We start from the raw sequence: 46,998 nt of genomic DNA on the forward strand, positions 1-46,998 counted from the left end.
AAGGCTATGGCCGACGAGAGCATAAGAATATATGCCATTGGCAACGCTCCTACCGCATTATTTAACCTTATAGAGATGATTAATGAAGGTATGCAAAAGCCCAACTTAGTTATTGGAGTACCTGTTGGCTTTGTTGGGGCTGTGGAATCAAAGGAAGCCCTTACAAAACTGGAGGTTCCATACATAGTAACCCGTGGAAGAAAGGGAGGCAGTGGTGTAGCAGCAGCCATTGTTAATGCACTATTATATATGATTTAAATAGATTGGGAGGTATGCCATGAAGTCTTTAGAGGGTAACAAGCTCGATAGATTTATAACTAAGGGAAGAAAAAAACTAAGATATGGTTACACAACAGGCTCATGTGCAGCTGCAGCTTCTAAGGCTGCTACCCTTATGCTATACACCAAGAATAGTATTAAAGACATATGCATTGATACTCCAAAGGGATGGCAGCTTAAGCTATCGGTTATAGACCCAGTTATAACAGATGATTTAGCCAGCTGTTGCATAATTAAGGATAGTGGAGATGATCCTGATGTAACTAATGGTATAAGAATTTATGCAGCAGCTAAAAAAATTAATAGTCCTACTATTGAAATTGAAGGTGGAGTTGGTATAGGTATGGTTACAAAGGCAGGTTTATCTGTTTCACCAGGTCAACATGCCATTAATCCAGCACCAATGAGAATGATAATAGAAGAGGTAGAGAAGGTATTACCAAAGGGCGAAGGTGTAAAAATAAAAATTTACGCTCCTGAGGGAGTAGCCATTGCTAAAAAAACCTTTAACCCTAAGCTTGGCATAGTTGGGGGTATTTCAATTATTGGAACAACTGGAATAGTAGAGCCTATGAGTGAGGAGGCAATGAAGGAATCCTTAGCCTTAGAATTATCTGTCTTAAAGGAAAAAGGAGTCAAAAGGATTATCTTCTCACCTGGTAACTATGGCAGGGATTATACTAAGGAGCTATTCATAAAAAACAATAAAGAAGTAAACATAGATGAGGTTTTAATAAAGACAAGTAATTTCATAGGATATATGCTGGATAAGGCTTTGGAACACAAATATGAAGAGATTATGATTATTGGTCATCTGGGTAAAATGGTAAAGGTGGCAGGAGGAATTTTTCATACCCATAGCAGCATAGCCGATGGAAGAATGGAAGTACTGGCTGCCAACTGTGGATTATTAGGATGCTCCCAACAGCTTATTGCAAAAATAATGGAGAGTATAACCACTGACGAGGCAGTTGACTATATCATGGCTGAAAAGCTCTATAGAGTTTTTGATCTATTGGCAGAAAAAATTACACAGAAAGCTACAGAACGAACCTTTAACAACATTAAAATAGGCACTTTAATTTTTACAAATAACCATGATAAATTGGGACTGTGTAGTAATGGTAATAGAATGTTGGAGGAATATTGGAATGAATAAAATAAAGGTGGTTGGCTTAGGTCCCGGACATAAAGATTATATTTTACCTAAAGGGATGGAGGCTATAAACAATTCAAACATAGTAATAGGCGCCAAAAGAAATCTACAGGCCATGAATTTACAGGGCAAAGAATCCTATGAAATAACTGGTAATCTTGATGGAGCAATTGATTTTATTAAAAACAAATATATTGATAACAGAGTAGCAGTGATTGTATCAGGCGATACTGGGTTTTATAGCCTATTAACATTTTTAAAAAAGCATTTTACAGCTGAAGAACTGGAGGTTATTCCTGGCATAAGCTCAATGCAATACATGTTTGCAAGATTGGGGGAGAGCTGGGAAAACGCATATCTTGGAAGTCTCCACGGAAGAGATAATTCTTTTGCTGAAGGGGTAAGGGAGCACAAAAAAGTATGCCTCTTAACTGATAAAAAATGGACCCCCTTTATGATAGCTCAAAGGCTTATTGAAGAAGGGGTTAAAGATAGGGTAATGTATATTGGTGAAAACCTATCCTATGAAAATGAAAGAATAACAAGGGTTGATATTAATAAAATAGACAGAGATACTGTATATGATATATGTGTGGTGGTGATAGTGTATGAGTAAAAGGTGGAGCTATAAAACCTATGGAGTTCCCGATTCTTTGTTTATTCGTGGTGAAGCCCCCATGACAAAGTCTGAGGTAAGAAGTATAACCCTTAGCAAGCTGAGAATAAAAACAAAGGACATAATTGTTGATATAGGGGCTGGTACTGGATCAATATCTATAGAATGTGGATTGGTTGCCAATGGTGGACGGGTATATGCTGTTGAAAGGGACCCCCAGAGTGTTAGAGTAATAAAAGAGAACGCAAAAGCCTTTGGTGTTGATAATATAGAAATAATTGAGGGAACAGCTCCAGAAATATTGAACAGGGTACCTAAGGTAAATAGGGCAATTATAGGTGGAAGTGGTGGTAAGCTAGATGCTATATTTCAATGGTTTAACACTAATTTGATTGTAGGTGGTAGGGTTGTAATGAATTTCATTACACTAGAAAATATGTGTAAAGCACTAGAGCTGTTAAAAACTAGCCCTTATAAAGATATAGACGTAGCTCAAATACATGTAGCTAGGGGAAAAAATATTGGCAGTTTAACAATGATGGAGGGTCATAATCCAGTATATATAATATCAGCAACTAAGGAGAGATGAACAATGGGAAAGTTTTATGGTATAGGTGTAGGTCCTGGTGACCCAGAGCTAATAACAATAAAGGCTATAAAAGCCATACAAAATGTGGATATTATAATATGCCCTGAAGCTAAGAAGGATAAAGGAAGTATCGCACTAAAAATAGCTAAGCAGCATATTAAAGAGGATGCACAAATTCTATATTTAACATTTCCAATGATACACAATAAGGAAGTTTTAAAGGAACAGTGGAAAAAGAATTCAACAATCATAAAGAATGAGCTGGAAAAGGGTAAGAATATTGGCTTTATTACTTTGGGTGATCCGATGGTATTTAGCACCTATATTTATTTACTTCGTCACTTAAAAGAGGAAGCTATTGAGATAGAAACGATACCAGGGATTACAGCCTTCTGTGCTGTAGCAAGCAGAGTAAATGTCCCGTTATCTGTTGGGGAAGAGACCTTGGGAATATTACCCCTAATGAAGGACTGTGGAAACCTTGAAAAAATCCTAGAGGATTATGATAATGTTGTAATAATGAAGGCCTCCCATGACAGCCCTAAGATGGCAGATATTCTTGAGAAAAAAGGATATAAAGACAAATTTGTTTTTGTTTCAAAATGTAGCACCAATGAAGAAGAAATATCCTATGATATCGAAAGATTAAGGAAAGAAAAGGTCCATTACCTTTCTACAATTATTGTTAAAAGGAATAAGCTATAGAGCTCAACAGCAGATCAGAGGTTTAATATGCTTTAATCTATAGAAGGAGTGAAAAACTATGACATATAAAAATCAAAAGCCTTCAAATAAAATTTTTTTTATAGGAGCAGGACCAGGTGATCCTGAGCTTATTACTATAAAAGGAAAAAATAGAATCGAAGAAGCAGATGTAATAGTATATGCAGGCTCCTTAGTTAATCCTAAGGTTTTACAGTGGGCAAAAAAGGATAGCCAAATATTCAACAGTGCAACAATGGATTTAGACGAAATTATTGAAGTGATGGAGAAGGCCGTTAAAAAGGGGAAAAAGGTTGTTAGAGTCCATACAGGTGATCCTAGTATATATGGGGCTATTAGAGAACAGATGGATAGATTAGAGGAATTGGAAATAGACTTTGAGGTGATTCCAGGAGTAAGCTCCTTTTTAGCCTCTGCCGCCCTATTAAAGAAGGAGTTTACTTTACCAGATGTAAGTCAAACCATTATATGCACTAGGTTAGAGGGAAGAACTCCAGTACCAGAGGGTGAAGCTCTTGAAGCCTTGGCATCCCATAAAGCCTCAATGGCAATATTTTTATCGGTACATATGATAGATAAGGTTGTAGAGAAGCTAATGCAGCATTATAACGGAGATACACCTATTGCTGTGGTTCAAAGGGCAACATGGGAAGATCAAAGGATTGTACAAGGCACTTTAAAGGATATAGCCTCAAAGGTAAAGAAGGCTAATATTACAAAAACTGCACAAATATTAGTTGGTGACTTTTTAGGAAATAGCTATAGCTTATCTAAGCTTTATGATAAAACCTTTAGCCACCAATATAGGAGGGCAAAAAAGTGAGTTGGGCAATAATTACCCTTACTAAGGGTGGATTATATAAAGCTAAAGAGATTAAGAGACAGATATCACCAGCTGATATATATACACTACCTAAATGGAAGGAAGAAAACACTGAAGCCATCGAGGGTAGCTTTGGTGATTTTGTAGGGGATATTTTCCACAAATATGATATACTACTGTTTATTATGGCTACTGGAATTGTTGTTAGGGCTATAGCAAGGTATATTGACAATAAAACCGTTGACCCTGCTATTTTGGTAATGGATGAAAAGGGAAAGCATGTCATAAGCCTGCTATCGGGTCACATTGGTGGTGGTAACGAGGCAGCCCTGTATCTATCGGAAAAAATTGGAGCAACTGCTGTTATAACAACTGCTTCAGATGTTAATGACAGTATAGCAGTAGATACCCTTGCAGTAAAGCTAGGCTGCTACATTGATAGCATGGAGGAAGCAAAGGAGATTACAGCTAAAATTGTAAATAAAGAAAGGGTAGGAATACTATCAGATGTTAGAGTAGATATAAGTCTGCCCAGTAATATTATACGTTTCACTGAATACCATAATAGTCTTGATTTTGATGGAGTCATTTATATAACAAGCAAAACTAATATAGATCTAAGTCATCCATATGTACAGCTTATTCCTAAAAGAATAGTTGTAGGTATTGGATGCAAAAAAGGCATTTCTGGTGATAGAATAGTAAATGCAATAAAACTAGCCTTAGATAGATACAAGCTTCATCATAGGTCAATAAAGACTATCGCCACCATAGATATAAAACAGAAGGAGAAGGGGATTATAGAGGCAGCGGATTTTTTTGATGTAGCCCTAACAATAATAGAAAAAAATGAAATAAAAAAAATAGAAAATAAGTTTCAGCAATCTAAGTTTGTAATGAATGCAATTGAAGTAGGTGCCGTATGCGAGCCATGTGGATATTTAGCCTCTAGCAGGGGGAAATGCATTATGAAAAAAACAAGCTTTGATGGAATAACACTTTCACTATGGGAGGAAGCATAATGAATGGTAATGGTAAAATATATGTTATAGGCTTAGGCCCTGGTAATAGACAGCATACCACCCCAGCAGCAATTGAAGCAATAGGCCAGTCGGGTGTTATAGTAGGCTATAATACCTATATAGAGCTTATAGAGGACTTATTAACGGATAAAAAAGTAGTATTCTCTGGAATGAGGAAAGAGGTTGATAGATGTACACAAGCATTTAATTATGCCTCACAGGGTGAAATAGTTTCATTAATAAGCAGTGGTGATGCAGGGGTTTATGGAATGGCTGGTATTATGAATGAGGTATTAATGAAGAAGGGTAGTAATATTGAAATAGAAATAGTACCAGGCATTACAGCCGCCAATGCTGCAGCCTCAATACTAGGGGCACCAATAATGCACGACTATGTTACCATAAGCTTAAGTGACTTACTAACAGATTGGAAATTAATTAAAAAGAGGCTACATTGTGGAGGAGAAGGGGATTTTGTAATATGCATCTATAATCCAAAAAGCAAGGGCAGACAAGACCATATCAAAGAAGCTAGAGATATACTATTAAAGTACAAGAGGAAGGATACCCCTGTTGGAATCGTACGAAATGCTAAAAGAGAAAAGGAGGGCTATATCCTTACAACCCTAGAGCATATGCTAGACTATGAAATAGACATGGTTACAGTGGTGATAGTTGGAAATTCACATACCTATATTGCCAATAATAGAATGATAACACCCAGGGGGTATAGGCTGTGATACTTATTTTATCAGGAACGAAGGATAGTAGGCTTATAATTAAAAGCTTATTAGCTAAGGGATATAAATTAGTGGCAACTACAGCAACCGACTATGGAGGAGAGCTTATAGAAAAACACCAAAACCTAGAAATTATATCCACAAAACTTAATCAAAGCCAAATGGAAAACCTAATAAACGAGAAAACCATTAGCTTAATTGTGGATACCACTCATCCATATGCCCAAGAGGTTACAGAGAATGCTATAAATGCATCTAAAAATCTATCTATACCCTATATTAGATATGAGAGAAAACAAACCATTAATTCTGTTGGGACAAGGTATAGTAGCTACAAAGAAGCAGCAGGGGCATTAGAAAACTGTAGCGGAAACATTTTGCTTACCATTGGTAGTAATCATTTAGAAGATTTTTCATACCTCAATAAAGCCAATAATCTTTATGCAAGAGTACTACCCACTCCCTATGCAATTAATAAATGTGTAGATATGGGACTTCATCCAAAGCAAATAATTGCCATGCAGGGTCCCTTCTCTCAAAAGCTTAATGAAGAAATTTATAGGCATTATAGTATTAAATATCTGGTAACAAAGGATAGCGGAGCAATTGGCGGAATGAAAGAAAAGCTAGAGGCTGCTTTGCGATGCAATATAAAAGTGATTATTATTGATAGACCCAAAACTAACTATGGTAATATATCCTACGAAATAGATGATTTAGTAAAAAAAATAGAAGATTTATTGATGTAAAAAACCAGTTCAGATGGAGTTGGCACTATAGATCTAATTTTCGTAAAGTGATCATTGAAGGATATTAATTGGAGGAAAGAGAAATAAACAATGTTGAAAAGATGAAAAATAAGAAGCATCTTAACAATAGTTCATAATAAAAAATAGCTGGAGGGTTTTTGTGAATAAGAAAAATTTAATGTCTAGAGTATATTCTAGAAAAAATGCTTTTTTAAAATTAAATATCCTTAGCGCTATTTGTGGATTTTTCTTTGCAATTACTATTCAGTCTGCATTAAATATTTACAGAATTGAAAGATTATCTAAACTAGGGTTTAATACTCTTGAAGTTATTTATACAATATTTTATATCGTAAAATTAATACTTTTAACATGGATTCTTATTGTTTTAATAAGAAAATGGATTCTAGGCAAACTATCTAGGTTTTGGTTAACTATTCTTTGGTTTCCGTACTTTCTGGTATTCAATTATATTTGGATATCTTTATTTCCACTGACATATCGGGGAGATATACCATCCCCTGGTACTGGACTTATCATAATGTTTGGAATAATACTTTATCCTTTTTATTTAGCAATTGTTAGTTTGTTTGCATCAAAAGGGTAGTCATTGTGAAAAAGTGGTATTAATCTTTGGTATGTATAACACAATTGATAAACTTAGACAGCTTGAAGATTTAGTAAAACGTTTCAGTAGTATGAGTTATTTATTCGTGAAAAACTTCGGCTAGTTATTTCTAAAGGAGCAATACTAATGAAAAAGAAATAATGTTTAAAACAGTACACGTGCGGGGTAGGATTATGCCCTTTTGGGAAAGAATAATGAAACTGATGAGCTTATCTATGTTCTATTTATCTATAAAAAGGGAGTATATGATGTAAATGTCAATGAGGGAATAACCTGGGATAATTTAGTTCTCAGTATTTTTTTTGATTACTATTTTTATAAAAAATTAACAAAATATATGTTTTTATGACAAATTCCGACATCTTAATAATATTTATTAAGCTATAATAGATATTAATTATTGGTGTAGTTGCTGATGAAATTAGAAAACTAGCAGAGCAATCAGCACAGTCAGCAGCATCTGCACAGCAAATTAATGCATCTACAGAAGAACAAACAGCTTCTGTAGAGGAAGTAGCAGCTTCATTGCAGGATCTGAGCAATACTATAAAACAGTTAGCTGACGCTGCCAGTTTTTTTAAAGTATAGATTTTATGTAGTGGGGACGGGGTTATTGACAACTTTTCTAGGGAAGTTGTCAATAACCCCGTCCCCACTACATTTATTATTTTTTCTGAATTCAATAGCTATCCATATGTGTACATGATAAAATGAAAATACACCTATAGTAATCATTGTTATATTATAATCGTGAATAACAATTACTAAAATGGAGAATCATCAAGATAGATTACAGAGATATATTTATACATGTTCATATGGGGGATGATAAGCAAAATGAAGGAGTTAGACTCATTAATCAAGGATTATGTAAAAAACTATCAACAGTTAAAGGGAACGGAAACCAATTGGTATGAGCCAGTTATTGGAATTGCTGCTGCCAATAACCCTATGTTTAAGGAGCTTAAAAACATAATAAGTCCAACTCATGCTCTACCTACTGATTTCATTAAAGATGCTGCATCAGTTATTGTGTTTTTTCTTCCCTTCCAAGAACACATAGTCAAAAGTAATATAGGTAATATTGAAAGCTCAAGGGAGTGGGATATTGCCAATATCGAAACAAATAATCTTATTGTAGATATAAACAAGTATTTGCATGAAAAAATTGTAGAAAAAGGTTATATATCTACTGTTTTACCTCCTACATATAATTATGATGAGAAGGAGTTAATAAGTGATTGGTCACATCGACATGTTGGATATATTGCTGGAATCGGTACATTTGGAATAAATAATATGCTGATAACTGAAAAAGGATGCTGTGGGAGAATAGGAAGTATTATTACCAATATGACATTAACGCCTACTATTAGAGAAAAGCATGAAAATTGTTTATACAAATATAATGGCACATGTGGTAATTGTATTGATTACTGTGTAGCAAATGGAATCACAATTGAAAATGGATACCCATATGTAGATAAAAAAAGATGCAATGATCAAATATACAATGGAAATATACCACAGTATTCAATAGGAATTGGTGATGCTTGCGGTAAATGCATGTGTAATGTACCTTGTTCCCTAAAAAATCCAGTTAAGAAGCTAAAATAGTGTTGAGTACGGAGATATAATTAAATATAAACCGAACCTTTAAGCCATAATATGAATAAAATAAAGTTGATAGGCTATTTTAAAAAGGAGGTTTATATTTATGAGTATGATAGGTAACATAAAGCGTTTATTTCCTGGTGGAAACACATCAATTGGCTTTTATTCATACTATAACTATGTTATTGACCTAAAGGAAGCCAACAGGGTTTACCTTATTAAAGGTGGTCCAGGGGTTGGAAAATCGCAGCTAATGAAAAATATAGGTAAAGCTTTAGTTGACAAGGGCTACGATGCAGAATTTCATCATTGCTCTGCTGACCCAGATAGTATTGATGCAGTGGTTTTTCCAAAGCTTAGAATTGCTTTAATAGATGGGACGTCACCCCATGTTATTGATCCTAAATACCCTGGGGCAGTAGATGAGATAATAAACCTCGGTGATTTCTGGGATGAGAAGGCTTTAATTGAAAACCGAGAAAAAATAATTAAATCAACAGATGATAATGGAAAAATATATAAAAGAGTGTACAGTTATTTAGGTGCAGCCAAAAGAATAAAGGATGACATTGAATGGATTTATAATGAAGCACTATTAAGCCATAAAATTAAAGAAAAAATAAAGCAAATCAAAGAAGCTTACTTAAGTGATATTCAAGATCAACATAAAATATCTAAGCAAAGACATCTGTTTGGTAGTGCATATACCCATAAGGGACACATTAATTTTGGTAATACCTACTTAAATGAAAGCAAAACCCTCTATATTGAAGGAAGTAGTATACTTATTAATTCAGACATATTATATGCTTTCAGTAATTACTTTATTGATATGGGATACGATGTACATATGTATCATCATCCCCTTGTACCAGATAAGCTAGAATCAATAGTAATTCCAGAAGTTAAAACTGCAATTACAACGTTAAGTGGAATTTCTGATAGCAAAATTATAAGCACTGATGATTTTTATGATAATAGTAAATTACTGGACTATAAAGAGCAGCTGGAAGAAAGTAATAGCATTTTTAAGATGTTGATGGAAATAGTATTCGATAATTTAAAAAGAACTAAGGTTAACCACGACTTAATTGAATCCTTTTATATCCCTAATATATCCTTTAATGGTGTAGATAGAATTAAGGAAGACCTAATAGAAAAAATAGTATCTAATTAACATTAATAAAGAAATATCGTGAAATATTGACTAATGAACGTTATTTTAAAATGTTGTAAATGTAGAAAACAGCCAGATACAAAGCTGTTTTTTACTTTTTTCATTTACCTATATCAAAAAAAATAGTAACAATTATTTTTGCAATTTTAAAGGAATTACAAGAAAAATATGGAATATTGAAATAGGTCTAAAAAACTATTTGTGTATTAGATTTTACATTGGAGGGGGAAAAATGGAACAAGACGAGATGCTTTTGGGGGTACAAGACTATTGTCATATAATAAATAATATGACGGATGGATATTCATATTGCAAATTAACCACAGATGAAGAAGGAAATCCTATAGACTATATGTTCCTTCAAGTTAACCATGCCTTCTTAGAAAAGTTAGGGTTAACAAATAATGAAGTGATAGGTAAACCAGCATCGGAAGTAATAGCCAATTTTAAAGCAGAGGAATCAGACCTGCTTCAATTGTTCTCACAGGTTGCTTTACATGGAGAAAGAAGAAGGTTGAAAAAATATTTTAGCATTCTTAAAGAATGGTGTATAGTGACTGTAGATAGCTATAAAAGGGGCTATTTTATTGTAATTTATCATTTTCTTTCAACAGCAGAAAGTAACCAGGATGTAACGCCAGACTCATACAAAGAAGAAAACTTTACATATTTTAATAATGCCATTATTAATGAATTTGGATATAAGGATTCATACATTGAAAATCAGACAAAGGATTTAAAAAATAGACTAGAGGAAAAAGGAGCCTATTTACAAAAGCTACTGGAATATGACAAGCTTAAAACCGACTTTTTTTCAAATATATCCCATGAGTTTAAAACTCCTTTAAATGTTATACTAGGAACTTTGCAATTGTTAAATCTATACTTTAAGGATAACAGCTCACTAGATAAGAGGGTTAAGCAAAAAGTTAGAGTAATCCAGCAAAATTGTTATCGCCTATTGAAGCTAGTTAATAACTTGGTTGATATAACTAAAATAGACGGTGGCTACTATGAAATAAGCCTTGAAAACCACAATATAGTAGAAATTATAAAGGTTATTACATATTCTGTTAAGGATTATATTGAGGAGAAGGGTATTTATTTCGAATTTTATTCTGAAGAAGAGGAAATAGTAACTGCCTGTGACCCAGATCAAATAGAAAGAATTATGCTAAATTTGCTATCTAATGCAATTAAGTTTACAAAGCCTGAAGGAAGAATTACTATATCAATTAAGAAAAGAAAGGATAGCCTTCTAGTAATTGTAAAGGATACAGGTGTAGGAATACCTGAAGACAAACTAGAGCTTGTTTTTGAGCGGTTTATGCAGGCTAATAAAACCTTTTCAAGAAATAATGGAAGTGGTATAGGCTTAGCATTAGTAAAGCTATTGGTAGAGCTTCATAAGGGAAGTATTAGAGTAGAAAGCAAATTAAATGAAGGTAGTGAATTTATTATTAGACTCCCGATTTATACTCTTGACTATGAAGTCAATGAAAAGGAAAATGTTATGGAGGTTCAAAAAGAACCAATTGAAAAAATCCATATTGAGTTTTCTGACATTTATTTTAATCAGAATTATTAGATGATGAATTACAGCTATTGCCATAATTACTATTTATACTAAGATAAGTGTACTATTTTCTGATAAAAAAGACCTTCAATGATATGAAGGTCTACTGTTTTTTGGTAGGATGTATAATAGGCATATTACCCACGGGGTGCAGATGAATGTGCCATTCTTGAGCATGCAGCAGCCACAACACCTGCAAGCAAATCATCTAGGAATGTATTTACTTGGCCATTTTTCATCTTATCAATCTCTCCAATAATACCAGGCTTAACCTTATCTAGGTATCCAAAGTTAGTAAAGCCTATAGAGCCATAAATATTTGTTATACTTAAGGCTAATATCTCGTCAATACCATAAAGTGAATCATCCTTTTTTAGAATAGAAAGTAGAGGCTCTTCAATAGCATTGTTCTCTGTCAATATATCCAGCTGTATACCAGTTAATATTGCATTTTGCACCTCTCTTTTATCCAAAACCTTATGTAAATTGTATAAGGCATCCTCGATAGTAGTTGGAATGTACTTTTTTTGCAAATCAAATACTAGCTCTGCCATATCCTCAAGGGCTACACCCCTGTCTTTTAGCTTTTCTATTACTAAATCCTTCATTATTAATTCCCTCCTTTATATATGCATATAAAATAATTACAATAAATATATCATAAAGAAAAGTATTCTTCAAAAATTACTAATTATACAAATAAAAAGTAAAGTATGCTAGTATAAGTATAACAACAAATGATAGGAGGCAAACTGTGGAAAATAATACTATATATATAAACGGAAATATAATAACCATGGATGATGAACAGCCTAAGGCTGAAGCTATTTATGTTAAGGGAGATAGCTTTTATAGGGTAGGTAGTGTAAAAGAAGTTATGTCTTATTCAGATGATAATACTAGAGTTATTGATTTAAAGAATCAAACTGTTCTGCCTGGTATGAATGATAGCCATATGCATCTTATAAGCTATGCACTATCAACAAAGAAGGTAGATCTGCGGCACTGTAAATCATTGGAGGATATAAAAAATAGCATTAATGAGTACTTGAAAAAAGATGAGTTCTTCTTTGGTGACTGGATAGTTGGTCATGGTTGGAATGATGAAGACTTTAAGGATAGAGGGTATCCTATTGCAGAGTTTTTAGATGAAATATGTAGGGATAGACCTATATATTTATCAAGAGCATGCTATCATATTGCTGCTGTAAATACCAAGGCTTTAGAGCTAGCCAACATAAATAGAAAAACTTTGGACCCTGATGGAGGGAAAATAGATCGTGATAATGCAGGTAATCCAACAGGAATTTTAAGAGAAAATGCACTGCTATTAGCCTATAATACTATCCCTATGCCTAAAGATATTAAGCAAATTAAAGAGCTAATAAAAGCAGGAATAAATGATGCCTTAAAAATGGGCTTAACATCAATTCAAACCGACGATTTTAAACATGTAGGAGGCTATGAAAAGGTTCTTAAGGCATATAAAGAATTGGAAAAGGAAGGGGAGCTGGATTTAAGGTTAAACCTCCAAATGCTATTATATTTAGAAGAGCTAGAGGGCTTTTTAAAGCTGGGAATTATAACAGGAGAAGGTAGTAATATTCTAAAATATGGCCCCTTAAAGGTATTAGCCGATGGCTCTTTAGGTGGTAAAACTGCTGCGTTAGAGAACCCATATGAGGAAGATGAGGATAACTATGGAATTCTAATATATGAAAGTGAGAAGCTAGAGGCTCTTTTGAAGTTAGCCTCTGATAATGGATTACAGTTGGCTGTTCATGCCATTGGTGATGGAGCAATGAACCAGCTATTAACAATATATGATAAGCTTTATAAAAACAAGAAGCAACATAGAGCCAGACTTATTCATTGCCAAATAACTAATCCTAAAATAATTAGTAAGATGAAGAATTTAGAAGTAATAGCCGACATTCAACCTAGTTTTTTAATGACTGATATGAAAATGCTATTTGATAGAATAGGTGAAGGAAGAGCTAAGGATAGCTATAGCTGGAAATCAATGCTTAAAAATGGAGTTGTAGTTGCTGGGGGTTCTGATAGTCCTATTGAATCCTTTAACCCATTCTTAGGTATTTATGCTGCTGTAACTAGAAAAGACATGGAGGAGAAGCCAGAAGGTGGATGGTATCCAGAAGAGAGTCTAACACTAGAAGAAGCAATTAAAATATATACAGTAGGCAGTAGCTATGCAAGCTTTGAAGAAAACTATAAAGGAAAAATTAAAGAAGGTCATTTAGCAGATTTCATTGTGTTAGATAGAGATATAAGCAAAATATCTCCTTTAGATATTAAAAATATAAAGGTTAAAGCTACTTATGTAGGTGGAGTAGAAAAATATAGAGGGTAAATAATTGTCTTAGTTTTAAGGGTTATTAGAATAACTAATAACCCTTAAACACCAAGCTATTGCGATAGTATGCTACTTAATTTCCATTCTCCCTTTTCTTCTGTAAATATCATTGTAATAACTGGTATATATTCGGCATCCTTTAGAATTATTTCATATCCTGTTTCAAAGGTTTTTCTATTGGGTGAAAGCTCATAATATCTTTGTCTTAATACTGTAGGTGCCTCTGAAATATGGCTAAAATCAAAAATGAATTCTTTATTATCCTCTTTAAATATTAGCTTATCTTCTAAAACCTCAGTACTACTGGTTACTGCATTCTTTATGGTGTCTAAATCTTTTTCATTCATTGCAGCATATATTTTTCTTGCCATTAAGTCTAGTTTGTTCCTCAGTTCATATTGAGCGGTATAATACTCTTTAATAGCTTGATTCTCTGTTTCTAATTCTTCTATTCTGTTTTGTAGAATTGTAATTTCAGCGGTATTGTATCTAAAATAAGAGAAACTGACAATTAATACTACTACAACAATAATAAAAACTAGTAACTTGTTTATATGCATGGTTTGCCTCCTGATATTAAAATGTAAATATAAGTAAATTATATCATAATACAATATTAAAAAAACCTTAATCTCAGAAATGTAATAAAATTGTAATTATATTTTATAATTAAATAAGCAAAGGCTGCCGGAATGTCAGCAGCCCTTAAGTCTTATTATAGACTGATGAAACAATTTAACTATTTCATCAGTCTAACATTAAACATATTCATGCTTTAGCTTCATAATAGCAGCCTGTAAAAGACCTTCAAGATTATTTCCATTAACTCCTCCACCTTGAGCAGTTACTGAGGTTCCTCCACCTTTACCATCAATTAAAGGAATAACTTCTTTTAAAAGCTTATTCATATCTATATTGACATCACTTGAACGGGTAAAGACCACCTGTACCTTTTGGTTTTTAGCTGCCAGTAGAGCTATAGTTTTAGGATACCCATTTATTAGTGAAGACAATAGCTGTAGATGCTTCATATCCTTATTTTCAAACATCTTAACAATTATTGAATAATCCTTAATTTTATCTGCATTATTATAATAGTCATTGACTTCATAATCTAACAGGGTTTTATTCAGCTGATTAAGCCTTTTATTCATGCTTCTGTTTTCCAGATAAACCCTCTCTACAGCCTCAAAGGTCTCAGCATTTGGTACGGATAGAATATTTGAGATTGAATTAATTGCTTCATTCTTCAACTGATAATCCCTAAAGGCCCTTAAACCGCAAAGAAATTCTACCCTAGCAATTCCCCGTATTTTTTCCAGCTTTATTATTTTTATTACTCCTACTTCACCAGTATGACTTAGATGAGTACCACCACATGGTGTACAGTCAACATTTTTAACTTCTATTAAGCGAATGTTTTCTTCTACTGCTGGTACCTTTCTTAAGGGTAGGCTGCTTAGCTCTTCATCTGAAGGATATAAAGCAGATACTGGAAGGTTTAAGTATATAATATTATTGGCTTCCTCTTCCACCAAGCTTAGCTCATCTAAAGTGAAGGAATCCCTGGGCAAATCTATTGTTACAGCCTCTTTACCGAGGTGAAAGCCAACTGTATTACAATTAAACCTCCTATAAAAAACTGATGATAAAATATGCTGCCCTAGATGCTGCTGCATAAAATCATGTCTTCTTTTCCAATTTACGGTACATTTCACTTGATTTTTTTCTGTTGGTTTACTATTCACCCTATGATATATTTTACCCTCGGTTTCAAACACATAGTCTACATAAGCAGAGGCTATCTCTCCTTCATCATTTGGTTGTCCACCACCTTCAGGATAAAAGGCTGTTTCTGCTAGTTCAATTAAGTATTTACCATTGTTTTCTTTATCCTCTTCAATTGAAAGGATGTCTGTAGTAAAGCTAGTTAAATATTGATCTTCCCAAAAAAGCTTTCTTGTCATTCTATCCACCCCATATACTCTTAAAATTACTATATATGATTATATCACTGATATAGGGTTTCAAACATACCTTTTAATGATTTTTTTGGAAGATAAAAAACTTCGCCATTAGTATTAATGAGCCTGTAGTTTTGATTATTTATGTTATAAAAGAACTTAAGATTATCCTGGGAATCTTCTATTACTGCTGTTTTATGTTTAAATACAGACTGTGATACCTCCCCCAATATAAAGTAATTAAACTCATGGCTCCAATAATAGGATTGCTTAAAGGTTTTGTTTTCTGTTAAAATAAAATCATCTTCTGTTGGAAATGTACTAGAATTGGCAGTATATTTATGTAGACTAGTTATCGAATTAACCTTGATCTTATCATTTGTAACAAAGTTTATTGCTGTTTCTTCTATAACCTTATTCCAAGTGTTTTTGCTTCCTTCGGGAGAAAGCCAGCCTTCATTGTATATTTCCTCATAGTATAGGGTTTTTTGCCATACCCTCTTAAAATCATCCACTATGTAATAATAAATATCTACAAACTCTTCATAAAAGAAGCCACCAAATTCTTCATCCAATACCTGGTATACTAAAAGCATTTTATGGGTTTGGGAAGGAATACTTAGAAATTCAACCTTCTCGACAGGAACTAAATTCTCTATATGGCTGTGGTACAGATACTCATCACCCATAAGGACAAAAACAACAGCAACAGATATATCCTTAGAGAGATTAAGTATAACTACTAACTGCTCAGTATCAATTGGTAATATTTTTTCTTTGTATACTTTAACATCAATATAGTTTATAAAATCCTCCCATGTGTTATAGTTTATTACCTTTAGTGTTATTCTAATTAAATGGGATTTAGCCTCCTCAGCTTCTGGCTTATTTAACTCCTCAATTAAACCAACAGGTACTTTATAGGATGCTGAGGGTAGGTATCGATAGGTTTTTAAATAATTTGAAGAGCTAGTAAAAAAATTGTATAAAACAAAACTACTGAAGGATATTATTAGTAGTAAAGGAATAAGAATAATTTTTTTCATGCTATCCACCTCATTTAAATATATGACAATAAAACATAAACTATATTTAATTTTTATAATATAAGCCTTTAATATTAATATGTTACCTGTTATAATTTAAGGTATCAAAAAAGGAAGGTTGGGGTTTATGAAAGGATTAACAGCTCAAAATGGCTTACAGTTTACTGTTGATATAGGCTTTAATATAATACTTGATTCCAGTGAATATAAGTGGTTTGAAAGACACTTTGGAAATTTGATTAGCTATGATAGCAAGCTAATGGATACAGGAGTGAATATCTCCTTTAAAATAAATATAAATGAAGAGCTAAGCAGAATGGGAAGATTTAAAGATGTACCAAGTAAAACAGAAGTAAAAAGATACCTACCTATAGTTTTAACCAGTGATACATACCTTAAAAGTGACATTGTATTTCTTAAGAATGTTAATCAGTACTATATTGAGAAGGAGAAGGCTAAAGGGAGAAGAATAACTAACGAAGCAATAAATGTTTTTGAGAAGGTAAAAGAATCAATTAATGAAGTAGAGATTAGTATCAATAATTTAATGCTATAATAAAAAACCTTAGGTTCTATAGAACTACTAAGGTTTGCTTTTTTGCTTTATATCTATCTTTACTTTTTCCCATTTATATTGCTTTGCAAGAAAAAGGGGATCTAACTGCTTTTCTAGTTTTTCCTGTTCCTCTATAATATCTAAAGTGTAGCTTAAGCTCATTCGTACTATAATATCAGATATGTTTTTCCAATCATCTACACTTATACTATTATATGCATACTCTCTGGCAAAATCAATTCCATGATTAATCTTAAAGGGCTCCTTAAGGTTTAGATTATTAGCTAGGAAGCTTTTAAAGGTAAAATCAATAGTGTTCCTATTACTTAAATATTTCTTATATTGTTGCTTATAATAATATTTAACATTACTAAAAATAACCTCTTTATCCTTTAAAGCAAGGTTTTTAATACCTTCCTTTATTTCTTTAAAATCAATAGTATTAGCATCTGACAAATCAACACATTTTCTTTGACTTTTTTTGCTTTGATAATTTTTTAGCCCTATAACTTTTGTCAAAATAACCCTCCTTATGCTTGTCTGTCCTTATGTCATCACGTATAATGATACATGGGCAAAGTATATTTTACAACATAGTTAATCCTCATATAGCTTAATTTGAAGTAATTAGAAGCTTATTAGGTATGCAATACAGCTTTTTATTCTATTTTATATGGTTTATTAGTGTTACTATAGATTTGTTAGGGCTATAATCTAAATATAATATTAGTGGGGTGAAGTTGTCTATGGAATTTATAACTGAAGAAATTATTACCTATGTCTATAACAATTATGATAATAAGCTTTTAAAGAATATTGAAGATGTGTTTTTTGAAAGAGTAAAAAAGAATAAACAGCAATTTGCTGATTGGTTAGTATATGACTATATAAATTCTAATAAGCTATCCTTTGGAGAAATGTTTTTGCAGAACATGAAAAATAATATAAAAGAAGAAAAAAGAGAGTTTATTGAAGAAGCAATTAAGGGGTTTTTAAGTATTTATGAGGTTACAAAAAAAACTAAGGATAGGGTGCTACTTAAAAATCTTTTTACCCATGTTGTCTATTCAGTTCCTTTTGGCCATATTGAAGAGGATATTAACAAGCACGACATGGTTGCCTGTAGAATAGTAGGGGAGGATAGTAGATTTGTAAGTGACAATATTATTGTGCTTCCTAGTCAATTTAAAACAATGCTGGTGGGATATGTAGTTGAAGCCTACGACATGAAAAAAAACCATAGCATGTATATTACCTATGAAGAGTATTTTAAAGGATATGCTATAGAGCTTTTGGAGATAATTGATAAATTACTTTCTTTTCAAAATCAAGCTGCAGACATAACCCTATATCAAAGCAGCTATGCTGTAAAGGACTATAATATAATAAAAGAATACTTAAAAGGCTTAAGCTCAGCTATTGAATTAGATGATGATATTGAAATATACACGTTATTAGATCATCAAAAAACGGCTATAGCAGAAATAACATTAGAAAAACAAAGGCTGGAGGTTGCCTGCAATAGTAAGGAAGATAGAAACAGAGTTAAAAAACTTTTTGAAGGACAGCTGAAAAATAGAATTATCCACTTAAAGGATGAGGAGTTAACTATAGATGACATACTATAGCCTTGTATCCAGTAGCAAGCCTGCTAAGGAGGAAGCCTCTAAATCCTCCTTTTCATAGTTATTTGATGTAGTTGAAGGGGTAGCCTTTATGCTTTTAAATATTTTGAAAAGCTTTTTAACTAGCCCTCTTTTATAGTCAAATAAAAAGAAAAGATACTCTGGGTTGGACCTTATGTTGCTTTCTAAGACAGAGGGCTTGAACAACAAAGAATAATCCTCCATAAGAGTGACACCTATTCTTGCTAGCTGTGGTTTATAATCAAGCAATAGGTCCTCAATAGATTTACTATAATGGCTAATTTTAAGCTTCTCTTCAAAGGCCTTTAAGCTTAAAAAGGCATTATTATATTTCAACACAAGCTCCTCCAATTGATTAATAATATCCTGAAGGGAATCATCGGCCTTACTTTCCTTAAAGCTATTTAAAAGATCCTCTAGCTCCTGCTGATGTAGATAAAATTTCTTATAATGCTCCCTAAGCTCTGCTAAGTTTTCGTACATACTGTTGGTAAAGAGCATAAAATTCTCATTAGCATAAGAAGTGTTATTTTTAACAGGTTTAATTACGTCTACTGGAGTAACATTAGCTATATTTTTTACAGAGGTTTTTCTATCCACGTACATTCTTGAAATTCTATCACTACTTACTGATGATATTTTCTTCATTTCAGCACCTCCCTACAATAAAGGCTATTACTTTATTTATCGTATTAAATATCAAATTTAATAAGCAAATAATAAACTTTTTTGCTAGAAATTTTTAAAAGAAGGGATTTATCATATTTTGTAGAATATTTTAAGTAACCAACAAACACTTTTGTTTGGTTGTCTCAATCATGTAAATGCCCAAATATGTGATTGAAATAGGTGAAGATACTTTCTTCACCTGTTTTTTTTAATAAGCTTTATAACTGGAGGTAATATGTATGTATAAAGGATTTCAATATGAGTGCAGGAGATTCTTGGTGGACCATATGATGGATTGTAGCCTCCTTGATATAGAGAAACTATTATGGATATATTTAAATATTTATTTTAATTATATACCCAATAATTCTGGTTTTATTTGTAAAGATGAGTTTCTAAAGAAATTAAGTGAAAGCAAAGACTTTAGCCACTATAAACCTATGTATTTCCATATATCACAGGAAAAATATGATAAGCTAAATAGCCTAATAGCTAATAATATAAAAGATAAAAAAGCAAATATAGATTTAAAGGAGTTAGAGGGTTTATTTGAAGGACTATTGCTGGATAAAAACCGATCTAAAACTGGCACATATTATACACCCAGCTCCATAGTAGAAATTATGGTGGCGAAGGCCCTAGAAGCTTTTATTGAAGGTTGTGAAGGGGAATCTGTTGCTAAAAGGGTTATGATGGGGGAAAATCCATTTACAGATAAGGAAAAAACTAAAGGGATGCTGTCAAAGCTTTTATCAATTAAGGTAATTGATATTGCCTGTGGTGGTGGAGTTTTTTTAAGAGAAGCATTAAATGTATTATCAAATTTAATAATTGGATTATACAGCTCCATTGATATTGATATAGATGCTTTAACTATAAAAAAAACACTATTAGAGAAAAGTATATATGGAGTAGATATGCAGAAAAATACCGTAGCATTATGCAAATTATTGCTACTGATGGAGTATAAAAGAGATGGTAGTAGTTCAAATAAAGAAGCTATCAATTTAAACATTTTTGAAGCAGATGGATTATTGCTAAAGGAAATTAATGGTGAGCCAATTGATAATTCATTTGATATTGTCATAGGTAACCCACCATATATAGGGGAACGTGGCAACAAACAGCTTTTTAATAAAATAAAAGCAACAGAATTTGGAAATAGATACTACGAAGGGAAAATGGATTATTTTTATTTTTTTATCTACAAAGGGTATGAGCTATTAAAGGAAAATGCCACAATAACCTTTATTACTACAAATTACTTTGTTACAGCCGATGGGGGACTTAAATTAAGGTGTTTCTTAAAGGAGAATATGAGCTTTTCTTGGTTAATAAATTTCAATAGCCTAAATCTATTTAAAGAGGCTAAAGGCCAACATAATATTATATTTCAAGCTAAGAAAGGTAAAAACTGTAACAGGATTGAGCTTATAAATATAGATAATAGAAAAATAAAGCTCCATGGCCTAGCTGGTATTGTTTTTGGAGATGTTAAGGAGGAAGGTGTCTCGAAAACACAATTACCAAGGCAAGAGCAGCTTTATGACTTTCATGGTAATATTCTTATTAACAAAGATGTAATTAATGATAAAATACTAGATAAAATAGCTGGGATTTCTAATTGTAGCTTAGGGGAACTATGCAACATTAATCAAGGAATTGTAAGTGGTGCAGATCGATTAAATGAAAAGTGGGGAGAAAGGCTACAGCTGGAGAATGAGACTGGAAGGGGAATTTTTGTTTTAAATGATAAGGAGATAGAGGAGGCTGGATTAAATAAACAAAAGTATAATAAACTGTTAAAGGATTTTTATAAAAACAGCGATATAAAAAAGTACTGTGTTTTAGAGAACAAAAAATTCAAAATTTTATATATTAATGATACTAGTGTTGAAAACATTCAAGAGCTTCCAGAGCTCCATAGTCATTTAAATGTATTCAAAGATCAATTAATTGAAAGGCGTGAAGTAAGGAACAATAAAAGGAAATGGTACTCCCTACAATGGCCTAGAGATGAAGAAATATTTAATGGAGAAAAAATAGTTTCACCACAAAGGGCTGCAGAAAACTCCTTTGCATATCATGATGGACCATTGTATGCAAGTGCAGATGTGTATTTTATAAGCCCTAAAAGCAAAGTATCCTTATTATATCTTTTAGGAGTACTAAACTCTTCACTGATGTATTTTTGGCTTTTTAATAGGGGAAAGAGAAAGGGGGAACAGCTTGAGCTATATGCTACTCCTTTAAAGGCAATACCCATAGTTAATATTGATAGCAAAGAAACCAATAAAATTATAAGATTAGTGGATGAAATATGTAATAATCAAGTAAATCAGATAATGCAACAGGTAAGCTTAATGGAAATAGACGAAGCTGTTTTCTCTCTTTATCAGCTGGATAAAAGAGAAAAGGAAGCTATAAGAAAATTTGTTAGTGACAGGAGGAAAACAAATGATTAAAAAGGCAAAATTACCTCTACAGGACATGTTAACTGCAATAGATTCACTTTCTCCATTGGATATTCCCAGTGACATGCAGCTTAAGAAAAAGCTCTTTTCAAAGGGAAGCCTTAAATTATTTAAGGGAGAAGGCTTAGATAGGTTTGCTACCTTGACGATCAAAGGTTTAAATCTATATCACTATGATTTTGGAATTGCTTTTCCTAAAGCTTCAACCCCGTATCCAATGTTTTTATATCAAGTTATAATTGTACCCAAAAGGGTTTTGGCTTTAACCCATTATCCCTTTTATAGGGCAAAGGATGAAAAGGCAATAAACCATTTGGCTGATTTATTAGAAGAGGATAAATATCATGCAGAAATGCTACTATCCAGCTCTAAACAACAAGAATTCTTAGCAGGGGATATAATCCCTAATTCCTTTAATGGATTCATTAGAACTACTGAAATAGATGATGCCTATGATAGTATAAAGGAGCTTTTTAAGCAATGGCACCACGGATTAATTAATAATAGTATTGAGGCAACAGAAGAAGAAGCTAAGGAGGCAAGCCAGTGGACTGAAGGCTTTTGTAAAAGGTTTTATGAGAAAGATTATGGCTACAGGTCAACTAGCCGTTATCTTGGAGAAAGATGGACAAGGGAAGTCTTTGAAAGGTATATATTTAACCTCTAGTTAGAGGGCTTCTTGTTGGTCCATATTTCGTGGCCATCGCTGGAAAATACCAGAGTACTATGTAGGTCTGTTCTGTATATTAATATATTATTTGATTGTAGACGTTCTATTACCTCTTTGTGGGGAAAGCCATAGGGGTTTTCTCGACCCACACTAATGACAGCCACATTAGGGGAGATAACCTCTAAAAAATCCTGATGGGTTGACGTATTACTTCCATGATGGCTTACTTTTAAAAAATCACTTTTTAAATAGCTGTGGTTATAGCTGTTTATAATGTCCATTTCAGCAGTAACCTCTATATCACCTGTAAACAAAAAGGATTTATCCTTATAGGTTAACTTTGCTGTTGCACTCCAATTGTTTAAGTTATCACCATAATCAAATAAAGGACCTAATATAGAAAGTGTAATATCATCTTGAATTTCATACTGTAGACCAGCTTCTGCAGCAGTTATTTTAAGGTCTTTATCCTTTATTGTTATTAGTAGCTCCTCGAAGGCCTTACTGGTGTGGGCAACTGGAGGCATAATTATTTCATTAACCTTAAAGTCTTCAATAACATCAGCTAATCCCCCAATATGGTCAGCATGGGGATGGGTTGCAATCAAAATATCTATACTATTTATTTCATGTTTTTTAATATAGTTGATAATATCCTTACTATATTTAGCTTCACCACCATCAATTAATATAGTTTTACCCTCTGGTGCAGTTATTAATATACAATCCCCTTGACCTACGTCAATAATATGTATATTAAGGTTACGTGTATCTATAGCTTCATTACAGCCAGTAGCCAACAGCATAATTAAAAAGGCTAAAGTAAGTATTAGGATGTTGTATTTTATTTTCATATTTTTTTATTTCTCCTTAAACTTTTTTCCTCAGTTTAATAATATAGAAAACAAGGGGAAAATAAAAGACCATATAAGCTACAATGTAAAAGCTATAGAAGTATAGCTATAGTAAATAATGGAAATGGTATGATTAAGTCAAATACAATTATGGAGGTTAAGGTATGATAGTGGGGAAAAGGACTATAATTATTCTGATGGTTAGTCTTTTGGGGCTGACAAGCTGTACATCTGAGCCTCAGCAAGGGGATACTCAATTAGTATTAGAGGAAGCTACACCAACTACCGCCAGAGAAGCTGCAGAAAAGCAGAAGGTTAGTTTAAATAAAAATCAAGACACAATAATAGTTAAAGGTGAATTATATGAGGATTTCACCTTGTTTGAATACAATGGTTTTACACATCTAATTAATAATGCTACAGGGGAGGTTATTGAAATATCAATAGATGACTTATCCTGGCAGGTAAAAGAGGACTTTCTAAATGGAGTTGACTATCCTACAAATATAGCTATTGAAAAAACAACCACAGGCTTTTTATATTTTTTGGATAGGGGTAAGTATTTTAGCTTACATCATTATTTTGATGGAGAAAGCACATTAATAAATGAATGGCTTTGTAAATCATTATATAAAATAAGCAGTGATAAAAGCAGAATAGCATTTCTTGATAATTTGAATAAGAAGCTATATGTTTATAATGTAAATAATAATAATCTATATGGCTTTTCTGCCGATAGATTAAATATAAATAGTATTATAAATCACTTTGATGAAGCTGTTACCCTTTCTCCAAAGGGAGGCTTTATAACTATTCAAATTAGAGAAGGGGAAGAAATAGTAGGCTTTAAAAGCTATGGTACTACTAAGGGCACATTAATACATGATTTAATTTATGGCATTTACCCTAGATGGAGTAATAATGAAAAAATAATTGGATACTTATACCTAGATAAGAATAAGGAATTAGTAAAAAGAGCTATACAGGATAAAACTGTTTATTTATCAAGTAAAATTGGACTATATAACAGAATAGGTAAAGGGAGTATAAATATTTTAACTGAACTAGAAGATTCAAACTATATTATGGGTCCCCTTAAGTGGGCTAAGGATGATAAATCCCTTATATTTGTTAGTGGAATAGAAAGGGGAATTAATATCCATTTGATGGATATAAAAAGAAGAAGTATAATAAGCTATAGGGACAATAATCAGGAGAATACATGCATTAATATCCATGATGTATTGAAAAGGGATAGATACCTTATATATACAACCAGCTTAAATAATAGTTCATATAATTTGAAGGTGGTGGATTTAGAAGGTAGTGGTATAATTATAAACAGCCAAGTAAAAGGCTTTAAAAATAGTAGGGGAGATAATGCTGATTACATAGGCTTTTTAGAGATAAAGGATGGAATTATGTATGTGAAAAATAATTCCCTTTATATATTAGATGGAACCGATAGTCACATATTTTTTAGAAATAAATATCCTATTAAAGCAATAGAATATATTAGTAGCTTAGGTGGTTTTGTGGTATATCTGGAGAAAGCTACTACAGAGGCAGTTATAATACCCTTTGATGTATAGCTGTAACCATCACATAATTGATTATTGTGTTAACAAATCATATAACATATAGTATGATATATAGTAGTGCGGGCTAGCTTAGGAGGAAGTTTTATATGAGAATTTGTTTGTTTTTTCCCAGCAAAAAAAACAGGGTAGATTTTATTAAGAATGAGTTTAAGGTTGAAAAAATTACTATAGAAGAAAACAAAATGATTTCACCCATTATACCAGGTATATCAAATATGAAATTTAAAAATACTATTAAAAAAATTCCTGGGTACTGGCTGGAAATAGTTTTTAATAAAAGCATTAATGGTAAAGCCCTTTACAACACCATTATGAAAAAGAAGGATTCATTAACTACGGATAAAAATGTATTTTATCCATTGGTTGATATGAGTCCAAGAGAATTAGAAAGACTATGGTTAAAGAAATACAAATTAATGGACCTAGATATACCAGCAGATGATAGTTGGCGATTATTCTATATGGAGGCTAAAAGTCACCTAAAGAATAAACGCTACAATGTGTGTTTTTATGGATTAAAGGTTATATTAAAGTATAATCCCTTTTTCTTTAAAAAATATAAGAGATATTATATTTTTGAAGAGCTTGCCTATTATTATGAGGAAGCTAATAACCTAGGTAGATCAATCAACTGCTTAAAAACTCACATGATGCTTCAGCCAGATTCTATAGAGCCTTACCTTAATATGAGTAGCTTCTTTATAATTAACGGTATGGAGGAGGAGGCAGTAAAAACCTGTCAAGAGGCGTTGAAAAAGAAGCCAAATAACAAGTTTTTAATTAGCAATCTAGTTATTGCTTCAAACAATCTAGGTAACTATGAATATGCAGTGGAATACCTTAATAAAGCTATAAAAAGACAGCCAAGCAATGCATTCTTTTGGAAATTAATGGGTGATGTTTTGTATGAACTAGAACGGAATAACGAGGCAGTAGATTGCTATGAAAAAGCCTTGGAAAAGCTAAAGGTTAAAAAGGCAGATGACTTTACTATAGATTTATATAATGGTATAGCTGCATCAAATTTTGAATTAGAAAATTATGAAGAGGCTATAAAGTATTACATTAAGTCACTAAAATTATCACCTGATGATTCTTATACATTATTAAGCCTATCTCAAATTTATCTTTATAAGCTTAAGGATGAAAAAAAGGCTCTATTACACACAAAAAAGCTAATTGAAATGTTTCCTGAAAACGGCTATGCCCATTATCAAATGGGGGTTATATACTTTCAGCTAGAAAACTTCGAAAAAGCACAATGGCATCTTTATAAGGCAAGAAAAATTATGCCTAGCTATGAGCCTATTAATGAAGCTATCAAGTTTTTAAAGCAGGTTAAGCAAACTAATGTAAGTGAAGGGTGAATTACAAAATGAAGCTAACGGTGTTAGGCTGTTATGGTCCATATCCAAAGGCAAATGGTGCCTGCTCAGGTTATTTACTGGAGGATCAAGATATTAAAATATTAATTGACTGTGGTAATGGAGTGATATCAAGGCTTTTTACACATTGTAATGACTTAAATAAGCTGGATGCCATTTTCATAAGCCATCTCCATCCAGATCATATGAGTGACTTGATGGTGTTAAGGTATGCAATTGCAATTGGTCAAATGATGGGAAAAATAACTAAGCCTATAAGTATATTCTTACCCTCTAGCCCTTTGGAGGATTATAATCGAATACCCTATCAACAAGCCTTTACTAGAAGCATAATAAATGAAGAGCTAAAGGTTAATATTAAAGGACTAGATGTTAGCTTTTTTAAAACAGACCATCCAGTAGAATGCTATGGTATGGTATTTGAAAATAACAATAAAAAATTAGTGTACTCAGGTGATACTAAGTTTTTTCCTGAATTAGCTGATAAAATAAAGGGCTGTGATTTGTTTTTGTGTGAAGGTGGTATTTTAGAAAGGGATATTACCGACTCTACTCCCCACCTTTCTGCAAAGCAGGTGGGTGAAATAGCAGTGGAGGCAAATCTCCGTAGAGTAATACTAACCCATATTTTTCCTGCAACAAATACAAATTTGATTTTTAAGGAGGCAACAGAGGTTTATACCAACATATTAGAAATTGCAGAGGAAGGTAAGACCTATTATATATAGAAAGCAAAGTATAATATTTATTTTACTTTTAGGCAAAAATACTATTGATTATTTTATTTAAGAAGGGTGTGTTAATCTTGTTAAATAGTATTTTTGAAAGAAGAGTTAAACTGAAATATGGATATGATTTATACTTAGAAATACCTGAAAAGGAGTATTTACAAATCTACGAGGATGTAAATGATGAAGCTGCCCATAATATTATTAATCTCTTTTTACAGTATCACAGAGACGATGGGCGACCGAAGGATATAAAAATAAACTATGATTCAAAAAACCGCACTGTAAATATTCGTGCCTTTCTTGATTACGAGGATAACACCCATTCAGACGAAACTACTTCACCCCATAGATATCTGTCGGTTATAAGTAAAAAGCACCTCTAACAATAGCAGAAGGTCTAGTGACTTTCTGCTATTTTTTTAGTATAATAACTACTAACTGATTGGAGGCGATATATCATGAGAAAAAATTTCATTATCATAATGATAATTACTATACTATTTACAGGATTTAGCTATAGTGCCGATACCACCCAAGAGGAAATGATAACAGAAAGAGGTAAGGTTATTGCTGTTGATGAGGTAGACACTGAAGAGTCAGCCGAAGATTTTCTTGAAAGCAAGCTAGTCACTATAGAGGTGTTGTCTGGTAAATATGAGGGACAACAGTTTACAATTAAGCATTATTTAAGTGGTAGCTATGGATATGATTTACCAGTAAAGGCTGGAGATAGGGTATTAATAGTTGTTGAGGAGCTTGAGGATTCGGTTGAAGTTTACATCGCCGATTACATAAGAGATACCTATGTTTTTGGAGTTATTGCATTATTTATTGCTTTATTAGTTATTATAGGTAAAAAAACAGGGGTTAAGGCCCTTGTGACATTAGGGATAACAATTACCTTAGTTATGAAGTTTTTATTACCTGGAATTCTAAGGGGATATAGTCCTATTTTACTAACAGTTATTACATCTATACTTATTACCCTTATTACTATATTTATAATTGCAGGAATAAGCATAAAAAGCTTCTCTGCCATTATTGGAATAATGGGGGGAGTTATTACAGCAGGACTAATAACATTTATTATAGGCTCACAGGTTAAACTTACTGGACTTTCAGGTGAAGAAGCTACTATGCTTATGTATATACCTCAAAACATCCAATTTGACTTTAAAGGACTATTATTTTCAGGCATAATGCTTGGTGCATTGGGGGCTGTAATGGATGTTGGAATTTCAGTGGCTTCAGCTATGGAGGAGATAAAGAGGTTAAGTCCCCATGTAAAGGTTAGGGAGTTAATAATGTCAGGTATGAACGTAGGTAAAGATATTATGGGTACCATGACAAACACATTAATTCTTGCCTATACAGGCAGTGCCATACCTTTATTACTATTATTTATGGCCTATGAAACAGATATGATTAAAATTATTAATCTTGATATTATTGCAACAGAAATTGTAAGGGCAGTATCAGGAACTATTGGCTTAATTCTAACAATTCCCATAACTGCATTTACAAGTGGAATACTGTACGAAAAATATGGTGCTTCATCCAACAAGAATACTGTAGATTAATCTTTTTAGGGGAGATTGTCTTGAAAGGACCCTTTTGTTTCTTGCTTATACCCTTAATTGTAGGGATATTAATTGGACATTTTACAGGTGTAATAATACCATTAACAGCTATGGGGGTTGTTGTTATAGCTCTATTAGCTATTGGTATATATTTTAAGGTAATAGATTTTTGGATTATTTCTATACTTGTGGTAATTTTGGGAATAGTTTCATATCAATTGCAGCTTAATAAAGCTATAGAAGTAAAAGAGCTGCTTAAGGAGGACTATCAAGCAGTTGCAAAGGTTCTTTCAGAGCCTTTAGAAAAAAACCAGTATTGGGAAGTGGACCTAAAAATAATTAAAATAATAAACGAAGAAAAAGAAGCTGATTTAAATCAAAAGTCTAAAGGGAAAATATTTTTTGATTACGATAGAGACTTGATAAAGCCAGGTGAAACAATAGCCTTTAGTAACCACCTTTTTTTAGATGTAATACACTACCATAACCTTTCTGGCTATAATCTGTATTTAAAGGGTAATGGATTTAGTAGCATAATAGGTATTAATGGAGATTCTATAGATGATGTCAACTATAATCAGGGATTAAACCTATTGGGCCCTAGCAACTGGTTTAAAAAAGAGTTGGAGGCTATACTTGACAAAACCCTTATGGAGCAACAGGCATCCCTAATGAAGAGTATTTTGTTTGGAAATCAAGGCTACCTATCAAAGGATATGTTAAACTCCTTTTCTAAAAGTGGAACAGCCCATATCATAGCAATTTCAGGGCTTCATATTGGTATAATAGTATTAATACTCCATAAGCTATTAAGCCTATTAGGAACAGGAAGAAATTTGAGTTTACTATTAACTATGTCTATTATTCTTTTATACGCATACTTAGTTGGTTTTCCTGTTTCAATAATAAGGGCTTCGTCCATGTATTTTATACTTGTTTTAGCGTATTTTTTACATCGTCCCTATAATTCAATTAATACCTTAGCCTTTATTGCCTTTATTGTTTTACTATTAAACCCTATAACTCTTTTTACAGTTTCTTTTCAGCTATCCTTTGCAGCTACCTTAAGCATATTAACCCTATATCCTTTACTAAACAGGCTGTTGAGTAGAATACCAGACTACATAAGACAGCTTTTGTCAGTTACCATAGCTGCACAGTTGGGTACAATGCCTATTATGGCATATCATTTTAACGAAATATCAATTGTAGCTCCAATTACAAACCTATTAATTGTTCCACTATTAGGTGTTCTGATAACATTAGCTTTTATCAGCATTACTATAGGAGCTATATCAATTGGCGCTGCTTCAATTTTTAATTCTTTGACCAATACGATCTTAACATATATGATATATATTGTAAGGACTAGTAGCCAATTATTCTTTAGCAGTATTTCACTTCAAGAAATGAAGCCCTATGAGGTTTTTACATACTACTTTATTTTAATAGCAATTTATGTTTTTATTAATACAAAGAAAAATAGTGTAATGGAGAGGTTAGAAATATGAGCTATAAGCAATTAATTTCCCAAATTAAAAGCAATTCACTTGGAAGCTTGTATTTGATTTATGGAGAAGAGGCTTATCTAGGTGAAGACATAATTACCCGCATAAAGGGTCATCTGGTTAATCCAGATTTTGAAGAGTTGAACTATAAAATGCTAGAGGGTAAAGACCTTACCATTGATGCATTAATTGATGCTTGTGAAACCTTGCCCTTTATGGCCAGTAAAAAGCTTGTTATGGTGAAGGGCATTGAAGCATTACAGGGAAAGAATAAGATAATAAGTGGGGAAGATGAAGAATTACTATTAGATTATTTTAGTAGAATTCCACAAGAGACCTGCTTAGTTTTTTATGGCTTAGGGTCAATAGACTCAAGAAAAAAGCTTATTAAAGCAATAAAAAAACATGGAGAATTATGTGAGCTAGCTAAATTAAAGGAAGGGGAGTTACAAAGCTGGATTATTAAGTATTTTAAAAAAAGAGGAAAGACAATAGAAAAAAAAGAGTTGGCTTTTATGTTAAATAACCTAGATTACTTAGGGAAAAATGCTACACAAACCCTATTGGATGTAGAAAACGAAATGAAGAAAATAATCTCCTTTATGGGGGAGCAAGAAGCTGTTAAAATTCAGCATATAGAAGAGGTAACAGTAAACAGATTTCAAAATGATATATTTAAGCTGCTTGATGCAATAGGTAGAAAGGATACTAAGGATGCATTGAAAAGATTAAACCATATTTTAAGGGAGGGTGAAGCTGTTTTAAGAATCATGGCCACCATGAGCAACCAGGTTAAGAATATTTTAAGCTCCAAGCTTTTGATGGAGGATGGGTATACCTCAAAGATGATAGCATCAAAGCTAGGTATTCATCCTTATGTGGCATCAAAATGTGTATCCCAAAGCAATGGCTATACAGAAAAAAGATTAAAATATCTTCTTGTTCAGTTTTTAGAGATGGATTACATGATAAAATCTGGAAGAATGAATGATAAAATAGCTATGGAACTGTTGATAATTGACATGTGTAAATAGGTTTTGCAAAAAGCAAAAAGCGTACCTTTGTACGCTTATTCTATTTCTAAGTATTGAGCTGGAACGAGACACGGTTTTAGTCAATACGTAAATTATAATGCTTTGTTAAATTTTTTAGCAAGTCTAGAAAGGCTTCTTGAAGCTTTAGATTTATGAATTACACCCTTAGATGCAGCCTGCTTAAGCTTTTTATCTACAAATCTTAACTTAGCCTTAGCATCATCAAAGCTTTGGCTTTTTAGAGCCTCTTCAAATCTTTTAATAGCTGTTTTAAGCTGAGATTTAATCATTCTATTTCTTGCTGTCTTTTTTGCAATAACTTTAATTCTTTTCTTTGCTGATTTAATATTTGCCAATATGTTCACCCCCCTTGCACGGTCATTAACACAGTAATTCTATCAGATATGCTTAAAAAATGCAACAATAATAAAAAAAAACTTAATTATTAAATGTAATCTGAAAGCATAAAAACAGCTTTTTTTATTAAAAATTATAAGTGCTGTGGTTTTATTATAATCATATTTTCATTAAATATATCAAATACTAAGAAAAACTTAAAAATGAGGTGAAGTAATGTTTCAAGTAAGAACAGATCTTGCCCTTGAAGCTAGAGAGCTGTACCACGAGGAAAAACAGCAGGAGATTCCAGGTGTAGCTGTTGACCAAGAAAAGATTAATGATGTTACAATCACAAGAGTTGAAATCATGAATGAGGAAGCACAGCAAATAATGGGAAAGGCCATAGGTAAATATATTACCCTTGAATGTAAAGCCCTACGAAGAAGCGATGCAAACTTAAAGGATGAGGTTAGCCAAATACTTGCTAAGGAACTGAAGGAAGTAGTGGGAAACAACACAAATATAAGGGCTTTAGTGGTTGGACTAGGGAATTGGAATGTAACTCCAGATGCATTAGGTCCAAAGGTTGCTTCAAAGGTTTTTGTTACAAGACACCTTTTTCAGTTTTATAAAAAAGACAGGGACGAAGGCTTGGGACAAATAAGTGCTATATCACCTGGAGTAATGGGAACTACAGGTGTTGAGACAGGTGAAATAGTTCAAGGTATTGTTGAAAAAATAAAGCCAGATATTGTTGTAGCCATAGACGCATTAGCCTCAAGAAAAATGGAGAGGGTTAACACAACAATTCAAATTTCAAGTACAGGTATAAATCCTGGTTCAGGAGTAGGAAACAAAAGAAAGGCTTTAAATAAAGAAACTCTGGGGGTACCTGTCATTGCTATAGGAGTGCCAACAGTTGTAGATGCAGCTACCTTAACCAGCGACACCATTCACCTTGTTATGGAGGCATTTTCAAAACAAGCACAAAAAGGGTCACAATTCTATAATATGCTAAGGGAGCTAAAGGAGGAAGAAAAATATTCATTGATAAGGGAAGTACTGGAGCCGTATAATGCTAACGTTATGGTAACACCTAAAGATGTAGATAAAATAGTATTAGACCTATCACATATAATAGCAAATGCCATAAATATTGCACTTCATCCTGGAATAGACCTTAAAGATGTTAATCGTTACATTCATTAATGATTATTATTGATTGCATATTTTACAGTCGCATCACATATTTATCAATATATATTACTGATGAATAGGCAGGTGCGACTAATGCTTTTTAAGAGATTATGGTTTCTCAATGATTTTAGAAATATAGTTATTGTAATTTTAATTTTATGTATTTTAGTAGCTTCTTATGATATTTTGTTTAATAACACTGCATATGCATCTGGAAATAAGCCTAATCAAGACACTATATCCAGTAACGATATAGGTAGAATATTTTACATAGCAATAGAACAGGTTTTTCCTGGCTCCAGTGATGAAAACAATTTAGAACTTATCAATTTAAGGGGTATATATACTTCTCTTTATAAAAACATTTTTTTTATTGACTTTAAAAATCCAATAACCTTCATTGAATCACAATTTCCTGCTTTAGCACTAGTTAGTAATAAACCACAGGGCCTTTACTTAGCAGAAAAAAATAAAGCAGCCAATAATAGTGAAAATAAAATAACCGATAGGTCTGAGGATGAAGAAGCCTCCGAGGCAGCTATAACAAGCATAAATTCTACAGAAGACCCAGACGATATTGGAGAACTAAAGGGTGGTATATATTTATCAGAGTCACAGCAAATAGTTGATAGCTTAATGGGTAATTTTCAATTGAACTTAGCACCATCAGAGATGCCAGAAAAAATTACATTTGAAGAAGATAAACCCCAAATATTAATATATCATACCCACGGTACAGAATCCTATAAACCAGCCTCTGAAGGAAACTATCATTCCTTAAGAAGGGAATACTCTGTTATTACCATTGGAGAAATAATAAAAAAGCAACTGGAGGATAGAGGGTTTGAAGTTATACATGATACTACTTATCATGATTACCCATCCTATAATGGTTCATATGGTAGGTCAATAGCTACAGCCAAAGAGATATTGAAGGAATATCCCTCAATTAAGGTTGTACTAGATGTACATAGGGATGGATATGATCACATTGATACTAACCCTAACAGAGATAGATTAATTAAAAACAATCAAATTTTAATAAATGGAGAAACAGCCTCTAAATTTCAGCTTGTAATTGGGTCTGAGACCCCAAATAAAGTTGAAGTTACAAAATTTGCTCAGCTAATAAAAACAGTTAGCGATTCAATATATCCAGAGCTTAGCAAACCAATACTGGTTAAGCCCTATGGTAGATTTAATCAATATTTAACCAATCATTATGCTTTGCTTGAGGTTGGCAGCAATGCCAATACAATTGAGGAGGCAAAAAAATCTGCAGTTTATTTAGCAGAGGTTTTGGCAAATACATTAGATAATTTAAGGGAGTAGTTTAAAAAATTCAAAAAACGTCTACACTATCAATGGTGATGTAGATGAGCAGAATAGAAGCTAAAAGAAAAGAAAAAAAGAGGCGAAGAAGGGTGAAGCTTGCCCTTTCCTTAATATTACTTTTGTTTACTGGTGGACTATTGGTAACTGATTACTCAACAAGGGAAATGCTAGCTGAATTTGATGGACAAGTATTTGGGTATATGAGAAATGATAACATCCACAGCATATACCTTTTTGGTAACCTTTATGATATTAATCAGGATGTTGTTATTGAAACCATTAGTAACTACATCAATAAAGCAGGTATATACTTTAATAAATGCTCTGACTGGATTTACAAGCTTCTTTATAATGTTAGATAAATAAAAATCTCCATTTATTCATGGTATTTCAATAAAAAAATTGACTATCCCAATATAGAAGTTTATGATATAATTTATGAAGCTATGCAGTTTAAAGGAGGATTATCTAACATGCCAAGTGATAGACAAAACAAGATACGTAATTTTTCTATTATTGCCCATATAGACCATGGAAAATCTACCTTGGCCGATAGACTTATTGAGCAGACAGGTCTTATAAGCCAGAGGGATATGCAGCAGCAAATTTTAGATAATATGGAACTAGAGAGGGAAAGAGGAATAACAATAAAGCTCCAAACCATTAGACTTGTTTATAAAGCTCAAGACGGTGAAGAATATTACCTTAACCTAATAGATACCCCTGGACATGTTGATTTTACCTATGAAGTATCTAGAAGTCTTGCAGCCTGTGAAGGGGCAATTCTTGTAGTAGATGCGGCTCAGGGGATAGAAGCTCAAACCTTAGCCAATGTATATTTGGCCTTAGAGCAGGATCTTGAAATAATACCTGTAATAAACAAAATAGACTTACCAAGTGCAAGACCAGATGAAGTAAAAAAAGAAATTGAGGATATTATTGGTCTTGATGCATCTGATGCACCGTTAATATCAGCTAAGGATGGTTTAAATATTACCGATGTGTTAGAGGCTATTGTAAAAAAAGTGCCAGCACCACATGGTGATAAGGAGGCATCCCTCAAGGCATTGATTTTCGACTCATTTTATGACAACTACAGAGGGGTAATAGCCTACATAAGGGTTATAGAAGGAAAATTGAAAAAGGGCATGAAGATAAAAATGATGGCCACCAATAAAGAGTTTGAAGTAACAGAGGTTGGTATATTTTCACCTGGAGCCATTCAAATGCCAGAGCTTAGTGCTGGAGACGTTGGCTATGTTGCAGCCAGTATTAAGGATGTTAGAAATTGTCGTGTTGGAGATACAATAACAGAGGCCAATAGACCTACAGAAATACCCTTACCCGGCTATCGAAAGGTAACCCCTATGGTGTATTGTGGTATATATCCTGCAGAAGGTGAAAAATACGAAGATGTTAGGGACGCATTAGAAAAGCTACAGGTAAATGATGCAGCACTAGTATTTGAACCAGAGACCTCAGCAGCTTTGGGCTTTGGTTTTAGATGTGGCTTTTTAGGTCTACTTCATATGGAAATAGTACAGGAAAGATTAGAAAGAGAGTTTAATCTTGACATAGTTACAACAGCTCCAAGTGTTATTTACAGAATAACAAAAACTGATGGAGAGGTAGTAATGATACAAAATCCTGCAAACCTTCCAAAACCGCAGGAAATATTAAAAATGGAAGAACCCATTGTTAAATCAAATATTATGGTACCAACCCTTTATGTAGGTACTGTGATGGAGCTATGCCAAGAGCGACGTGGCGAGATGAAAAACATGGAGTATATCGATGAGACTAGAGTAACCTTACATTATGAATTACCCTTGAATGAAGTCATATATGATTTTTTCGATGCATTAAAATCAAAAACTAAGGGCTATGGGTCACTTGACTATGAGTTTTTAGGCTATAGGGAATCTAAGCTTGTTAAGCTAGATATATTAATAAATGGAGAGCAGGTGGATGCCCTATCCTTTATAGTTCATCAGGACAAGGCATATCCCCGTGGTAAAGGAATGTGTGATAAATTAAAGGATGAAATACCAAGACACCAATTTCCAATACCTATACAGGCAGCCATAGGCCAGAAGATAATAGCTAGAGAAACCATAAAGGCTCTTCGTAAAGACGTACTTGCCAAATGCTATGGTGGCGACATTACCCGTAAGAAAAAGCTTCTGGAGAAGCAAAAAGAAGGTAAAAAGCGTATGAGACAGGTTGGTAGTGTTGAAGTCCCACAAAAGGCTTTTATGTCGGTTTTAAAGCTGGATAGTTAATTAACATAAGCATAATTGGTTAGGCTATAATAAGCCTAACCATAAATTTTTTTGAGAATAAGATGTAAATGAGGGGTGATTTCATGCTGGACATAGGATTATATATTCATATTCCATTTTGTGAAAGGAAATGCTTCTACTGCGATTTTAACTCCTTTGAGGGAGAAAAAGCCAAAATACTCCCCTATTTAAAGGCTCTACTAAAAGAGATAGAGCTTTATTCCCATAGATTAAGGGAATGTAGAATTAAAACCATATTTATTGGAGGAGGAACACCTTCCCTATTGATGGGAGAAGATATATATAATATTTTAAATACAATAATTAAAAAGTATAGAGTAGCTAATAATATAGAGATTACAATAGAGACTAATCCTGGGACACTGAGGATAGATAAGCTAAATGACTACAAGACAGCCGGTATCAATCGTTTAAGCGTGGGACTACAAGCTTGTCAAGACCACCACCTAAAAAGACTTGGTAGAATCCATAGTTATAAAGAGTTCATGGATAATATAAAATCAGTAAAAAAAATAGGCTTCAATAACATAAATGTAGATTTAATGTTTAGCCTGCCTAATCAAACCTTAAATGAATGGAGGACTTCCTTGAGGCAGATGGTTGAGCTTGAAATTCCCCATATTTCTGCCTATAGTCTTATTTTAGAGGAGGGTACTGCCCTATACAAGGACTATAAAAGCAAAAAGCTAGTACCATTAAAAGAAGAGCAGGAGCTTGAGATGTTCCACTATACAATAGATTACTTAAAACAAAAAAATTATAACCATTATGAAATTTCCAACTTCGGTAAAGAAGGCTTTGAATGTAAGCATAATTTAATTTACTGGAATAATGAATTCTACTTGGGATTAGGGGCAGGTGCCCATTCCTACATGTCGGAGGGACGCTTTAATAATGTAGTTAATATAGATGATTACATAAGACTGTTGAATAATGGTGAGGCTCCAGTAAATGAAATTACAAAACTAACTACTAAAGATGAAATAAGTGAAACAATGTTTTTAGGACTAAGAATGATGGCAGGAGTCAGTATACCAAAGTTTAAAAAACGCTTTGGCATATGCCCCTTTACTATATATAAGGATAAATTAGTACAGCTGGAAAAGCAAAACCTAATTACTATTACTAAGGATACAATTAAATTAACACCAAAAGGTATTGATTTAGCCAATTTAGTTTTTGCAGAAATGCTAATAAATTAAAAAAATAAATTCAAACTATTGACAAAAAATAAATCAAATGTTATGTTAAAAACAGGTGGAGTTAGCACTCAACACTAAAGAGTGCTAATAAAAAAGAGGTGGTAAAATGGAGCTGAATGATAGGAAACTAAAAATATTACAGGCTATAATTCAAGATTATATTCAAACGGCTGAACCTATTGGCTCAAGAACATTAACGAAAAGATATGATCTTGGTGTAAGTCCTGCAACAATTCGTAATGAAATGGCAGACCTAGAAGAATTAGGTTTTTTAATGCAACCCCATACCTCTGCAGGTAGAGTTCCATCAGATAAAGCCTATAGATTATATGTAGATGCTCTAATGACTAAGACAAAAAATACAAACTATCAGAAAACCTTTATTAAAGCTAATCTTTTAAAAAAATTTGTTGAGGTTGAGCGATTATTACAATATAGCTCAAAGGTACTTTCGGAGCTAACTAGATACACCTCATTGGCTTTAACACCACAAATAAAGGGAAATAAACTTAAGTTTTTGCAGCTTGTACCGATTGATTCAGAAAACCTTGTTGCTATTATTGTAACAGATACAGGGGTAATAAAAAAACCTCTTCTGAAGATTACAGGTGGTTTTGATGAAGCCTCTATTCAGAAGGTTTCAAACCTGTTAAATGAAAAGCTAGCTGGACTATCAATAATGGACATTGAAAGTCAGCTTATTCAAGAGCTAAATAATGAAATCTATAAATGTAACAATATAATAGAGAAGGTGGTACCAGAGCTGTTTCAAACCTTAGAGAGACTTGACGATTTTGAGCTCTTTTTAAATGGAACCACAAATATATTCAACTTTCCAGAATTCAGCGATATATTTAAGGCAAAATCATTTTTATCAATGCTGGAGGAAAAAGAGGTTATTAAGAACCTTGTTTCAACATCAGATAATGAAGGTATAACCATTTCTATTGGTAATGAAAACTGCTATTCCGAAGTAAAGGAGTACAGTTTAGTAACAGCTACCTTCAAAATTAGTGGTAGCTCTATTGGTTGGTTAAGTGTTATAGGTCCTACACGAATGGATTATGCAAATGTTATAAATATAATGGGTCAGATTAGTAAGCATATTAACCAATTATTAAAGAAGGGTAATGAATAAAGCTAGTGCGAAGTGTCATTAGGACATTTTGCACTCTATATTTGTTGATGGTTAGTCAAGCTTTAGTTCTAAATACATAAAAAGGCAGGTGCTTATACTTTGAAGGATAATGTTCAAGAGAGTAAGGAAAACAAAGAAACTATTGAAAAAGGTGATGAAAATAAGAAAGTAGAAGTAGAAGAAGAAGTAAACAGCAACATAGAGGCCACCCAAGAGGAGCTACTTACCTCTAATAAAGAAGTAGCAGATGAAGAAGATAAAGAGGCTATGGCTCTGCTATTGGAAAAAAAGGAAGAGGAAGCAAAGGATTACTATAATCGACTACAGAGATTACAGGCAGATTTCATGAACTATAAAAAAAGGGCAGAGAAGGAAAAAAGTGATATTTACCTTTATGCAAATGAAAAGATTGCAGTAGACCTACTTAACATAATAGACAACCTAGAAAGAGCCGTTAGCTCGGCAGACGAAAATCAAAAAGACACCAGTTTATTTAAAGGAATTGAGTTGGTTATTAAGCAAATGAAGGAAACCCTTAAAAAGCATGGTATAGAAGAAATTGAAGCCTTAAATAGGCCCTTTGATATGAACTTACATCATGCTGTTGCTCAAGAGGAATCAGAGGCAGAAGCCGATACAGTAGTTGAAGTTTTTCAAAAAGGCTATATTATAAATAATAGAGTTTTAAGACCAGCAATGGTGAAGGTTGCTAAGTAACTGTTTTAGATACAGTTCAAAATAACTAAGATAATCTTTATTAAAGGAGGAAAATAGACAATATGAGTAAAGTAATTGGAATTGATTTAGGTACAACAAATTCATGTGTCTCTGTATTAGAGGCTGGAGAGCCAGTGGTTATAACAAATTCTGAAGGTAACAGAACTACTCCTTCTATTGTAGCATTTGCAAAGGATGGAGAGAGAATAGTAGGTGAACCTGCTAAAAGACAAGCAGTTATTAATCCCGATAGAACAATAATGTCAATTAAAAGACATATGGGCTCTGATCACAAGGTTAAGGTTGATGGAAAGGACTACACTCCCCAGGATATATCAGCTATGATTCTTCAAAAGCTAAAGGCTGATGCGGAGGCTTACTTAGGAGAAAAAGTAACAGATGCAGTAATTACAGTACCAGCATATTTCACTGATAGTCAAAGACAGGCAACAAAGGATGCTGGTAAGATAGCAGGCTTAAATGTAAGAAGAATAATTAATGAGCCAACAGCCGCTTCACTAGCCTATGGATTAGATAAAACAGAAGAGCATCAAAAGATACTTGTTTATGACTTAGGTGGAGGTACCTTTGATGTTTCAATATTAGAGCTTGGAGATGGAGTGTTTGAGGTTTTGGCCACCAGTGGTAATAATAATCTTGGTGGAGATGACTTTGACCAGGTATTAATTGATTATATTGCAGAAGAGTTTAAGAAACAAGAAGCAATCGATTTAAGAAAAGATAAAATGGCTCTTCAAAGATTAAAGGAAGCTGCTGAAAAGGCTAAAAAAGAGCTTTCAAGCACTATGACAACAAACATAAATTTACCATTTATTACTGCAACAAGCGATGGTCCAAAGCATTTAACCCTAGATATTTCAAGAGCAAAATTTGAAGACCTTTCTTCACACTTAGTTGAAAAGACATTAGATCCAATGAAAAAGGCCCTAAGTGATGCAGGCTTAAATGCAGCAGATATAGATAAGGTTATTCTTGTAGGTGGTTCTACTCGTATTCCTGCGGTTCAACAGGCAGTTAAAAGAATTACTGGAAAGGACCCACATAAAGGAGTTAATCCAGACGAGTGTGTTGCAGTTGGTGCTGCTATACAGGCGGGAGTATTAACTGGAGAGGTTAAGGATGTTCTTTTACTTGATGTTACTCCTTTATCACTTGGTATTGAAACCCTAGGTGGAGTATTTACTAAGCTTATTGAAAGAAACACAACTATACCTACTAAGAAAAGTCAAACTTTCTCTACAGCTGCCGACAACCAGCCAGCGGTAGAAATACATGTGCTTCAGGGTGAAAGACCAATGGCTGCCGACAATATTACAATGGGAAGATTCCAATTAACAGGAATACCACCAGCTCCAAGGGGAGTGCCTCAAATTGAAGTAACCTTTGATATAGATGCCAATGGTATTGTTAATGTGTCAGCTAAAGACCTGGGAACAGGAAAAGAGCAGAAGATAACTATTACCTCTTCAACAAATCTATCAAATGATGAAATAGAGAAAAAGGTTAAGGAAGCAGAGGAGTTTGCTGAGGAGGACAAAAAGAGAAAAGAAAAGGTAGAGGTTAAAAACCAAGCGGATTCATTATTATACCAAACAGAAAAAACACTTAAAGAAGCAGAAGGAAAAATAAATAAAGAAGATGAAGAAAAAGTTAAGGCAGAGCTAGAAAAGCTTAAAAAAGCAATAGAAGCCGATAATACAGAGGAAATGAAGAAGGCTATAGAAGATGTTAATAATGCCTTCCACGCTGTAGCACAGCAAATGTATCAGCAGGCCTCAGAAGCTCAACAGGCTACAGAAAATGGAAATACTGAAGAGGCAAAGGATGAAAATGTAGTTGATGCAGAGTACGAAGAGGTAAAAGAGGATAAAGAGGAATAAAGAATTAAAACTGACTAATCAGAGGGCACCCCTAGGGTGTCCTCAAAGCTAGAAAAAGCATATAGGGTTGAAAATGGTTGCTTTAATTATAAAAGTAACATATAATTATTATTGGTTTATGGCTGAATCTTTCAACCAAGAGAGGCGGTGAAGAGGTGAGCAAAAGAGATTATTATGATGTGCTGGGGTTAGATAAAAACGCAGCACCAGAGGATATAAAAAAGGCCTATAGAAAACTAGCAATGAAATATCATCCAGACCGTAATCCTGATGATAAAGGGGCAGAGGTTAAATTCAAAGAAATAAATGAAGCATACGAAGTGTTAAGTTCGCCTGAAAAGAAGCAAAGATATGATCAATTTGGCCATGCTGGCGTTAATGGTAACGGTGCAGGAGGCTTTGAAGGTGGATTTGGCGGCTTCGGTGGCGGCTTCGATGATATTTTTGGAGATATATTTGATATGTTTGGTGGTGGAGGTGGTTTCTCTAGAAGAAGTGGACCTCAAAAAGGCTCTGATATAAAATATGAAACAACTATAACCTTTGAGGAGGCTGCTTTTGGTACAGAAAAAACCGTAGAATTCCATCGCAATGAATCCTGTGATATATGTAAGGGAACAGGAGCTAAGCCTGGCACATCTAAAAAAACCTGCTCCCATTGTAAGGGAACTGGTGAAGTTAGATATGCTCAAAGAACTCCTTTAGGTCAAATTGTTAATGTAAAAACCTGTCCACATTGTCATGGTGAGGGGCAAATTATTGAAGAGCCTTGTCATGGATGTAGAGGTAAGGGTAAGGTTAGAAAACTAAAGAAAATTAAAGTTAAGATTCCTGCTGGTGTAGATACAGGTATGGTTATCCCTATTAGAGGAGAAGGGGAGCCAGGCGTAAAAGGTGGCCCTCCTGGAGAGCTTTATGTTGTTATAAGGGTGTTACCCCATAAGATATTTGAAAGAGATGGAAATGATATAATATGTGAAATACCAATTACCTTTGTACAGGCAACATTAGGTGATGAGTTGGAGGTACCAACATTAGAAGGTAAAGTAAAGTATAAAATTCCAGAGGGTACCCAAAGTGGAACTGTATTTAGGTTAAAGGGACGAGGTATAGTTAGTCCAAAGGGCTACGGTAAAGGGGACCAATATGTAAAGGTTGTAGTAGAGGTACCTAGAAAGCTAACAGAAAGTCAAAAAGACATACTAAGAAAGTTTGCCGCTGAAAGTGGCGAAGAGGTACATGAACAAAGAAGGACTTTTTTCGATAAGGTAAAGGATGCGTTTGGAGTTTAAAGTAAAATCACTCTATTTTAAAATGATTAATGTTGTAGACAAACCCGAGATATTTTGAAAACTACGTAAACCCGCTCAGAACCAAGCGGGAATGAGCTTAAGATAATCAGGTATTTTCAAAACTCGCTCATGCTCAAACAGTTGAAAATACTTATCTGATTATCTTTTCACTCTTTTTTATTCTAACTTCGGAGATTCTCAGTTGTTGTCTATCTTACAGGGGCTAAAGTACTGACAATTTACTTTAGTTTTAAAAATCGGGTTTGAAAAAATATTTCTTTGCCTTCATACTCAATCACTCTAAATAGAGTGATTTTTATTAAAGTAGTATAATTGAAGTTAACTATTGGGAGATTATTAAGGGGATGTGAGTTTAATGGAATGGATTGAAATATCAATTAAAACCACTACTGAAGCAGTGGAAGCAGTATCTAACATATTATATGATGCAGGAGTTACTGGTGTAGCTATTGAGGATTCAAAGGATTATCTTTTTATTGAGCAAAGTGAAGGCGACTGGGATTATGTAGATGAGTCTTTATTTAACAATGGCTTTGAAGGTGCCATAGTGAAGGGGTATTTACCTGCTTCAGCAGATTTAGTGGATAAAATTGAATTAATACGACAATTAGTTTCCTTATTACCCCAATATGGATTAGATATAGGACTTGGTGAAGTTACTACCATTGAAGTATCTGAGGAGGACTGGAGCTCCTCATGGAAGCAATATTACAAGCCCACTAAGGTTAGCAATAAAATAGTAGTTAAACCAACCTGGGAGAATTACATAGCAAATAAGGGTGAATTAATAATTGAGTTAGACCCAGGCATGGCCTTTGGAACTGGCACCCATGAGACCACCATCATGTGCATAAATGCTTTGGAAAAACATATTAAGCCATCAAGCGTTGTTTATGATATAGGCTGTGGAAGTGGAATACTGTCTATAGCAGCTGCTAAGTTGGGTGCAGATAGAGTTATAGCTGTTGATTTAGATTCTGTTGCAGTAGAGGTTACTAAAAAGAATATTTGCAATAATAATGTGCAGGAAATAGTATCAGTAAAGCATGGTAATCTTATGGAGACAGTAGAAGGTTCAGCCGATACTATTGTGGCCAACATAATTGCAGACATTATAGTATTATTAGCTAAGGATGTTAAGGAATTTTTAAAGGATGATGGGGTTTTTATTAGCTCAGGCATAATTATTGATAAAATAGATCAGGTGGTTGAAGCTTTAGAAAAAGCAGATTTAAAGGTTATTAATATTAATAAAATGGGTGAGTGGGCAGCAATAACCTCAATGAAAAAAGGTGATGGGCTTGAATAGATTTTTTGTTAATGCTAGCCAAATAAATGAAGTTAATAAAACCATAAGCATATTAGGAGAAGACGTAAAACACATTTCAAAGGTTTTGAGGTTAAGCATAGGCGATTTGATAGAGTTGTGTGATGAAGCATTTGAGTATATATGTGAGATAAAGGATATTTCAAAAAATGAAGTCACTTTGTCCTATGATGAGAGGGTACAAATAAAGACAGAAGCCTCCATTAGAGTAACTTTATATCAAGGTATTCCTAAATCAACCAAGATGGACTTAATTATTCAAAAAACTACTGAAATGGGTATTGCAGAAGTTGTACCAGTCTTTACTCAACGTACAGTTGTTCAACTTGATAGTAGCAAGGATAAGATAAAAAAAACCGATAGATGGCAGAAGATTTCTGCCGAAGCTGCAAAGCAAAGCAAAAGAGGTGTTATTCCCCTTGTACATCCTCCAATGTTGTTTAAGGAAGCCCTAAAGCATTGCCAGGGAAATGATTTAAATATTATTGCTTATGAGGGGGAAGAAAAGAATAGCTTGAAACCACTTTTACAAGGGGTCAATAAGTCGTTAACAAAAATAGGTATCTGGATCGGACCTGAGGGAGGATATACAGAAAATGAGGTTGTAGAAGCTATTCAACATCAAATTAATACTGTAACACTAGGCCCTCGAATACTACGTACTGAAACTGCGGGCTTTGCATTACTATCAATAGTAATGTATGAGCTAGGTGATTTAGGAGGGAGCATGTGAAAAAGGTAGCTTTCCACACATTAGGCTGTAAGGTTAATCAATATGAAACACAAGCCATGTCTGAGCTATTTGAAAGGGCAGGCTATAGGGTGGTTTCAGATTCTGAAAATGCTGATGTCTATGTTATTAATACCTGTACAGTAACAAGTACAGGGGATAAGAAATCTAGGCAGTTTATACGCAGAGCCAAAAGAAATAATCCTCAATCTATCATTGCAGTAGTAGGCTGCTATTCTCAAACAGCATCAGAAGAAGTAGCAGAAATAGAAGGTGTTAATATAGTCATGGGAACCAATGAAAGAAGTAAAATAGTTGACTATGTAGAAGACTGTCTACCAACAGAAAAAATAAATACAGTTGATGATATAATGAAGGTTAAAGAGTTTGAAGAGATGTCTATACAGGAGATTAAAGGTAAAACTAGAGCCTTATTAAAGATTCAAGAGGGCTGCAATCAGTACTGCTCCTACTGTATTATACCATATGCAAGGGGACCAATACGTAGCAGAAAAAAAGAAGACATTATAAATGAAGTTAAGGGGCTTGTTAATAATGGCTTTAAGGAAGTGATTTTAACAGGTATTCATGTAGCTTCATACGGTAAGGATTTAAAAGAACCGCAGCCTCTTCTAAACGTACTTAAGGAAGTCAACGGAATTGAAGGATTAGAAAGAATACGATTAAGCTCATTAGAGCCTACTTTATTTACAGATAGCTTTCTTGATGGCTTGTCAAAGCTAGAAAAGGTCTGTAGGCACTTTCATTTATCACTACAAAGTGGCTCCGATAAAATACTAAGGAAGATGAATAGGAAATATACAACTGGTGAATATAGAAGGATAGTTCATAATATTAGGAAAGCATATCCCGAGATAGCATTAACAACAGATATAATAGTTGGCTTTCCAGGAGAACTAGATGAAGATTTTCAAACAACCTATGGGTTTGTTAAGGAAATGGAGTTCAGCGATATACATGTATTTAAGTTCTCACCAAGAAAGGGAACACCAGCAGCAGATTTTCCACAACAGGTGGAGGGTAATGTAAAGCATGAAAGAAGTGAAAAATTGATAGAGCTTGGTGAAAAAATGAAACACCAGTATTTACAACGGTTTATTGGTAGAAGGCTGGAGGTATTATTTGAAAACTCTTCAAAGGATTATTCGAATTATTTTGAGGGCTTAACAAGCAACTACATTAAGGTTCTTTTAAAATCTGAAGAAGACCTTGAAGGTAAAATAAGGAAAGTAGAAATGAAGGAGCTTGTAGGTGATTATTTGGTTGGGGAAGAAGTGAAGAACAAAGTTAAGAGTTAAGAGTTAAGAGTGAAAAGTGAAAAGTGAAGAGTTAAGAGTGAAGAGTTAAGAGTGAAGAGTTAAAAACATAATCAAAATTGAAAATTGAAAATTGAAAATTGAAAATTGAAAATTGAAAATGGAAAATTGAAAATGGAAAATTGAAAACCTTAAAATCAATTAGTAATGAGTAATGGAAAACCCAAAACCAAAAACCAAAACTAAAGTTAAGAGTGAAGAGTTAAGAGTTAAGAGTTAAGAGTGAAGAGTGAAGAGTTAAGAGTTAAGAGTGAAGAGTTAAGAGTTAAGAGTGAAGAGTTAAGAGTGAAGAGTGAAAAGTGAAGAGTGAAGAGTTAAGAGTTAAGAGTGAAAAGTGAAAAATTAAAAACATAAACAAAATTGAAAATGGAAAAT

The 46,998-nt window shown here is 33.4% G+C and carries 46 protein-coding genes (1 of these 46 cut by a window edge); 37 read left to right on the plus strand and 9 right to left on the minus strand.

All coding sequences use genetic code 11. From position 1 onward, the window contains the following. The 10 genes from F8154_RS01060 to F8154_RS01105 all read left to right on the plus strand — a co-directional run. On the plus strand, positions 1–258 hold the 3' portion of the coding sequence (locus F8154_RS01060; RefSeq protein ID WP_151859730.1) for a precorrin-8X methylmutase. The gene continues 372 nt to the left of window position 1, outside the view; 258 of the gene's 630 nt are visible here — the last part of the coding sequence; its start codon lies off the left edge, out of view; it ends in the stop codon at positions 256–258. A 19-nt stretch (positions 259–277) separates the two neighbouring features. Beyond that, complete coding sequence (gene cbiD, locus F8154_RS01065; protein WP_151859731.1) at positions 278–1,438, plus strand: cobalt-precorrin-5B (C(1))-methyltransferase CbiD; 1,161 nt, start codon at positions 278–280, stop codon at positions 1,436–1,438. Then, a complete protein-coding gene (gene cbiE / locus F8154_RS01070) occupies positions 1,431–2,051 on the plus strand; it encodes a precorrin-6y C5,15-methyltransferase (decarboxylating) subunit CbiE (RefSeq protein WP_192930103.1) in 621 nt (206 codons plus the stop codon). Before cbiD ends, cbiE begins: the two co-directional genes overlap by 8 nt. Next, positions 2,044–2,640 (plus strand): precorrin-6Y C5,15-methyltransferase (decarboxylating) subunit CbiT, encoded by a 597-nt coding sequence (gene cbiT, locus F8154_RS01075; protein WP_151859733.1) that lies wholly within the window; start codon positions 2,044–2,046, stop codon positions 2,638–2,640. The genes cbiE and cbiT overlap by 8 nt, the downstream gene beginning before the upstream one ends. A 3-nt stretch (positions 2,641–2,643) precedes the next feature. Next, entirely contained in the window at positions 2,644–3,345 is a 702-nt protein-coding gene (gene cobI, locus F8154_RS01080; RefSeq protein WP_151859734.1) for a precorrin-2 C(20)-methyltransferase, read from the plus strand. A gap of 58 nt (positions 3,346–3,403) precedes the next feature. Next, positions 3,404–4,186: a precorrin-4 C(11)-methyltransferase gene (gene cobM, locus F8154_RS01085; RefSeq protein WP_151859735.1), complete on the plus strand. Its 783-nt coding sequence runs from the start codon at positions 3,404–3,406 to the stop codon at positions 4,184–4,186. Beyond that, the gene (gene cbiG, locus F8154_RS01090) at positions 4,183–5,208 is read left to right on the plus strand and encodes a cobalt-precorrin 5A hydrolase (RefSeq protein ID WP_151859736.1); all 1,026 of its coding nucleotides are present in this window, start codon (positions 4,183–4,185) and stop codon (positions 5,206–5,208) included. Before cobM ends, cbiG begins: the two co-directional genes overlap by 4 nt. Further along, positions 5,208–5,948: a precorrin-3B C(17)-methyltransferase gene (cobJ, locus tag F8154_RS01095; protein WP_151859737.1), complete on the plus strand. Its 741-nt coding sequence runs from the start codon at positions 5,208–5,210 to the stop codon at positions 5,946–5,948. Before cbiG ends, cobJ begins: the two co-directional genes overlap by 1 nt. Continuing rightward, positions 5,945–6,697, plus strand: a complete 753-nt coding sequence (locus F8154_RS01100) for a cobalt-precorrin-6A reductase (protein ID WP_151859738.1) — start codon at positions 5,945–5,947, stop codon at positions 6,695–6,697. Before cobJ ends, F8154_RS01100 begins: the two co-directional genes overlap by 4 nt. Positions 6,698–6,857: 160 nt before the next feature. Continuing rightward, complete coding sequence (locus tag F8154_RS01105) at positions 6,858–7,304, plus strand: hypothetical protein (protein WP_151859739.1); 447 nt, start codon at positions 6,858–6,860, stop codon at positions 7,302–7,304. A 311-nt stretch (positions 7,305–7,615) separates the two neighbouring features. Here F8154_RS01105 and F8154_RS01110 read toward each other — a convergent pair whose 3' ends face one another. Continuing rightward, a complete protein-coding gene (locus F8154_RS01110) occupies positions 7,616–8,008 on the minus strand; it encodes a hypothetical protein (RefSeq protein ID WP_151859740.1) in 393 nt (130 codons plus the stop codon). Positions 8,009–8,162: 154 nt separating this feature from the next. On the opposite strand from F8154_RS01110, the gene F8154_RS01115 reads away from it, so the two are divergent. The 3 genes from F8154_RS01115 to F8154_RS01125 all read left to right on the plus strand — a co-directional run bounded on the left by F8154_RS01115 (position 8,163) and on the right by F8154_RS01125 (position 11,704). After that, positions 8,163–8,942 (plus strand): epoxyqueuosine reductase, encoded by a 780-nt coding sequence (locus F8154_RS01115; RefSeq protein ID WP_151859741.1) that lies wholly within the window; start codon positions 8,163–8,165, stop codon positions 8,940–8,942. 100 nt (positions 8,943–9,042) lie between these two features. Continuing rightward, on the plus strand, positions 9,043–10,116 hold the full coding sequence (locus tag F8154_RS01120; RefSeq protein ID WP_151859742.1) for an ATPase: 1,074 nt from the start codon (positions 9,043–9,045) through the stop codon (positions 10,114–10,116). Positions 10,117–10,348: 232 nt separating this feature from the next. Then, a complete protein-coding gene (locus F8154_RS01125; protein ID WP_151859743.1) occupies positions 10,349–11,704 on the plus strand; it encodes a PAS domain-containing sensor histidine kinase in 1,356 nt (451 codons plus the stop codon). A 125-nt stretch (positions 11,705–11,829) separates the two neighbouring features. On the opposite strand, the gene F8154_RS01130 is transcribed toward F8154_RS01125, so the two are convergent. Then, positions 11,830–12,300, minus strand: a complete 471-nt coding sequence (locus F8154_RS01130) for a phosphatidylglycerophosphatase A family protein (protein ID WP_151859744.1) — start codon at positions 12,298–12,300, stop codon at positions 11,830–11,832. A 146-nt stretch (positions 12,301–12,446) separates the two neighbouring features. Here F8154_RS01130 and F8154_RS01135 point away from each other — a divergent pair, with 146 nt between their 5' ends. Continuing rightward, on the plus strand, positions 12,447–14,063 hold the full coding sequence (locus F8154_RS01135) for an amidohydrolase (protein ID WP_151859745.1): 1,617 nt from the start codon (positions 12,447–12,449) through the stop codon (positions 14,061–14,063). A gap of 56 nt (positions 14,064–14,119) precedes the next feature. On the opposite strand, the gene F8154_RS01140 is transcribed toward F8154_RS01135, so the two are convergent. The 3 genes from F8154_RS01140 to F8154_RS01150 form a co-directional block, all read right to left on the minus strand. Beyond that, on the minus strand, positions 14,120–14,626 hold the full coding sequence (locus tag F8154_RS01140) for a hypothetical protein (protein ID WP_151859746.1): 507 nt from the start codon (positions 14,624–14,626) through the stop codon (positions 14,120–14,122). 198 nt (positions 14,627–14,824) lie between these two features. Next, positions 14,825–16,033, minus strand: coding sequence for an alanyl-tRNA editing protein (locus F8154_RS01145; RefSeq protein ID WP_151859747.1), 1,209 nt, complete (start codon positions 16,031–16,033; stop codon positions 14,825–14,827). 44 nt (positions 16,034–16,077) lie between these two features. Beyond that, the gene (locus tag F8154_RS01150) at positions 16,078–17,076 is read right to left on the minus strand and encodes a hypothetical protein (protein ID WP_151859748.1); all 999 of its coding nucleotides are present in this window, start codon (positions 17,074–17,076) and stop codon (positions 16,078–16,080) included. A gap of 127 nt (positions 17,077–17,203) precedes the next feature. Between F8154_RS01150 and F8154_RS01155 the strand changes: the two genes are divergently transcribed. Beyond that, a complete protein-coding gene (locus tag F8154_RS01155; protein ID WP_151859749.1) occupies positions 17,204–17,632 on the plus strand; it encodes a hypothetical protein in 429 nt (142 codons plus the stop codon). Between the two features lie 27 nt (positions 17,633–17,659). On the opposite strand, the gene F8154_RS01160 is transcribed toward F8154_RS01155, so the two are convergent. Continuing rightward, entirely contained in the window at positions 17,660–18,151 is a 492-nt protein-coding gene (locus F8154_RS01160; RefSeq protein ID WP_151859750.1) for a hypothetical protein, read from the minus strand. Positions 18,152–18,378: 227 nt separating this feature from the next. On the opposite strand from F8154_RS01160, the gene F8154_RS01165 reads away from it, so the two are divergent. Continuing rightward, on the plus strand, positions 18,379–19,260 hold the full coding sequence (locus tag F8154_RS01165; protein ID WP_151859751.1) for a hypothetical protein: 882 nt from the start codon (positions 18,379–18,381) through the stop codon (positions 19,258–19,260). On the opposite strand, the gene F8154_RS01170 is transcribed toward F8154_RS01165, so the two are convergent. Further along, complete coding sequence (locus F8154_RS01170) at positions 19,255–19,926, minus strand: hypothetical protein (RefSeq protein WP_151859752.1); 672 nt, start codon at positions 19,924–19,926, stop codon at positions 19,255–19,257. The genes F8154_RS01165 and F8154_RS01170 overlap by 6 nt on opposite strands. Before the next feature lie 260 nt (positions 19,927–20,186). On the opposite strand from F8154_RS01170, the gene F8154_RS01175 reads away from it, so the two are divergent. Together F8154_RS01175 and F8154_RS01180 are read left to right on the plus strand one after the other, a co-directional pair. Beyond that, positions 20,187–22,412 carry an Eco57I restriction-modification methylase domain-containing protein gene (locus F8154_RS01175; protein WP_151859753.1) on the plus strand — a complete coding sequence of 742 codons (2,226 nt, stop codon included), beginning with the start codon at positions 20,187–20,189 and terminating at the stop codon, positions 22,410–22,412. Further along, positions 22,405–23,088, plus strand: coding sequence for a hypothetical protein (locus F8154_RS01180; protein WP_151859754.1), 684 nt, complete (start codon positions 22,405–22,407; stop codon positions 23,086–23,088). Before F8154_RS01175 ends, F8154_RS01180 begins: the two co-directional genes overlap by 8 nt. Here F8154_RS01180 and F8154_RS01185 read toward each other — a convergent pair. After that, positions 23,085–23,945 (minus strand): ComEC/Rec2 family competence protein, encoded by an 861-nt coding sequence (locus tag F8154_RS01185; RefSeq protein WP_151859755.1) that lies wholly within the window; start codon positions 23,943–23,945, stop codon positions 23,085–23,087. The two genes, F8154_RS01180 and F8154_RS01185, sit on opposite strands and share 4 nt — an antisense overlap. 164 nt (positions 23,946–24,109) lie before the next feature. On the opposite strand from F8154_RS01185, the gene F8154_RS01190 reads away from it, so the two are divergent. From F8154_RS01190 to holA, 7 genes are all read left to right on the plus strand, one after another. Next, positions 24,110–25,537, plus strand: coding sequence for a hypothetical protein (locus tag F8154_RS01190; protein ID WP_151859756.1), 1,428 nt, complete (start codon positions 24,110–24,112; stop codon positions 25,535–25,537). Between the two features lie 95 nt (positions 25,538–25,632). Then, positions 25,633–26,913 (plus strand): tetratricopeptide repeat protein, encoded by a 1,281-nt coding sequence (locus tag F8154_RS01195; protein ID WP_151859757.1) that lies wholly within the window; start codon positions 25,633–25,635, stop codon positions 26,911–26,913. Positions 26,914–26,921: 8 nt separating this feature from the next. Then, positions 26,922–27,659 carry an MBL fold metallo-hydrolase gene (locus F8154_RS01200; protein ID WP_151859758.1) on the plus strand — a complete coding sequence of 246 codons (738 nt, stop codon included), beginning with the start codon at positions 26,922–26,924 and terminating at the stop codon, positions 27,657–27,659. Positions 27,660–27,736: 77 nt separating this feature from the next. Beyond that, positions 27,737–28,045: a hypothetical protein gene (locus F8154_RS01205; protein ID WP_151859759.1), complete on the plus strand. Its 309-nt coding sequence runs from the start codon at positions 27,737–27,739 to the stop codon at positions 28,043–28,045. Between the two features lie 75 nt (positions 28,046–28,120). Then, entirely contained in the window at positions 28,121–29,242 is a 1,122-nt protein-coding gene (locus F8154_RS01210) for a YibE/F family protein (protein WP_151859760.1), read from the plus strand. A gap of 20 nt (positions 29,243–29,262) precedes the next feature. Beyond that, positions 29,263–30,753 (plus strand): ComEC/Rec2 family competence protein, encoded by a 1,491-nt coding sequence (locus tag F8154_RS01215; RefSeq protein WP_151859761.1) that lies wholly within the window; start codon positions 29,263–29,265, stop codon positions 30,751–30,753. Then, positions 30,750–31,784, plus strand: coding sequence for a DNA polymerase III subunit delta (holA, locus tag F8154_RS01220; protein WP_151859762.1), 1,035 nt, complete (start codon positions 30,750–30,752; stop codon positions 31,782–31,784). The genes F8154_RS01215 and holA overlap by 4 nt, the downstream gene beginning before the upstream one ends. 92 nt (positions 31,785–31,876) lie before the next feature. On the opposite strand, the gene rpsT is transcribed toward holA, so the two are convergent. Then, positions 31,877–32,140, minus strand: a complete 264-nt coding sequence (gene rpsT / locus F8154_RS01225) for a 30S ribosomal protein S20 (protein WP_151859763.1) — start codon at positions 32,138–32,140, stop codon at positions 31,877–31,879. A gap of 217 nt (positions 32,141–32,357) precedes the next feature. Between rpsT and gpr the strand changes: the two genes are divergently transcribed. From gpr to mtaB, 12 genes are all read left to right on the plus strand, one after another. After that, positions 32,358–33,332, plus strand: a complete 975-nt coding sequence (gene gpr / locus F8154_RS01230; RefSeq protein WP_151859764.1) for a GPR endopeptidase — start codon at positions 32,358–32,360, stop codon at positions 33,330–33,332. A 9-nt stretch (positions 33,333–33,341) separates the two neighbouring features. Next, positions 33,342–34,652 carry a stage II sporulation protein P gene (gene spoIIP, locus F8154_RS01235; RefSeq protein ID WP_151859765.1) on the plus strand — a complete coding sequence of 437 codons (1,311 nt, stop codon included), beginning with the start codon at positions 33,342–33,344 and terminating at the stop codon, positions 34,650–34,652. Between the two features lie 44 nt (positions 34,653–34,696). After that, complete coding sequence (locus tag F8154_RS01240; protein WP_151859766.1) at positions 34,697–35,017, plus strand: hypothetical protein; 321 nt, start codon at positions 34,697–34,699, stop codon at positions 35,015–35,017. 111 nt (positions 35,018–35,128) lie between these two features. Further along, positions 35,129–36,937 carry a translation elongation factor 4 gene (gene lepA / locus F8154_RS01245; protein ID WP_151859767.1) on the plus strand — a complete coding sequence of 603 codons (1,809 nt, stop codon included), beginning with the start codon at positions 35,129–35,131 and terminating at the stop codon, positions 36,935–36,937. Positions 36,938–37,020: 83 nt separating this feature from the next. Next, entirely contained in the window at positions 37,021–38,160 is a 1,140-nt protein-coding gene (hemW, locus tag F8154_RS01250) for a radical SAM family heme chaperone HemW (RefSeq protein WP_151859768.1), read from the plus strand. A 106-nt stretch (positions 38,161–38,266) separates the two neighbouring features. Further along, complete coding sequence (gene hrcA, locus F8154_RS01255) at positions 38,267–39,298, plus strand: heat-inducible transcriptional repressor HrcA (RefSeq protein WP_151859769.1); 1,032 nt, start codon at positions 38,267–38,269, stop codon at positions 39,296–39,298. Between the two features lie 99 nt (positions 39,299–39,397). Next, a complete protein-coding gene (gene grpE / locus F8154_RS01260; protein WP_243141123.1) occupies positions 39,398–40,015 on the plus strand; it encodes a nucleotide exchange factor GrpE in 618 nt (205 codons plus the stop codon). A 62-nt stretch (positions 40,016–40,077) separates the two neighbouring features. Continuing rightward, positions 40,078–41,916, plus strand: coding sequence for a molecular chaperone DnaK (gene dnaK, locus F8154_RS01265; RefSeq protein ID WP_151859770.1), 1,839 nt, complete (start codon positions 40,078–40,080; stop codon positions 41,914–41,916). 155 nt (positions 41,917–42,071) lie between these two features. Continuing rightward, a complete protein-coding gene (gene dnaJ, locus F8154_RS01270; protein WP_151859771.1) occupies positions 42,072–43,208 on the plus strand; it encodes a molecular chaperone DnaJ in 1,137 nt (378 codons plus the stop codon). A 376-nt stretch (positions 43,209–43,584) separates the two neighbouring features. Further along, positions 43,585–44,538 carry a 50S ribosomal protein L11 methyltransferase gene (prmA, locus tag F8154_RS01275; RefSeq protein ID WP_151859772.1) on the plus strand — a complete coding sequence of 318 codons (954 nt, stop codon included), beginning with the start codon at positions 43,585–43,587 and terminating at the stop codon, positions 44,536–44,538. Beyond that, on the plus strand, positions 44,525–45,289 hold the full coding sequence (locus tag F8154_RS01280; RefSeq protein WP_334296196.1) for an RsmE family RNA methyltransferase: 765 nt from the start codon (positions 44,525–44,527) through the stop codon (positions 45,287–45,289). Before prmA ends, F8154_RS01280 begins: the two co-directional genes overlap by 14 nt. Further along, positions 45,286–46,605 carry a tRNA (N(6)-L-threonylcarbamoyladenosine(37)-C(2))-methylthiotransferase MtaB gene (gene mtaB, locus F8154_RS01285; protein WP_151859774.1) on the plus strand — a complete coding sequence of 440 codons (1,320 nt, stop codon included), beginning with the start codon at positions 45,286–45,288 and terminating at the stop codon, positions 46,603–46,605. Before F8154_RS01280 ends, mtaB begins: the two co-directional genes overlap by 4 nt. The last annotated feature ends 393 nt before the right edge of the window (positions 46,606–46,998 follow it).

This window comes from Alkaliphilus pronyensis (genome assembly GCF_009017275.1).
Classification (GTDB): domain Bacteria; phylum Bacillota; class Clostridia; order Peptostreptococcales; family Natronincolaceae; genus Alkaliphilus_C; species Alkaliphilus_C pronyensis.

Excerpts from the sequence above, each read along its gene's own strand:
- cbiD (WP_151859731.1), top strand. The coding sequence starts at position 278 with ATGAAGTCTTTAGAGGGTAACAAGCTCGATAGATTTATAACTAAGGGA.
- cbiE (WP_192930103.1), top strand. The coding sequence starts at position 1,431 with ATGAATAAAATAAAGGTGGTTGGCTTAGGTCCCGGACATAAAGATTAT.
- cbiT (WP_151859733.1), top strand. The coding sequence starts at position 2,044 with ATGAGTAAAAGGTGGAGCTATAAAACCTATGGAGTTCCCGATTCTTTG.
- cobI (WP_151859734.1), top strand. The coding sequence starts at position 2,644 with ATGGGAAAGTTTTATGGTATAGGTGTAGGTCCTGGTGACCCAGAGCTA.
- cobM (WP_151859735.1), top strand. The coding sequence starts at position 3,404 with ATGACATATAAAAATCAAAAGCCTTCAAATAAAATTTTTTTTATAGGA.
- cobJ (WP_151859737.1), top strand. The coding sequence starts at position 5,208 with ATGAATGGTAATGGTAAAATATATGTTATAGGCTTAGGCCCTGGTAAT.
- F8154_RS01115 (WP_151859741.1), top strand. The coding sequence starts at position 8,163 with ATGAAGGAGTTAGACTCATTAATCAAGGATTATGTAAAAAACTATCAA.
- F8154_RS01120 (WP_151859742.1), top strand. The coding sequence starts at position 9,043 with ATGAGTATGATAGGTAACATAAAGCGTTTATTTCCTGGTGGAAACACA.
- F8154_RS01125 (WP_151859743.1), top strand. The coding sequence starts at position 10,349 with ATGGAACAAGACGAGATGCTTTTGGGGGTACAAGACTATTGTCATATA.
- F8154_RS01130 (WP_151859744.1), bottom strand. The coding sequence starts at position 12,300 with ATGAAGGATTTAGTAATAGAAAAGCTAAAAGACAGGGGTGTAGCCCTT.
- F8154_RS01140 (WP_151859746.1), bottom strand. The coding sequence starts at position 14,626 with ATGCATATAAACAAGTTACTAGTTTTTATTATTGTTGTAGTAGTATTA.
- F8154_RS01145 (WP_151859747.1), bottom strand. The coding sequence starts at position 16,033 with ATGACAAGAAAGCTTTTTTGGGAAGATCAATATTTAACTAGCTTTACT.
- F8154_RS01150 (WP_151859748.1), bottom strand. The coding sequence starts at position 17,076 with ATGAAAAAAATTATTCTTATTCCTTTACTACTAATAATATCCTTCAGT.
- F8154_RS01155 (WP_151859749.1), top strand. The coding sequence starts at position 17,204 with ATGAAAGGATTAACAGCTCAAAATGGCTTACAGTTTACTGTTGATATA.
- F8154_RS01165 (WP_151859751.1), top strand. The coding sequence starts at position 18,379 with ATGGAATTTATAACTGAAGAAATTATTACCTATGTCTATAACAATTAT.
- F8154_RS01170 (WP_151859752.1), bottom strand. The coding sequence starts at position 19,926 with ATGAAGAAAATATCATCAGTAAGTAGTGATAGAATTTCAAGAATGTAC.
- F8154_RS01175 (WP_151859753.1), top strand. The coding sequence starts at position 20,187 with ATGTATAAAGGATTTCAATATGAGTGCAGGAGATTCTTGGTGGACCAT.
- F8154_RS01180 (WP_151859754.1), top strand. The coding sequence starts at position 22,405 with ATGATTAAAAAGGCAAAATTACCTCTACAGGACATGTTAACTGCAATA.
- F8154_RS01185 (WP_151859755.1), bottom strand. The coding sequence starts at position 23,945 with ATGAAAATAAAATACAACATCCTAATACTTACTTTAGCCTTTTTAATT.
- F8154_RS01190 (WP_151859756.1), top strand. The coding sequence starts at position 24,110 with ATGATAGTGGGGAAAAGGACTATAATTATTCTGATGGTTAGTCTTTTG.
- F8154_RS01195 (WP_151859757.1), top strand. The coding sequence starts at position 25,633 with ATGAGAATTTGTTTGTTTTTTCCCAGCAAAAAAAACAGGGTAGATTTT.
- F8154_RS01200 (WP_151859758.1), top strand. The coding sequence starts at position 26,922 with ATGAAGCTAACGGTGTTAGGCTGTTATGGTCCATATCCAAAGGCAAAT.
- F8154_RS01210 (WP_151859760.1), top strand. The coding sequence starts at position 28,121 with ATGAGAAAAAATTTCATTATCATAATGATAATTACTATACTATTTACA.
- holA (WP_151859762.1), top strand. The coding sequence starts at position 30,750 with ATGAGCTATAAGCAATTAATTTCCCAAATTAAAAGCAATTCACTTGGA.
- gpr (WP_151859764.1), top strand. The coding sequence starts at position 32,358 with ATGTTTCAAGTAAGAACAGATCTTGCCCTTGAAGCTAGAGAGCTGTAC.
- F8154_RS01240 (WP_151859766.1), top strand. The coding sequence starts at position 34,697 with ATGAGCAGAATAGAAGCTAAAAGAAAAGAAAAAAAGAGGCGAAGAAGG.
- lepA (WP_151859767.1), top strand. The coding sequence starts at position 35,129 with ATGCCAAGTGATAGACAAAACAAGATACGTAATTTTTCTATTATTGCC.
- hemW (WP_151859768.1), top strand. The coding sequence starts at position 37,021 with ATGCTGGACATAGGATTATATATTCATATTCCATTTTGTGAAAGGAAA.
- hrcA (WP_151859769.1), top strand. The coding sequence starts at position 38,267 with ATGGAGCTGAATGATAGGAAACTAAAAATATTACAGGCTATAATTCAA.
- dnaK (WP_151859770.1), top strand. The coding sequence starts at position 40,078 with ATGAGTAAAGTAATTGGAATTGATTTAGGTACAACAAATTCATGTGTC.
- prmA (WP_151859772.1), top strand. The coding sequence starts at position 43,585 with ATGGAATGGATTGAAATATCAATTAAAACCACTACTGAAGCAGTGGAA.
- F8154_RS01280 (WP_334296196.1), top strand. The coding sequence starts at position 44,525 with ATGGGCTTGAATAGATTTTTTGTTAATGCTAGCCAAATAAATGAAGTT.